Origin of the sequence: Leisingera sp. ANG-M7, from assembly GCF_000813965.1 — a bacterium.
In the GTDB taxonomy this organism is placed as follows: Bacteria; Pseudomonadota; Alphaproteobacteria; order Rhodobacterales; family Rhodobacteraceae; genus Leisingera.
Window position 1 is genome coordinate 1 of the sequence record NZ_JWLI01000016.1, and the last position, 54,114, is coordinate 54,114.

Annotated in this window: 58 protein-coding genes; 30 read left to right on the forward strand and 28 right to left on the reverse strand. The window is 64.5% G+C overall.

All coding sequences use genetic code 11. The features are described 5' to 3' along the window. From RA26_RS16680 to RA26_RS23010, 4 genes are all read left to right on the forward strand, one after another. A partial coding sequence (locus RA26_RS16680; protein WP_039185535.1) for an OB-fold nucleic acid binding domain-containing protein occupies nt 1-379 on the forward strand: 379 nt, incomplete at its 5' end. A gap of 87 nt (nt 380-466) precedes the next feature. Next, nucleotides 467-991, forward strand: coding sequence for a peptidoglycan-binding domain-containing protein (locus tag RA26_RS16685; protein WP_241482670.1), 525 nt, complete (start codon nt 467-469; stop codon nt 989-991). A gap of 89 nt (nt 992-1,080) precedes the next feature. Next, nucleotides 1,081-1,749: a Crp/Fnr family transcriptional regulator gene (locus RA26_RS16690; protein ID WP_039185538.1), complete on the forward strand. Its 669-nt coding sequence runs from the start codon at nt 1,081-1,083 to the stop codon at nt 1,747-1,749. Nucleotides 1,750-2,058: 309 nt separating this feature from the next. Then, nucleotides 2,059-2,208 (forward strand): hypothetical protein, encoded by a 150-nt coding sequence (locus tag RA26_RS23010; protein ID WP_193747631.1) that lies wholly within the window; start codon nt 2,059-2,061, stop codon nt 2,206-2,208. Nucleotides 2,209-2,441: 233 nt separating this feature from the next. On the opposite strand, the gene RA26_RS16695 is transcribed toward RA26_RS23010, so the two are convergent. Further along, on the reverse strand, nt 2,442-3,947 hold the full coding sequence (locus tag RA26_RS16695) for a Do family serine endopeptidase (protein ID WP_446720181.1): 1,506 nt from the start codon (nt 3,945-3,947) through the stop codon (nt 2,442-2,444). A gap of 269 nt (nt 3,948-4,216) precedes the next feature. Here RA26_RS16695 and RA26_RS16700 point away from each other — a divergent pair, with 269 nt between their 5' ends. After that, complete coding sequence (locus RA26_RS16700) at nt 4,217-6,376, forward strand: methyl-accepting chemotaxis protein (RefSeq protein ID WP_052272465.1); 2,160 nt, start codon at nt 4,217-4,219, stop codon at nt 6,374-6,376. A gap of 86 nt (nt 6,377-6,462) precedes the next feature. Here the strand turns inward: RA26_RS16700 and RA26_RS16705 are convergent, their stop codons facing one another. From RA26_RS16705 to rpiA, 5 genes are all read right to left on the reverse strand, one after another. Further along, nucleotides 6,463-6,657 (reverse strand): DUF2065 domain-containing protein, encoded by a 195-nt coding sequence (locus RA26_RS16705; RefSeq protein ID WP_039185543.1) that lies wholly within the window; start codon nt 6,655-6,657, stop codon nt 6,463-6,465. Next, nucleotides 6,657-7,538, reverse strand: a complete 882-nt coding sequence (hflC, locus tag RA26_RS16710; protein ID WP_039185544.1) for a protease modulator HflC — start codon at nt 7,536-7,538, stop codon at nt 6,657-6,659. Before hflC ends, RA26_RS16705 begins: the two co-directional genes overlap by 1 nt. Then, on the reverse strand, nt 7,538-8,689 hold the full coding sequence (hflK, locus tag RA26_RS16715; RefSeq protein WP_039185546.1) for an FtsH protease activity modulator HflK: 1,152 nt from the start codon (nt 8,687-8,689) through the stop codon (nt 7,538-7,540). The genes hflC and hflK overlap by 1 nt, the downstream gene beginning before the upstream one ends. Before the next feature lie 81 nt (nt 8,690-8,770). Then, nucleotides 8,771-10,126, reverse strand: coding sequence for a glutathione-disulfide reductase (gor, locus tag RA26_RS16720; RefSeq protein WP_039185944.1), 1,356 nt, complete (start codon nt 10,124-10,126; stop codon nt 8,771-8,773). A 204-nt stretch (nt 10,127-10,330) separates the two neighbouring features. Next, entirely contained in the window at nt 10,331-11,119 is a 789-nt protein-coding gene (gene rpiA, locus RA26_RS16725) for a ribose-5-phosphate isomerase RpiA (protein WP_039185548.1), read from the reverse strand. 145 nt (nt 11,120-11,264) lie between these two features. On the opposite strand from rpiA, the gene RA26_RS16730 reads away from it, so the two are divergent. Next, complete coding sequence (locus RA26_RS16730) at nt 11,265-12,041, forward strand: methyltransferase domain-containing protein (protein ID WP_039185550.1); 777 nt, start codon at nt 11,265-11,267, stop codon at nt 12,039-12,041. A 24-nt stretch (nt 12,042-12,065) separates the two neighbouring features. Here RA26_RS16730 and RA26_RS16735 read toward each other — a convergent pair whose 3' ends face one another. After that, nucleotides 12,066-12,503, reverse strand: coding sequence for a MarR family winged helix-turn-helix transcriptional regulator (locus RA26_RS16735; RefSeq protein ID WP_039185552.1), 438 nt, complete (start codon nt 12,501-12,503; stop codon nt 12,066-12,068). Between the two features lie 78 nt (nt 12,504-12,581). Between RA26_RS16735 and RA26_RS16740 the strand changes: the two genes are divergently transcribed. The 4 genes from RA26_RS16740 (at nt 12,582) to RA26_RS16755 (ending at nt 16,444) form a co-directional block, all read left to right on the forward strand. Next, on the forward strand, nt 12,582-13,031 hold the full coding sequence (locus RA26_RS16740; protein ID WP_039185554.1) for a hypothetical protein: 450 nt from the start codon (nt 12,582-12,584) through the stop codon (nt 13,029-13,031). Nucleotides 13,032-13,194: 163 nt separating this feature from the next. After that, nucleotides 13,195-13,902, forward strand: a complete 708-nt coding sequence (locus RA26_RS16745) for a glutathione S-transferase family protein (protein ID WP_039185557.1) — start codon at nt 13,195-13,197, stop codon at nt 13,900-13,902. Continuing rightward, the gene (locus RA26_RS16750; protein ID WP_039185558.1) at nt 13,902-15,275 is read left to right on the forward strand and encodes an L-serine ammonia-lyase; all 1,374 of its coding nucleotides are present in this window, start codon (nt 13,902-13,904) and stop codon (nt 15,273-15,275) included. The genes RA26_RS16745 and RA26_RS16750 overlap by 1 nt, the downstream gene beginning before the upstream one ends. A gap of 254 nt (nt 15,276-15,529) precedes the next feature. Continuing rightward, nucleotides 15,530-16,444: a DMT family transporter gene (locus RA26_RS16755; RefSeq protein WP_039185561.1), complete on the forward strand. Its 915-nt coding sequence runs from the start codon at nt 15,530-15,532 to the stop codon at nt 16,442-16,444. Here the strand turns inward: RA26_RS16755 and RA26_RS16760 are convergent. Next, the gene (locus tag RA26_RS16760; RefSeq protein WP_039185563.1) at nt 16,441-17,106 is read right to left on the reverse strand and encodes a thiamine diphosphokinase; all 666 of its coding nucleotides are present in this window, start codon (nt 17,104-17,106) and stop codon (nt 16,441-16,443) included. The genes RA26_RS16755 and RA26_RS16760 overlap by 4 nt on opposite strands. Nucleotides 17,107-17,225: 119 nt before the next feature. Between RA26_RS16760 and RA26_RS16765 the strand changes: the two genes are divergently transcribed. Further along, a complete protein-coding gene (locus RA26_RS16765) occupies nt 17,226-19,409 on the forward strand; it encodes a chemotaxis protein CheA (protein WP_342586117.1) in 2,184 nt (727 codons plus the stop codon). 167 nt (nt 19,410-19,576) lie between these two features. On the opposite strand, the gene RA26_RS16770 is transcribed toward RA26_RS16765, so the two are convergent. The 6 genes from RA26_RS16770 to nthA all read right to left on the reverse strand — a co-directional run bounded on the left by RA26_RS16770 (nt 19,577) and on the right by nthA (nt 23,641). Next, nucleotides 19,577-19,813 (reverse strand): DUF2842 domain-containing protein, encoded by a 237-nt coding sequence (locus RA26_RS16770; protein WP_039185565.1) that lies wholly within the window; start codon nt 19,811-19,813, stop codon nt 19,577-19,579. Beyond that, on the reverse strand, nt 19,813-21,126 hold the full coding sequence (locus RA26_RS16775) for an adenylosuccinate synthase (protein WP_039185567.1): 1,314 nt from the start codon (nt 21,124-21,126) through the stop codon (nt 19,813-19,815). The genes RA26_RS16770 and RA26_RS16775 overlap by 1 nt, the downstream gene beginning before the upstream one ends. 185 nt (nt 21,127-21,311) lie before the next feature. Next, nucleotides 21,312-21,587: a hypothetical protein gene (locus RA26_RS22750; protein ID WP_152612652.1), complete on the reverse strand. Its 276-nt coding sequence runs from the start codon at nt 21,585-21,587 to the stop codon at nt 21,312-21,314. A gap of 436 nt (nt 21,588-22,023) precedes the next feature. Further along, nucleotides 22,024-22,356, reverse strand: coding sequence for a nitrile hydratase accessory protein (locus tag RA26_RS16780; RefSeq protein WP_039185569.1), 333 nt, complete (start codon nt 22,354-22,356; stop codon nt 22,024-22,026). Continuing rightward, complete coding sequence (gene nthB / locus RA26_RS16785; RefSeq protein WP_039185572.1) at nt 22,353-23,030, reverse strand: nitrile hydratase subunit beta; 678 nt, start codon at nt 23,028-23,030, stop codon at nt 22,353-22,355. The genes RA26_RS16780 and nthB overlap by 4 nt, the downstream gene beginning before the upstream one ends. Next, nucleotides 23,027-23,641, reverse strand: a complete 615-nt coding sequence (gene nthA / locus RA26_RS16790) for a nitrile hydratase subunit alpha (RefSeq protein ID WP_039185574.1) — start codon at nt 23,639-23,641, stop codon at nt 23,027-23,029. Before nthA ends, nthB begins: the two co-directional genes overlap by 4 nt. A 175-nt stretch (nt 23,642-23,816) precedes the next feature. Between nthA and secG the strand changes: the two genes are divergently transcribed. Continuing rightward, nucleotides 23,817-24,185: a preprotein translocase subunit SecG gene (gene secG, locus RA26_RS16795; protein WP_039185576.1), complete on the forward strand. Its 369-nt coding sequence runs from the start codon at nt 23,817-23,819 to the stop codon at nt 24,183-24,185. A gap of 172 nt (nt 24,186-24,357) precedes the next feature. Continuing rightward, on the forward strand, nt 24,358-26,001 hold the full coding sequence (locus tag RA26_RS16800; RefSeq protein ID WP_039185578.1) for a CTP synthase: 1,644 nt from the start codon (nt 24,358-24,360) through the stop codon (nt 25,999-26,001). A gap of 153 nt (nt 26,002-26,154) precedes the next feature. On the opposite strand, the gene RA26_RS16805 is transcribed toward RA26_RS16800, so the two are convergent. After that, nucleotides 26,155-26,535: a DUF983 domain-containing protein gene (locus tag RA26_RS16805; RefSeq protein WP_039185581.1), complete on the reverse strand. Its 381-nt coding sequence runs from the start codon at nt 26,533-26,535 to the stop codon at nt 26,155-26,157. A gap of 145 nt (nt 26,536-26,680) precedes the next feature. Between RA26_RS16805 and RA26_RS16810 the strand changes: the two genes are divergently transcribed. The 3 genes from RA26_RS16810 to RA26_RS16820 all read left to right on the forward strand — a co-directional run bounded on the left by RA26_RS16810 (nt 26,681) and on the right by RA26_RS16820 (nt 29,408). Continuing rightward, a complete protein-coding gene (locus RA26_RS16810) occupies nt 26,681-28,051 on the forward strand; it encodes an aminotransferase-like domain-containing protein (protein WP_039185583.1) in 1,371 nt (456 codons plus the stop codon). 41 nt (nt 28,052-28,092) lie between these two features. Next, the gene (locus RA26_RS16815) at nt 28,093-28,425 is read left to right on the forward strand and encodes a DnaJ family domain-containing protein (protein ID WP_039185586.1); all 333 of its coding nucleotides are present in this window, start codon (nt 28,093-28,095) and stop codon (nt 28,423-28,425) included. An 80-nt stretch (nt 28,426-28,505) separates the two neighbouring features. After that, nucleotides 28,506-29,408 carry a fructose bisphosphate aldolase gene (locus RA26_RS16820; RefSeq protein ID WP_039185588.1) on the forward strand — a complete coding sequence of 301 codons (903 nt, stop codon included), beginning with the start codon at nt 28,506-28,508 and terminating at the stop codon, nt 29,406-29,408. An 83-nt stretch (nt 29,409-29,491) separates the two neighbouring features. Here the strand turns inward: RA26_RS16820 and RA26_RS16825 are convergent, their stop codons facing one another. The 4 genes from RA26_RS16825 to RA26_RS22160 all read right to left on the reverse strand — a co-directional run bounded on the left by RA26_RS16825 (nt 29,492) and on the right by RA26_RS22160 (nt 32,601). Next, complete coding sequence (locus tag RA26_RS16825) at nt 29,492-29,770, reverse strand: hypothetical protein (RefSeq protein WP_241482671.1); 279 nt, start codon at nt 29,768-29,770, stop codon at nt 29,492-29,494. Next, nucleotides 29,767-29,964: a hypothetical protein gene (locus tag RA26_RS16830; protein ID WP_019296134.1), complete on the reverse strand. Its 198-nt coding sequence runs from the start codon at nt 29,962-29,964 to the stop codon at nt 29,767-29,769. The genes RA26_RS16825 and RA26_RS16830 overlap by 4 nt, the downstream gene beginning before the upstream one ends. Nucleotides 29,965-30,466: 502 nt before the next feature. Continuing rightward, the gene (locus RA26_RS16840; protein ID WP_039185593.1) at nt 30,467-31,252 is read right to left on the reverse strand and encodes a crotonase/enoyl-CoA hydratase family protein; all 786 of its coding nucleotides are present in this window, start codon (nt 31,250-31,252) and stop codon (nt 30,467-30,469) included. 77 nt (nt 31,253-31,329) lie between these two features. Next, a complete protein-coding gene (locus RA26_RS22160; protein ID WP_052272467.1) occupies nt 31,330-32,601 on the reverse strand; it encodes a caspase family protein in 1,272 nt (423 codons plus the stop codon). Nucleotides 32,602-32,724: 123 nt separating this feature from the next. Between RA26_RS22160 and RA26_RS16850 the strand changes: the two genes are divergently transcribed. Together RA26_RS16850 and RA26_RS16855 are read left to right on the forward strand one after the other, a co-directional pair. Next, complete coding sequence (locus RA26_RS16850) at nt 32,725-33,834, forward strand: pyridoxal phosphate-dependent aminotransferase (protein WP_039185596.1); 1,110 nt, start codon at nt 32,725-32,727, stop codon at nt 33,832-33,834. Nucleotides 33,835-33,924: 90 nt separating this feature from the next. After that, complete coding sequence (locus tag RA26_RS16855) at nt 33,925-34,119, forward strand: hypothetical protein (RefSeq protein WP_039185598.1); 195 nt, start codon at nt 33,925-33,927, stop codon at nt 34,117-34,119. 34 nt (nt 34,120-34,153) lie between these two features. On the opposite strand, the gene RA26_RS16860 is transcribed toward RA26_RS16855, so the two are convergent. Continuing rightward, complete coding sequence (locus RA26_RS16860) at nt 34,154-35,362, reverse strand: pyridoxal-phosphate-dependent aminotransferase family protein (protein WP_039185600.1); 1,209 nt, start codon at nt 35,360-35,362, stop codon at nt 34,154-34,156. 206 nt (nt 35,363-35,568) lie between these two features. Between RA26_RS16860 and RA26_RS16865 the strand changes: the two genes are divergently transcribed. After that, entirely contained in the window at nt 35,569-37,431 is a 1,863-nt protein-coding gene (locus tag RA26_RS16865) for an ABC transporter ATP-binding protein (RefSeq protein WP_039185953.1), read from the forward strand. A 45-nt stretch (nt 37,432-37,476) separates the two neighbouring features. Here the strand turns inward: RA26_RS16865 and RA26_RS16870 are convergent, their stop codons facing one another. Then, nucleotides 37,477-38,157 (reverse strand): TIGR04283 family arsenosugar biosynthesis glycosyltransferase, encoded by a 681-nt coding sequence (locus tag RA26_RS16870; protein WP_039185601.1) that lies wholly within the window; start codon nt 38,155-38,157, stop codon nt 37,477-37,479. Between the two features lie 99 nt (nt 38,158-38,256). Between RA26_RS16870 and ygfZ the strand changes: the two genes are divergently transcribed. The 3 genes from ygfZ to RA26_RS16885 all read left to right on the forward strand — a co-directional run bounded on the left by ygfZ (nt 38,257) and on the right by RA26_RS16885 (nt 40,411). Next, nucleotides 38,257-38,991 (forward strand): CAF17-like 4Fe-4S cluster assembly/insertion protein YgfZ, encoded by a 735-nt coding sequence (gene ygfZ / locus RA26_RS16875; RefSeq protein WP_039185604.1) that lies wholly within the window; start codon nt 38,257-38,259, stop codon nt 38,989-38,991. Between the two features lie 10 nt (nt 38,992-39,001). Beyond that, on the forward strand, nt 39,002-39,805 hold the full coding sequence (locus tag RA26_RS16880) for a fructosamine kinase family protein (protein WP_039185606.1): 804 nt from the start codon (nt 39,002-39,004) through the stop codon (nt 39,803-39,805). A gap of 69 nt (nt 39,806-39,874) precedes the next feature. Next, nucleotides 39,875-40,411 carry a hypothetical protein gene (locus tag RA26_RS16885; protein WP_241482672.1) on the forward strand — a complete coding sequence of 179 codons (537 nt, stop codon included), beginning with the start codon at nt 39,875-39,877 and terminating at the stop codon, nt 40,409-40,411. Between the two features lie 113 nt (nt 40,412-40,524). On the opposite strand, the gene efp is transcribed toward RA26_RS16885, so the two are convergent. Continuing rightward, nucleotides 40,525-41,088: an elongation factor P gene (gene efp, locus RA26_RS16890; protein WP_039185609.1), complete on the reverse strand. Its 564-nt coding sequence runs from the start codon at nt 41,086-41,088 to the stop codon at nt 40,525-40,527. Nucleotides 41,089-41,307: 219 nt separating this feature from the next. Between efp and RA26_RS16895 the strand changes: the two genes are divergently transcribed. After that, nucleotides 41,308-41,625, forward strand: coding sequence for a DUF6280 family protein (locus tag RA26_RS16895; protein ID WP_008556013.1), 318 nt, complete (start codon nt 41,308-41,310; stop codon nt 41,623-41,625). A gap of 191 nt (nt 41,626-41,816) precedes the next feature. Beyond that, nucleotides 41,817-43,271 (forward strand): cobyric acid synthase, encoded by a 1,455-nt coding sequence (locus RA26_RS16900; protein WP_039185610.1) that lies wholly within the window; start codon nt 41,817-41,819, stop codon nt 43,269-43,271. 225 nt (nt 43,272-43,496) lie between these two features. On the opposite strand, the gene RA26_RS16905 is transcribed toward RA26_RS16900, so the two are convergent. From RA26_RS16905 to RA26_RS16925, 5 genes are all read right to left on the reverse strand, one after another. After that, nucleotides 43,497-44,594 (reverse strand): hypothetical protein, encoded by a 1,098-nt coding sequence (locus RA26_RS16905; protein ID WP_039185612.1) that lies wholly within the window; start codon nt 44,592-44,594, stop codon nt 43,497-43,499. A gap of 75 nt (nt 44,595-44,669) precedes the next feature. After that, nucleotides 44,670-46,094 carry a TolC family outer membrane protein gene (locus tag RA26_RS16910; protein ID WP_039185614.1) on the reverse strand — a complete coding sequence of 475 codons (1,425 nt, stop codon included), beginning with the start codon at nt 46,092-46,094 and terminating at the stop codon, nt 44,670-44,672. 128 nt (nt 46,095-46,222) lie between these two features. After that, nucleotides 46,223-46,876: a protein-L-isoaspartate O-methyltransferase family protein gene (locus RA26_RS16915; RefSeq protein ID WP_039185615.1), complete on the reverse strand. Its 654-nt coding sequence runs from the start codon at nt 46,874-46,876 to the stop codon at nt 46,223-46,225. 220 nt (nt 46,877-47,096) lie between these two features. Further along, the gene (locus RA26_RS16920) at nt 47,097-47,315 is read right to left on the reverse strand and encodes a TraR/DksA family transcriptional regulator (protein ID WP_241482673.1); all 219 of its coding nucleotides are present in this window, start codon (nt 47,313-47,315) and stop codon (nt 47,097-47,099) included. A gap of 364 nt (nt 47,316-47,679) precedes the next feature. Then, on the reverse strand, nt 47,680-48,930 hold the full coding sequence (locus RA26_RS16925) for a hypothetical protein (protein ID WP_039185618.1): 1,251 nt from the start codon (nt 48,928-48,930) through the stop codon (nt 47,680-47,682). A 101-nt stretch (nt 48,931-49,031) separates the two neighbouring features. Here RA26_RS16925 and lepA point away from each other — a divergent pair, with 101 nt between their 5' ends. The 3 genes from lepA (at nt 49,032) to RA26_RS16940 (ending at nt 52,560) form a co-directional block, all read left to right on the forward strand. Continuing rightward, a complete protein-coding gene (lepA, locus tag RA26_RS16930) occupies nt 49,032-50,846 on the forward strand; it encodes a translation elongation factor 4 (protein WP_039185619.1) in 1,815 nt (604 codons plus the stop codon). 252 nt (nt 50,847-51,098) lie between these two features. Continuing rightward, complete coding sequence (locus RA26_RS16935) at nt 51,099-52,022, forward strand: hypothetical protein (RefSeq protein WP_193747632.1); 924 nt, start codon at nt 51,099-51,101, stop codon at nt 52,020-52,022. Between the two features lie 298 nt (nt 52,023-52,320). Continuing rightward, nucleotides 52,321-52,560: a hypothetical protein gene (locus tag RA26_RS16940; RefSeq protein ID WP_039185621.1), complete on the forward strand. Its 240-nt coding sequence runs from the start codon at nt 52,321-52,323 to the stop codon at nt 52,558-52,560. Between the two features lie 76 nt (nt 52,561-52,636). On the opposite strand, the gene RA26_RS22480 is transcribed toward RA26_RS16940, so the two are convergent. Further along, nucleotides 52,637-52,774, reverse strand: a complete 138-nt coding sequence (locus RA26_RS22480; protein ID WP_019296116.1) for an entericidin A/B family lipoprotein — start codon at nt 52,772-52,774, stop codon at nt 52,637-52,639. A 155-nt stretch (nt 52,775-52,929) separates the two neighbouring features. On the opposite strand from RA26_RS22480, the gene RA26_RS16945 reads away from it, so the two are divergent. The 3 genes from RA26_RS16945 to RA26_RS16955 all read left to right on the forward strand — a co-directional run bounded on the left by RA26_RS16945 (nt 52,930) and on the right by RA26_RS16955 (nt 54,113). Further along, entirely contained in the window at nt 52,930-53,256 is a 327-nt protein-coding gene (locus tag RA26_RS16945) for a TraR/DksA family transcriptional regulator (protein ID WP_039185623.1), read from the forward strand. Between the two features lie 213 nt (nt 53,257-53,469). Next, nucleotides 53,470-53,652, forward strand: coding sequence for a hypothetical protein (locus RA26_RS16950; RefSeq protein ID WP_039185624.1), 183 nt, complete (start codon nt 53,470-53,472; stop codon nt 53,650-53,652). Nucleotides 53,653-53,801: 149 nt separating this feature from the next. Beyond that, complete coding sequence (locus RA26_RS16955) at nt 53,802-54,113, forward strand: hypothetical protein (protein ID WP_039185626.1); 312 nt, start codon at nt 53,802-53,804, stop codon at nt 54,111-54,113. Nucleotide 54,114 lies beyond the last annotated feature (1 nt).

Sequence of the window (54,114 nt, forward strand, 5' to 3'; positions counted from 1 at the left end):
GCCCCCTTGGCCGCGCCCGCCCCATTGCCTGCCCGCCGCCCGGCTGCAGGAGCCGCCGGAAAACGCCCGCATCACCGTCGCGGGCCTGGTGATCCTGCGCCAGCGCCCCGGCACCGCCAAGGGGGTGATCTTCGTCACGCTCGAGGATGAGACCGGCGTGGTCAATGTGATCGTCTGGCGCAAAATCTACGAGGCCTTCCGCCGCGCGGTGATCTCCGGGCGGATGCTGCGGGTCACCGGGCGGCTGCAGCGCGCCCATTCCGTCACCCATGTGATCGCCGAAGACGTGGAGGACATCTCGCCGATGCTGGACCTCCTGCTGGCGGACCAGGGGCGCCAGGACGATCCGGCCTTTGCGCCGCCCCCCGAACTCGGCTAGGCTGCCGCCAAAGCAACGGCGCCCCGCCCCGCCAGCGGGACAGACAGAGGCGCCGGCAAGAGGCAACCGGGCATGATGCCATCCAACATGACTTTCGCAAGGCGCCTGGCGCCTGCCCTGCTGCTGGCGGCCCTGGCGGCGCTGCCCGCCTGCGTTCAGCCGCAGCCCGGCAGCCCTGGCAGCGAAATCTCCCGCACAGGCCGCTATGCGCCGCCCGGTGCCGCCCCCGGCACCTGCTGGAGCAAGCACACCTCCCCCGCCGTCATTGAAACCGTGACCAGCCAGGTGCTGGCCGAACCGGCGCAGCTGGACGCAAGCGGCCGGGTCCTCCGCCCCGCTACCTTCCGCACCGAGACCAGCCAGCAGATCGTGCGGCCGCGTCAGGAGCAGTGGATCGAAATCCCCTGCCCCGCAATGATGACCCCGGACTTCATCCGCACCGTGCAGCGGGCGCTGGCGGCGCGCGGCCTCTACCGCGGCCCGGTGCACGGCCAGATGGATGCCGCCACCCGCGCGGCAGTGCAGCGCTACCAGGCGCCGCTGGGACTGGCCAGCGGCACCCTGACGCTGGCCTCCGCCCGCAGGCTGGGGCTGATCGCCGTCGCCGGCTGAACCGCCCGGTTCAGCTGCCCGGTTCCCAGCCGCCCAACCCTCTGCTAAGGTCAGGGCACCGGGCCACAGACATCAATGAGACAAACACCATGCTGACCACCCGCCTGCCGGACACCGGCTTTCTCTCCGGTGCCTCCGGCCCGCTGCGCCGGATGCTGGAGAGCCAGGCCACCGAAGTGCGCCTGCGCCAGGGCGAGGTGCTGTTCGAGCAGGGCGATGCGGGCGATGCGCTTTATGCGATTGCCGAAGGCGCGCTGGAGTTTTCGGTGCTCTCCGCCTCAGGCCGCAAACTGTCGCTCGACATGATGCGCCCCGGCGCGGTGTTCGGCGAGATTACCCTGTTCGATCCCGGCGAGCGCACCGCCACCGCCATCGCCGCCGAACCCAGCCGGGTCCTGCGCCTGCGCAGCGGCGACGTGCTGGCGCAGATCCGCCAGCACCCCGACCTCGCCGCCGACCTGCTGCGGCTGGCCGGCCAGCGGATGCGCTGGATGAACACCCAATTGAACGAGCAGGTGTTCCTGCCGATGCCGGTGCGGCTGGCGCGCAAGCTCTTGTATCTCGCGCCCGAGGCCGGCGATGGCCGCGTGGCCCTGTCGCAGGCGGAACTGGCGGAATTTGTCGGCGCCACCCGCGAGGCAGTGTCCAAGACGCTCGCCGCCTGGAAACGCAGCGGCCTCGTCGGCATCAGCCGCGGCGGCGTGCAGATCCTCGACCGCGGCGAACTGGCGGTGCTGGCGGAACCAGATTCAATCTGACCCGACCGCCGCCGCCGAAAAACCTGCTGTTTTCCGCACCAAATTCCGCCCTCTGTAATCCCGGTCACAGAACCCGGCCCTGCACTGCGCCATAAAGGCTTCATAGACGGCCGTTATCCGTTCCATCCCAATGGCCGCCTGTCCAACAAGAGCCATGTGCCCGCCAGCACATGGCTCTTCCCCCTTTTGCGCATCAGTAGTGCTGCCCGGCCCGTTTTGCGCGTCGGGACACAGTTGCCCGCTGCCATCTCTCTTGTTCAAGAAATATTCACTTAGCCATTGCCAGACGCCGCCGCTACGGTGCCGCGCATGGCTTACGACTACGACAAACTCTACCGTGAAACACCGGACGCGCTCGGGGCACCCACCCCCGCATTCACTGCCTTTTTTGAGGGTCTGGGCGCGCAAAGTCTGCACATGCCGGCCGCGCCGCAGCCGCGAAAGCTGCTAATCCGCTGACTGCCGCATTTTTGTCGCGGCAGCTGGAGACAGATCCCGGATGAAAAGCGCAATCTGGAAAGTTTCCGTCAAATGTTGCCGGAAGCCCTGGCAGTTGGCGCACCGGAAAAACAGCCGCGGCCTCCTTTTCATGCCACTGGCCTGCCCCCGAGCCAACGAAAAAGGCCGGGCTTTTGCCCGGCCTTCCCTGATGTTTCAGCGGTCACTGTTGTTTCAACGGTCCCTGCCCCGGATCACTCCGACAGGTTCAGCGCCACAAAGCGCGGCTCGCCGCCGCGGCGCACCAGCAGCAGAAGCGACTTGCGGCCGGCCTCCTTGGCCTCGCTGACACGCGCTTCCAGATCGCTGATCGACGCAACCTTCTGCTGGCCCGCTTCGGTGATCACGTCACCCGCACGCAGCCCCTTCTCCCAGGCTTCCGAAGTCTCATCCACCGACAGAACCGCCAGGCCCTCGACATCCTCAGCCACGTTCAGCTCAGCGCGCATCTGGTCGGTCAGCACGCCTACCGACAGGCCCAGCAGCTCCTTCTCGCTGCTGCCCGGCGCATCGCCGCTGCCGCTCTCGCTGGAGGGACCACGCTCGGCGTCTTCACGGCGGCCCAGGGTGATCCGCAGCGTCTCGGTCTTACCTTCGCGGTAAACCACCACACGCACGGTCTTGCCGACCTCGGCATTGCCGACCTGGCGCACCAGTCCGCGGGTGTCCTTCACATCGGCGCCGTCAAAGCTGACGATCACGTCACCGGCCAGCACGCCGCCTTCCTTGGCAGGCCCCTCCGGTACGTCAGTCACCAGCGCGCCGCGGGCTTTCTCCAGCCCCATCGCCTCCGCCAGATCCGAATCCACGTCCTGAATCTTCACACCCAGCCAGCCGCGGCGGGTCTCGCCGAATTCCTTCAGCTGCGCGACCACCTTGACCACCACGTTCGAGGCCATCGAGAAACCGATGCCGATGGAGCCGCCGTTGGGCGACAGGATCGCAGTGTTCACGCCAACCACATCGCCGTCCATGTTGAACAGCGGCCCGCCGGAATTGCCCCGGTTGATCGCCGCGTCGGTCTGGATGTAGTCGTCATAAGAGCCCGAAAGCTCGCGGTTGCGGGCCGACACGATGCCTGCTGAAACAGAGAAGCCCTGTCCCAGCGGGTTGCCCATCGCCACCACCCAGTCGCCAACGCGGGCGGTATCGCTGTCGCCGAACTTGACGTATTTCAGCGCCGCCGGCGCCTCGACCTTCAACAGCGCAATATCGGTGTTGGGGTCGGTGCCGATCACCTTGGCGGGCAGCAGTTCCTTGGGCTGTCCCTCACCCGGGAAAAACTCGATCTCAATCTCGTCTGCGCCGTCGATCACGTGGTTGTTGGTGACGATATAACCGTCCTCGGAAATCACGAAGCCCGACCCCAGCGCCGACGACCGGCGCGGCCGGTTGCCATTGCCGTTGCGGTCCTGGAATTCACGGAAAAAATCCTCAAACGGCGAGCCCTCCGGCACGATGCCCTGCGGCCCGGTGCGCCCCTCCACGACGGTGCTGGTGGTAATGTTGACGACCGCCGGGCTGACCTTGTCGGCCAGCGGGGCCAGGCTTTCAGGCCGGGCCATTGCGGATACCGCCTGCATCAGCAGGACCGCCGCGGCCAGCACCGCAAGCCAGGCCAGCCGGATCATCGCGCCGCTGCTGCCTGCCCGGCCGGAAATTGCAATTGCCTGTGGCTGCACGGATCTACTCCTTGTCATTTTCAATTCTTGGCCTCCGTCCCGGACCGGCGCAAACGCCGTCATCACCGGGCAGAGTCTTATGGTCCCAATGTAGGAACTTCCGCCCGGCACGCAACCAATGATGCACGCTTTCAAGCCAGCGTGAAGACCCGCGGCCCCGCCGCCGGGGCCGGATCAGCGCTGCGCACGCCTTTGAACCGGACACCGCCCGGGTTTGCACCGTTTCTTAGGAATACGGCCCTACGGATGGACCTCCACTCTCTCACAATACCGGAGCCTTCAAATTGATGAAGACCTCTATCAAGACAGCACTTCTCTCTATCGTCGTGCTGGCCGCCGCAGTCATGTTTGCCCAGATCGGCATTGCCCGCTACACAGATGCTGTCCGAAGCAGCACATTATCAGAAATGGACAGGATCGAATCCCTCGCCGCGACGCTGGACGATCTGGAAATCGATTTCCTGTCAGCCCGGCGGGCGGAGAAAGACTTTCTGCTGCGGCGCAACGAAAAGAGCGCCGAACGCCACGCCGAAGTGATGGCAGCCCTGACCGCAGCCCTGAAGTCCGCCCGCACCCAAAGCGCCGCAATCCAGGGCTTCGCCGGCCATGAAAAGGAGTTTGCTGCTCTCGAAACTTCAATTGACGCCTATGGCGGCGGCTTCCTGCAGCTTGCGGACAGCCACCGCCGGCTGGGACTGGATGAGAAATCCGGCCTGCAGGGCAGCCTCCGCAGCGCAGTCCACGAAGTCGAAACCAGGCTCAAGGACCTCAACCGTCCGGAAATGCAGGTCAAAATGCTGATGATGCGCCGCCACGAGAAGGACTTCATGCTGCGCGGCACAGACAAGTATCTCGGCCGCCTGGATGCCCGTGTTGCGGAATTCCTCGAGTTTCCCAGTAGTTACTATGCCGATCCGGCGCAACGCACCGAAGTCGAAGCCCTCCTGAAAACGTACCAGAACGCCTTCCAGTCCTTCGCCAGTGAATCAATGGCCGAAAAGCAGCTGCGCAAGGAGCTTTCCGCCAGGTTCGCTGACGCGGAGCCTGTCCTTATGTCCCTCCGCGATCAGTCCCGCATGCTGCTGGCAGAGGTCCACGTCCAGGCAAAGCTGGTGGAACAGTCGTCCCGGAAGACGGCGCTTGCGGCCGGCCTCGGCGGCCTCGCCCTGTTCATCCTGATCAGCCTGAAGCTCGCCCTTGGCATTTCCCGGCCTCTGACCCGGGCCAGCAGCGTTCTGCAAGGTCTGATGGCAGGGGATTACTCCAAAGATCTGCCTGCCTCCCGCATTACAGAAGTCGCTTCCATCGCCAGCGCTCTGGACGTGTTCCGCAATGACCTCAGGCAGAAGGACCAACTGATGGGCGAGGTATCCGAGGTGATTGCAGCCTGCGGTGCCGGCGACTTCTCCAAACGGATCAGCACCGGCGGCAGCGACAGCGGCTTTGCCGTCCTGGCCCGCGGCGTGAACCAGATTGGCGAGGCTGCGGAACGCGGTGTCGGCGATGTGATGCAAGCGCTGAGCGCCCTGTCCCAGGGGAACCTGACCCACCGGATGCCAAGCGGCCATCAGGGCGTGTTCAAGGAGATCTCTGATACAATCGACTCACTCAATGCGAATCTCAGCGAAATGGTCGGCCAATTAACCAACAGCAGCCGCACTCTGCTCAGCACCTCCGATGAAATCGCCGGCGCCGCAGAGGACGCCTCCCGCCGGGGCGAACACTCCGCCGCGTCGCTGGAGGAAACCGCAGGCTCCCTACAGACCTTGAACGAAGCGGTGCAAAGCACGGCGGAAAACGCCCGGCAAGCCAACAGCTACGTGAGCGACGCACAGCAGCAGGCGCTGTCGGCACATGAGCTGGCCAGCGAGTCGATCCGCGCAATCCGCCGGGTTGCGGACTCGTCGCAGGCCATTGCCAGGATCACCGACCTGATCGACGACATCGCCTTCCAGACCAATCTTCTGGCCCTGAACGCCGGGGTTGAAGCCGCCCGCGCAGGCGAAGCCGGGCGCGGTTTTGCCGTGGTCGCCTCGGAGGTCCGCAACCTCGCCCAGCGGTCCGCAGGTGCGGCCGGGGAAATCAACGAGCTGATCAGGAACAGCGGCCGCGAAGTCGACACCGGTGTCGGCTTGGTGGAACAGACCGGCGACGCCCTGGCGGTTATCCAGAAGGTTGTCGATCAGATCGTCGGCAAAGTGCGGGAAATCTCCGATGCCGCGTCCGATCAGGCCGGCAGCCTGACTGAGGTGAACACGGCAATCACGGCCCTGGACCGGAACGCGCAGCAGAACGCCGCGATGCTGGAAGAAACCGCCGCCGCAAGCCAGCTGCTGCGCCGCGAGGCAGGCAGCCTGGTGCAGGCCGTCGGCGGCTTCACGGTTGAGTCCGCCGGCAGCTGGCTGGCGCTGGACGGCAGCGAAACCGGGCTGGCTTCGGCAGCCTGACCCGCCCGCCGGAACACAATAAAACAGCGCGGACTGCTGCCAGCCCGCGCTGTTTTGTTTACCCGATGGCCGCTGGGATCGCGCCGTCAGATCCCCAGCCGGAACGCCAGCCAGACCAGGATGAGGCCCAGCACCAGCGCCGCCAGCCCCGCATTGCGGCGCTGCTCCTCCGTCAGGGTGCGCAGCATTTCCAGGAGGCGTTCCACAAGCGAAGGGGCCAGTGCGTACACCAGCCCCTCTGCAATCAGTACCAGCCCGAGGGCCAACAGGACGAACCCCATTACTGGCGCGCCGTCTGCCCGTCCGAGGACTTCAGGTAGTTGAAGAACTCGTTGTCCGGCGACAGCACCAGCGAAGAATTGCCCGCCAGCAGCGAATTCGCATAGGCATTGAGCGAGCGGTAGAACTCAAAGAACTCCGCGTCGCGGCCATAGGCCGATGCAAAGATCGCGTTGCGCTCGGCGTCCGCTTCACCGCGGATCACCTCGGCTTCGCGTTCAGCTTCCGACACCAGTTCAACCTCGGTCCGGTCGGCCTGCGCGCGCACGCGCTGCGCCGCCTCTTCACCGCGGGCAATCTCGTCCGCCGCTTCCCGTTCTCGCTCAGCGCGCATCCGGGCAAAGGTGGCTTCCAGGTTGGCCTGCGGCAGGTCGGTGCGCTTCAGCCGCACGTCGATCACCTCAAGACCCAGCTGGCGCGCTTGGGTGATGGCGCCATTGCGGATCCGCAGCATCAGCGCGAAACGGTCCGAGGACAGGATGTCGTTGGAGCTGACGGAACCCAGCACCTCACGGGTCTGCGCCCGCATGATCTTGTCCAGCCGCAGCTCGGCACCGCCGATGCCGCCGCCGCCAACCGCCTGGCGGAAGGTTTCCACATTGGCGATCCGGTAGCGCGCAAAGGCGTCGACGATCAGACGGCGGTCATCCAGCGGGGTGACCTCCAGCGGGCCGACTTCAAGGCTCAGGATGCGGTCGTCATAGCTGACCACATTGTCGATGACCGGCAGCTTGAACGCCAGGCCTGGGGTCTCCTTGACATCGACCACCCGGCCAAAGCGCAGCACCAGTGCCTTTTCACGCTCGTCCACGATGAAAATCGAGGACAGCAAAGCAATGCCCAGAACCACCAGGACGGGCAGAAGAAGAGTAGATTTCCGCATCAGTTGCCCTCCTGCGATTTGCGCAGCTCATTCAGCGGCAGATAGGGCACGACGCCCTGGCCTTCGCCGCCCGCGTTGTCATCCAGGATGATCTTGTCGACCCGGCCCAGAACCTCTTCCATGGTTTCCAGGTACAGGCGCTTGCGAGTCACTTCCGGCGCTTTCTGGTATTCTTCCAGAACCGCGGTAAAGCGGCTCGCCTCACCCTGCGCCTCGTTCACAACCTGCGCACGGTAGGCCTCGGCCTCTTCCAGCGTCTGTGCGGCCTGGCCGCGGGCGCCAGCCAGCTTGCGGTTAGCATAGGCATCGGCCTGCTTTTCAAGCCGGTCGCGTTCCTGGCCGGCGGACTGCACTTCGCGGAAGGCGTCCTTCACCGGCTCTGGCGGGTCGGCGCCGTCAAAGTTCACACGCACGATGTTCACGCCGCTGTCATAGCTGTCCAGCGTCGATTGGATCAGCTCTTCCAGACGGGCGGTGATCGCACCACGGTCACGGTTCAGGATCGGTGCCAGCTCGGACTGGGCGATAATCTCGCGCATCGCCGATTCCGACACCGCGTTGATGGTCGAGCGCGGGTCGCGCAGGTTGAACAGGAACCGAGCGGGGTCAGAGATGTTCCAAACCACCTGGAAATCCACGTCGATGATGTTCTCGTCGCCGGTCAGCATCAGCCCCGCATCAGAGCCGCGCGCGCCGGAGCCGATGTTCTCGGTCTGCTCGACCCGCACAGGGATCACTTCCTTGGTGACCAGCGGCCAGGGCGCAAAGTTCAGGCCCGGCTGCCCGGTCGAGGAATATTCGCCCAGGAACAGTTCCACCGACTGCTCTTCCGGCTTGACGGTGTAGATGCTGGCAAAGCCCCACAGCACCGCGCCGGCAATGACCGCCAGCCCCAGGGTGCCCTTGGTGAACAGCGGCGCACCGCCGCCTCCGCCGCCGCGTGTGCCACGGCCGCCGCCGGACCCGCCGCGCCCGCCCATCAGGACACGCAGCTGCTCCTGGCCTTTCTTCACCAGCTCATCGATTTCCGGGATCTGGGGATCTTCCGGCTTACGGCCGCCGCCGTTGTTGCCGCCGTTGTTGCCCCGGTTGCCGCCTCCGCCGCCGGAGGAGCCACCGCCCCCCCATGGGCCACCGCTATTGCCCGCCATTTGTCTCCTATCCGTTTGCTGCCGCCCGTCCCAACTTCAGAACGGGCAGCATGTGAGGTCTGTTGTTGCCGGTTTGCCCGCTCAGGACGAGCGCACCGGAGTTTTCAAAGTTACCAACTCTTCCGACATTGTCGGGTGCACCGCAACCGTGCGGTCGAAATCTTCTTTGGTTGCACCCATTTTTACGGCGATTCCGGCCAGCTGGATCATCTCGCCCGCACCAGGTGCGACGATATGGCAGCCCAGCACCTTGCGGGTGGCCTTCGAAACGATCAGTTTCATCAGCACCCGCTGCGCCCGGCCCGCAAAGGCCTGCTGCATCGGTTTGAACGAGGTCGCATAGATCTCGACCGGCTCCTGCTCGCGCGCTTCTTCCTCGCTGAGGCCGATGGTGCCCATCTCCGGCTGGGTGAAGATCGCGGTCGGGATCAGCTCATGGTCGGGGCTGGTCGGATTGCCCTTGAACACAGTCTCGACAAAGGCCATCGCCTCGCGGATCGCCACCGGAGTCAGCGCCACCCGGTCGGTCACATCGCCGATTGCATAAACCGACGGGACCGAGGTCTGGCTGTATTCATCCACGATGATCTCACCGTTGCGGCCGCGTTCCACCCCGATCTCTTCCAGGCCGAGGTTATCGGCATTGGGATGGCGGCCGGTGGCATACATCACCTTGTCGAACAGCCGCTCCTGGCCGTTGGTGGACTTCACCCGGATCTTGTCGCCTTCCTTGCGCATCTCCAGCACATTGGTGCCCAGATGCACGTCGATGCCCGCCTGGCACATTTCCTCGGAAATCAGCCCGCGCGCCTCGTCGTCGAAACCGCGCAGGATCTGCGCGCCGCGGTAGAACTGCGTGGTCTTGACGCCCAACCCGTTCATGATGCCCGCAAACTCGCTGGCGATATAACCGCCGCCGACGATCAGCAGGCTCTCCGGCAGCTTGTCCAGGTGAAACATCTCGTTCGAGGTGATCGCCAGCTCCGAACCCGGGAACTCCGGCACCGTCGGCCAGCCGCCGGTGGCAATCAGGATGTGCTTGGCGGTCTTGCGGGTGCCGTCGGCCAGCTCCACCGTGTGGGCATCGGCCAGTTTGGCACGGCTGTCGAAGCTCTCGACGCCGTTGTTCTTCAGGATATTGCGGTAGATGCCTTCCAGCCGGTCCAGCTCGCCATGCAGCTTGCCCTTGAAGGCATCCCAGTCAAAGCCGCCCGCCTTGATGTCCCAGCCATAGGCCTGCGCGTCCTCGACCATGCTGGAGTATTCAGACGCGAACACCATCAGCTTCTTCGGCACGCAGCCGCGGATCACGCAGGTGCCGCCGTAACGGTCCTCTTCGGCCAGCGCCACCTTGGCGCCTTCCTGTGCCGCAACCCGCGCCGCGCGCACCCCGCCGGAGCCGCCGCCGATGACAAACAGATCGTAATCAAAGCTCATGAAGTTCCGCCCTTTGCATTTCTTGATCAGGTGTATCCCATAACGGACCACCAAACGCCATATGCCCAAGTGGGCGTTCCCGCGCCGCATTCAACCTTTTGCATTGAATTTGCACAGGGTTGTGAGGCGGACAACCTGTATGGGAACACTCAGGGCGGAACGGGCGCTGCCCGACCGTGCCTGACATTTGCGGAACTGCGGGTCTCAGTCCATTAGATCGGTGAACAGGTTGTCGGTCTCGACAAAATCCAGCTTGTCCTTCTCGACCGTGCCCTCGTTGATATCGCGCACCTCGACCCGCCCGTCGCCGTAGCCGATCACCACCGTGTCGCAGATGTCGATGAACAGCCCGTTCTCGATCACGCCCGGAATCTGGTTCAGCACCAGCGCCAGCTGGCGGGCGTTGCCGATCCGCTTCAGATGCAGGTCCAGGATGTGATTCCCCTCATCCGTCACAAACGGCGCCTCGCCGTTCATCCGCAGGGTGGAGCGGCGCCCCATCACATCCATCGAGACCAGCGTCTCTTCGATCAGTGCCTGGCTGCTCTGCCAGCCGAACGGCAGCACCTCCACCGGCAGCGGAAAGGCCCCCAGCGTGTCCACCATCTTGCTGGCATCCGCAATCACCACCATCTGGTCTGACGCGGTGGCGACGATCTTCTCCTGCAGATGCGCGCCGCCGCCGCCCTTGATCAGGTTCAGGTCCGGGTCGACCTCGTCCGCACCGTCAATGGTCACATCCAGCCATTTGGCCTCATCCAGCGAAACCACATGGATGCCCACATCCCGCGCCAGCGCCGCGGTGCGGCTGGAGGTAGGCACTGCAGTGATCCGCAGGCCCTCGTTCTGAACCAGATCACCCAGGCAGCGCACCAGCCAGGCCGCGGTGGAACCAGTACCCAACCCAACCCGCATGCCGTCCTCGACCATCTCCGCCGCCCGTTTGGCGGCCACGAATTTTGCCTTGTCGATGGGGGACAGCTCACCGGTCATCTCAGGTCTCCATGCATGTGTCTTGCAGACCGTTATAGGCAGGCTGCCGCCCGCGCGCGAGGGGGCTTTTGCCCTGCGCGCCCGCCGCCCGGCTGGAAATCCCGGCCTATCGCCCTAATCCTCAGACATGCAGGGAGGGACAGGTATGCTGCAATTCGATGAAGAAACCACCCGCGTTCTGGAAGATGCTTATCAGGGCGCCGACGTAACACGGCGGCGGCGCGCCAGCTTCGATGCTCTGGCCCCGGTGCCGGGCGACCGTATTCTGGATCTGGGCTGCGGCAATGGCTTGCTGACAGAGGAACTGGCCCGCGCGGTCGGCCCCTTGGGCCATGTGACCGGACTGGACGCCAGCCCCGACATGCTGTCCGCGGCCCGCCAGCGGCTAAGGGGGCGCGAAAATACCTCTCTAACGGAAAGTGACGCCGCCAGCCTGCCGTTTGATCCGGAAAGCTTCACCAAGGCCGTTTCTGTGCAAGTGTTTGAATATATAACCAGCCGCCGCCCAGTGCTGCGTGCCGTGCACAAGGTACTGAAACCAGGCGGCCGCCTGGTCATCGGCGACATGCATTTTGACACATTTGCCTGGCACAGCGACAACACTGCCCGGATGCAGCGCTTCCTGGAAATCTGGGACAATCACCTGGCCGAACGCGCAGTCCCCGCCAGGCTGCCCGAGGAACTGCCCGATTGCGGCTTCGAAGTGGTTTCAATGCGCCCTGTCACCATCTGCGACACCAGCTTGCGCCCGGACGGGCTGGCTGCAGTGATGATCCGCCTGATCCGCGCCTATGCGGTTCAGACAGGCGCCACCGACGAAGACGACGCCGCCGCCTGGGCCCAGGAACAGGAGGAACTGGCGGCAGAGGGCCGCTTCTTCTTCTCCCTCACCCATTTCGTCTGCACCGCCCGGCGGCTATAACCCCCCGGCATCGCAAGCCGGGCCCTAACGGCGCGTCCGCTGCAGATTGGCGATCACCCGGCGCATCTGCGCCAGAAACTGCGCCGCCTCCTCCGCGCTGAACCCCTCCAGCGCCTGCCGGTTCACACCCTGCGCCGCAGTGATCGCCTCCTGCTGCAGCCCGCGCGCCTTGGCGGTCAGATGCACCAGCCGCGCCCGCTTGTCCTCAGGCGACGGGCGCCGCTCAATCAGCCCGTCCCGCTCCATCCGCGCCAGCGTGTTGGCCATGGTCGCCTGCTCGACCGACAAGGCCGCCGTCAGCTCTGCCTGGGTGCGGCCTTCCCTGGCCCACAGCTCCAGCAGCACCATGAATTGCGCCGGCGCCAGCCCCAGCGGCTGCACCTGTCCGGCCAGCGCTGCCGCAAACAGCCGCGCCATGTGATTGGCCAGGAAACCGGCCGAAGATTTCTGAAAATCGCTCATTTTTACAGATGACACTTGAATAGCAGGCTATTCAATATCATTTATATAGCACGCTATCTAAAATCAAAGGTTCCCGCCATGAAACTCCGCCTCCACGCCATCGCAGGCACCCTGGCCCTGCTGACCATCTCAACCTTTTGGATCTCCACGGTTTTCTCCGAGATTTTCGGCAGCCATCAGACCATTGCCCAGGTCAAGACCGCGGTGCTTTACGGGATGGCACTGCTGATTCCGGCCATGGCGACCGCAGGGGCAACCGGCGCCTCACTGGGCCGCGGCTGGAAACTGCCGCAGGTAGCAGCGAAATCCCGCCGAATGAAGATCATCGCCGCCAACGGCTTGCTGATCCTGCTGCCCAGCGCCGTGTTCCTCGCGGTCAAGGCGCAATCCGGCCAGTTCGACGGTGTGTTCTATGCCGTTCAGGCCCTGGAACTTTGCGCAGGTGCAGTGAATATCACCCTGCTTTCCAAGAACTTGCGGGACGGTCTGGCGCTCGCCCGCCGGCGCCGCGCCCGCAGCGCCGCCTGAGGGCTGCCCCTCCGTTCAGCCCGGGTCCGGCACGCCGCCAAAGCAGGGTGCCGGACCCGCCTCAGCCGGGCCGCCGGTAAACATGTAAAACAAAGGCGGGTTTCCTATTGGAAACGCCGGAAACGGACACATATTCCGCGCGTTTGCGTCATAATATTGCGTCATGAAACCCGAGTACCGCCTGCACTACGCCCCCGACAACGCCTCACTGGTCATCCGGCTGGTGCTGGAGGAGCTTGGCCTGCCGTATGAAACCGTACTGGTCGACCGCCGCGCTCAGGCGCAGAACAGCCCCGGATACCGGGCGCTGAACCCGGGCGGTCTGATCCCGGTGCTGGAAACCCCGGACGGGCCGGTGTTCGAAACCGCCGCCATCCTCTTGTGGCTGTCCGAACGCCACGCTGCAATGGCGCCGCAGCCCGGCAATGCGGACCGCGCCGCCTTCCTGAAATGGCTGTTCTTCGCGTCCAACACCCTGCACGCCGACCTGCGGATGCTGTTCTACCCGGACAAATACATCGGCGCGGAGAAAGCTGATCAGGACCAGCTGCAAACCGTGCTGCGCCAGCGCCTGCACGTGCATCTGGCCAGCCTCGATCAGGCCGCTGCCCAGCGCCCCGCCTGGTTGGGCGCGCCGCAGCCCTCGGTGCTGGACTATTACCTTGCCTGCCAGATGCGCTGGATGGCGCTCTACCCTTCCCAGGCTGACAAATCCTGGTTTGTCATCGCCCACTACCCCAGCCTGCAGCGGATCTGCGCCGGGCTGGAACACCGTTCCGCTGTTACAGCGGCGCGCGAGGCCGAAGGCCTCGGCGCCACCCCGTTCACATCCCCGGCCTACGCCAATCCCCCAGAAGGATCAGCCACCTAATGTTCCTCTCCGTTTTCGACATGTTCAAAGTGGGCATCGGCCCGTCGTCCTCCCACACCATGGGTCCGATGGTCGCCGCCGCGCGCTTCCTCGACATGATGCGCGCGTCGCCCTTTGAGTTCCACGGCCTGCGCGCCTCCCTGCACGGCTCGCTCGCCTTCACCGGCGTCGGCCACGCCACCGACCGCGCCACCATCCTCGGTCTCGGCGGCTTTGTCGCCCATGACTACGACGACGAGAAGGCCCAAGCCTTCCTGGCGGAGCTGGACAAAACCCACACCATGCACCCCGAGGGTCTGGGCGCGCTGCACTTCGACCCCAAGGCCGACATGATCTTCGACTACGATCACGCGCTGCCGGGCCACGCCAACGGCATGATCCTGATGGCCACCGATGCCCAGGGCGACGTGATCCTGAAACAGGTGTTCTACTCGATTGGCGGCGGCTTTGTCGTGACCGAGGAAGAACTGGCCGCAGGCAAGGCCACCGACGAAGGCGACCCGGTCCCCTTCCCGTTCAAATCCGCGGCCGAGATGCTGGAGATGGCGAAATCCAGCGGCAAGTCGATTGCCGAGATGAAGCGTGCCAACGAGATCTCCCGCGGCTGCTCCGAAAGCCTAGCCAAGGGCACCGCCCGCATCTGGCAGGTGATGAACGACTGCATCAACCGCGGGCTGGAGCGTGACGGCATCCTGCCCGGCGGCCTCAAGGTCCGCCGCCGCGCCAAGGGCATCTATGACGCGCTGATGGCCGAACGCGGCCTGAACCAGACCGCGCCGCACACCATCAACGACTGGATGAGCGTTTACGCGATGGCTGTGAACGAGGAAAACGCGGCCGGCGGCCAGGTCGTGACCGCGCCCACCAACGGCGCCGCAGGCACCCTGCCGGCAGTGATCCGCTACTACCTCGACCACGTGCCGGGCGCGTCTGAGGCCCATGTCGAGGATTTCCTGCTGACCGCCGCCGCGATTGCGGGCCTGGTCAAATACAACGCGTCGATCTCCGGCGCCGAGGCAGGCTGCCAGGCTGAAGTCGGCTCCGCGTCGGCAATGTCCGCCGCAGGCCTCTGTGCGGTGATGGGCGGCACCCCCGAACAGGTGGAAAACGCCGCCGAAATCGCGCTGGAGCATCACTTGGGCATGACCTGCGACCCCGTGAAGGGCCTGGTGCAGGTGCCCTGCATCGAGCGCAACGGCCTCGCGGCGATCAAGGCGGTCTCCGCCGCCTCCCTCGCCCTGCGCGGCGACGGCCAGCACTTCGTGCCGCTGGACGCCTGCATAGAGACCATGCGCCAGACCGGCGCCGACATGCACGACAAGTACAAGGAAACCTCGCTCGGCGGCCTCGCCGTGAACGTGCCGAACTGCTGAGGTTCCTGTTTCTTTAAGGAACACTTCTTGGGACGTGTCGCAAAGCGGCACCGCCCGCGCCTGACCTTCCCGTCATGCCAGAGGCATGCTTTCAGCATGACGAAGGCGCATTCGCGCCCTCCCAAGGTCAGGCCCGGGCCTTTGGGCGCGGGACTCGGCAGCTGGCGCTCTTTCCTTCCGTGGGGTACGCAACGTCCCTATATTCCCCGCAACTCCAGCTTGCGCCTTACACCGTGCAGGCCTAGCCTGCCGCCATGACACAGGACCGGCCCCTTCTCGGCATCGCCCTGATGCTGGGCTTCTGCATGGTGATCCCGCTCGGGGACGCCATTGCAAAACTGCTGACCGACCGGGTGCCGGTCGCCCAAATCGTCTTCATCCGTTTTGCCGCCCAGGCCGCGATCCTGCTGCCGCTGGCGCTGGCACTGCGCCTGCCGCTCAGCCTGTCGCGCCGGGTGGCTCCGCTCTTGTTCCTGCGCACGCTCCTGCAGATGGGCGGCATTGCCGCGATGTTCACGGCCTTCCGCTACCTGCCGCTGGCTGATGCGGTGGCGATTGCTTTCGTGATGCCCTTCCTGATGCTGCTTCTGGGCAAATACGTGCTGCACGAACAGGTCGGCCTGTGCCGCCTCGGCGCCTGCGTCGTCGGCTTCACCGGCACCCTGCTGGTCATCCAGCCCAGCTTTGCCGCCGTCGGCTGGAACGCCCTCTGGCCGCTGCTGGTCGCGGTAATCTTTGCCTTGTTCATGCTGATCACCCGCAAAATCGCCAAGGAAACCGACCCGATCGCAGTCCAGGCCGTGGCGGGCGTCATGGGCACCGTGCTGCTGGCCCCGGTGTTCCTGATCGGCAGCGCCGCCGGCGCCGCCGCGCTCTCCACCGCGCTGCCGCCGCAGGACACCTGGTCCCTCTTGGCCGCAGCCGGCGCGCTTGGCACCGTCGCCCACCTCCTGATGACCTGGAGCCTGCGCTTTGCCCCGACCTCCACCCTCGCCTCGATGCAATACCTCGAGATCCCGGTGGCGGTGTTCTTCGGCTGGCTGATCTTCTCGGAACTCCCGAACACCCTCGCTGCCTTCGGCATCCTGCTGACGATCAGCGCGGGCCTCTATGCGGTGATGCGGGAACGCAAAACCGACGGCACCGAAGAGCGCATCAACCCTGCCTAGCGGTCTAGCCGGACCGCCCCCAGCACATCCGCCAGCAGCCGCCGCGGCACAATCGCCAAGAGCCCCGGCCCCTCCGCCTCCAGCCGCACCGGTCCCGTCGCCCGGTTCGAAGTGCCGATCCGCCCCATCGGCGACATCCGCAGGCCGTCAATCGGCCACTCCAGCCCGTCCGAGCGCCCCTGCACCTCCTGCATCGGAAACAGCGAGATCACTTCGCCCTTGCGGGCAGGCAGCTCCACCGCCCGGGTCAGGTGAAAGATCACCTCCGTCTCCCCCACCAGCACGCAAGGCGCCTCATGCCCCTGCACCAGGGTGCTGAATGCCGCCAGTTGGTGATCCACCCGCGCGCCCAGGAACCCCACCGCCAGCACCGCTGGCGCCGCTATCATCCTCAGCGCCTTGTCGAAATCGGTGCTGTCCTGCTCCGCCACCGGATGCAGAACCTCCGGCGGCAGCTGCGCCCGCACCTCCTCAGACAAAGAGTCAAAATCCCCGATCACCGCCCGCGGCAGATGCCCCGCCGCCAGCGCCGCCGCAGCACCGCCATCAGCCGCCGCCAGCACCGGCGCCAGCGCCAGCGCCTCCGCCAGTGCGCCCGGCGCCACCTCGCCGCCGCCCACCAGGGTGATTGGTTCCGATACGTCTACAATCTTAGTGTTCATGCGGTGTATTCCCGCCTATTTTGGAAACAGGACACATTGTGAACACAAAATGATACGATCAATTGCACGGATTCGAGCAAAATTGGTCCTTCCAGCCTTTATGGTGAATGACAACAGATGTGACGAAGACGAGCGAGCTGATGGTACACAACAACAAAGTCTTGACCGTATCCTATGGAACCTTTTCCTGCACATTGGAAGGGTTTGAGGATTCCTTCGACACAATGAAGGCGATTGCCGAATACTTCCGCGACCTTGCCGCGGATGACCGCTACTTCGGCGCCGAACCCCCGCAGCCAGACGCCGACATGCTGGCCCGCATCGCCCAGCGCGAGATCGCCCGCCAGGTTGAGGCCCGCACCAGCGACACCGGCATCCACCTGCGCGCCGCCACCCCAGCCCTTGGCGCCGCCGCTGCAGAAGCCGCCGCACCGGCCCCTGCCGCCGCGCCTGCTCCTGCTGCCGCCCCGGCACCAGCCCCGGCCACCGAACCGGTTGCAGAGCAACCCGCCCCTGCCCCGGCAGAGGAACCCATTGCAGAAGCCGAAACAGCAAAAGCCGCTGCTCCGGCAGAAACCGCGCCTGAAGCAGCCCTCCCGGACTCCGAGGTTGAGTTCTTCGAGCCGGAAGCTGATGACACCCAGGCCGCCGAAGAGACCGCCGCAAACGAAGAGATCACGGAAACTGAGGCAGAGGATGCTGCCGACGTGGCAGCGGACGTCATTGCCGAAGCCGAAGCCGAAGAAGCCATCGCAGCTGTGCTGGGAACCGCAAGCGAAGAAGAGCCCGCGCCCGCCGTAGAACTGCTGGAAGTGACCGAATCCGAGGCCCGCTTCACCGAAGCAGAGGACGAAGCGGCAGAGGACGAAGCAGAAGCGGTTGAGGCCGAAGCCCCCGCAGCCGCGCCTGCCGCGGACAGCATCGCTGCCAAGCTGCAGCGCATTCGCGCCGTGGTCGCGCAAACCCCCGAGGAAGACTTCAGCGAGGACGAGCACGCCGACGACGTTCTGGAAGGTGCCGAAGAGGACATCTCCGCCGCCCTGCTCGAAGACGACGGCGCACCTGAGTTCGATGACGAAGGCGACGATGAAATCGCCCGCGCCCTGGACCGCCTGGACCTGAACTCCGCCGCCGCTGAAGCAGACGCTGAAGAGGCAGCCGAAGAAATCAGCGCCGCCGGCACCGAAGACGAGGGGGATGCAGAAGAGTCCGAAGCCGAAGACGGAATTTTCTCCAGCCTCTCAGATGACGCGCCGGAAGCCGAAGCGGACAGCGCAGAGGAGGCCGCGGAGGACAGCAGCATCCTGCCGGTCGGCAGCGAAGAAGAAGAGACCCCCGCGCCCGCTCGGGCTCCGGCCCGCGTCCGCATCACCAAGATCAAGCGCGCCGTTTTCGACGAGGCGCTTGCCTCGGGCCAGCTGCAGGAAGCGGAGGAGGAAACCGCAGATTCCGCAGCTGCTGAAGCGGCGCAGACCGCCCTCTCGGAAGAGGACGAAGCCGACCTGATGCGCGAACTGGCCGAGGTGGAAGCGGAAATCCTTGCCGCCTCCGAACAGCCCGCCACTGAGGAGGCGCCCGAAGAAGAGACCGCCGCCGCGGACTCAGCCGAACCGGCAGCCGCCGGTCTGGCCGACAGCGATGTCTCCCGCCTGATGGCCGCGGCCGACGAGAAACTGGAAGACCCGGAAACCGCTTCCTCGCGCGAGGCTTACAGCCAGCTGCGCGCTGCCGTCGCCGCCACCAAGGCCGGCGCAGCTGGCAGCGAAACCGCAGGCGACGATGCCAAGCCTTACCGCGACGACCTGGCCAGCGTGGTGCGCCCGCGCCGCCCCGAGGCCCGCCCTGAATCCCGCGAAGGCGCCTCGGAACGCCCGGCCAGCCCCGCCGCCCGGCCTGCCCCGCTGAAACTGGTGGCAGAACAGCGCATCGACGACGGCGCCGAAGAGCAACAGCCGCAACCAATTCGCCCGCGCCGGGTCTCGGCGGGTGTGCTCGCCTCCGGGACTGATGGCGACAGCAGCGGCTTTGCGGCCTACGCCGAAGAACGCGGTGCCGCCGAACTGCATGAGCTGCTGGAGGCCGCCGCGGCCTATATGAGCTTTGTCGAAGGCCGCGACCACTTCTCGCGCCCGCAGCTGATGAACACGGTTCGCAGCGCCGGCAGCGAAGGCTTCAACCGCGAGGACGGGCTGCGTTCCTTCGGCCAGCTCTTGCGCGACGGCAAGATCGAACGCTCCGGCAATGGCAAGTTCACCGCCTCCGGCGACATCGGCTTCAAGCCCGGCAAACGCGCCGCAGGCTGAACAGTTTGCAGACCAACAGAAAAAGGCGGCCCCGGGAGGCCGCCTTTTTTCATTTCGAACCAGACCATTATTCACCTTTGCGAAAGTACTCCGGGGTGAATTGGCCGCCAGGTCAAGAGGGGCAGCGCCCCTCTTCTCAGCAAGCCTGCGGGACAGAGCCCCTCTTTTTACTGATCCCCGGCGTCCGGGTCTTCCTTGCCGACGCCGCGGAACACGAACTTGAACGGCAGCACCCAGACGATGCCCAGGGCGACATAGACGATCAGCTCCAGCCACAGAGGCGGGCGGTCGAGCCAGTTCATCACCGTGACCGCGGCCACGATGTAAACCGGCATCCCCACCAGCAGGATGACCAGGGCCCAGCGCCGCCGGGCCTTGTAGCTCAGGCCTTGCTTCTCTACCATCAGTCGGCGAACGGGTCGGTCACCAGGATGGTGTCGTCCCGCTCCGGGCTGGTGGACAGCAGTGCAACCGGGCATTCGATCAGCTCTTCGACGCGCTTCACGTATTTGATCGCATTGGCCGGCAGGTCATTCCAGCTGCGCGCGCCTTCGGTCGACTCGCTCCAGCCCGGCATTTCCTCATAAACCGGCTTGCAGCGGGCCTGCTGATCGGCCGCGGTCGGCAGGTAATCCAGATGCTCGCCGTCCAGGTCATAGCCGGTGCAGATCTTCAGGGTTTCAAAGCCGTCCAGAACGTCCAGCTTGGTCAGGCAGATGCCCTTGATGCCCGAGGTGGCACAGGTCTGGCGCACCAGCGCCGCATCAAACCAGCCGCAACGGCGCTGGCGGCCGGTGGTGGTGCCGAACTCATGGCCGCGGGTGCCCAGGCGCTCGCCATCCGCATCCGGGGTGCCGTCTTCCTTCAGCAGCTCGGTCGGGAACGGGCCTTCACCGACGCGGGTGGTGTAAGCCTTGACGATGCCCAGCACGTAATCGATCGAGCCCGGGCCGATGCCCACACCGGTCGCCGCCTGGCCCGCAATCACGTTGGAGGAGGTCACAAACGGGTAGGTGCCGAAATCAATGTCCAGCAGCGCGCCCTGGGCGCCTTCAAACAGGATCCGCTTGCCCGCCTTGCGCTTCTCGTTCAGCACTTTCCAGACCGGTGCTGCATAAGGCAGGATCTTCGGTGCGATCTCTTTCAGCTGCTCGATCAGCGCATCGCGGTCGATGGGATTGACGCCCAGGCCCTTGCGCAGCGGGTCATGATGCTGCAGCGCCCGGTCGACGCGCGCCACCAGGGTCGCCTCATCCGCCAGGTCGGCCACGCGGACCGCACGGCGGCCCACCTTATCCTCATAGGCCGGGCCGATGCCGCGGCCGGTGGTGCCGATCTTGGTGCCCTTGGAGGCCGCTTCCTCGCGCGCCCGGTCCAGCTCGCCATGCAGCGGCAGGATCAGCGGGGTGTTCTCGGCGATCATCAGCGTTTCGGGGGTGATCTCGACCCCCTGTTCGCGGACCGTCTCGATTTCCTTCAGCAGGTGCCAGGGATCCAGCACCACGCCATTGCCGATGACCGACAGTTTGCCGCCGCGTACCACACCCGAGGGCAGCGCGTGCAGCTTGTAGACCTTGCCGTCAATGACCAGCGTATGGCCGGCGTTATGGCCGCCCTGGAAGCGGGCGATCACGTCAGCGCGCTCGCTCAGCCAATCCACGATCTTGCCTTTCCCTTCGTCGCCCCACTGGGCGCCGACTACGACGACATTGGCCATATCCGGTCCTTTACAGTCTGGTTCAAACCCATGCTCATATAGCGATGCTGCGCAGGCAGGGGAACCGCAAATTCGCCGCAGTTGGCGCTAATTCATAAGGCGCGGCACCTTCCCCGCCCGGAATCAAGCCGCAAGCGCCGGGTGGGAAGGCACACCCCACAGGTACTAGAGACTGCACAAGAGCTCTAAGAAAGCATGTGAGCTATTTTTCTAATCTTGGAACGACTACTGGCGTCCAGAGAAATGCCAGTTTCATCGATCATGTATTCCAAATGTTCAAAGGCGACACGGAGTTCTCCGTGCTCCAAGTAATCGTATACAATTCTGTTTCCACCTAACAAATTAACCTGATCCAAACTGCTGCCAGTTGGTGGCACTCCATCAAACTCAGTAAATTTGGCATCCACAAGTTTTTGTATTTCTGGTGTAACCAGTTTTATCAAATCGTAAACTTCATTCATCCGCATAAAGTACAGTGAGTAGTGGCCATAGAAAACACCAATCCGGCTCAAGTAGTATTTGGCGGATGGTGCATTCCTCAAAGGGTGTTGCGCACCCGGCGTACGCCCCCTTCACCCAATCCTCAGTTCCCTATGACAGACTGCCAAATGATCGCGATCCCCCGCCATGGCTCCGCGCATGGGCCATGATACGAGGCGCAGGCATCTTTGGGCTGCCTGCGCGACACCCCGGAGACCGGCCCTGATAAAAAGGGGGTCGTCCAGGATATCCTGTCCGAGCAGGCCCCCGGCGGGGTCTGTCCACCTCCACCCCGGCGGCGCCGCCCCCTTAATTGGGACACAGCGCTAAACGGCACGCAGCAAACGGAACAACAGAAACAGCCAAGACAAAACCGCCCCGGCCCCGAACGGCCCCGGCGGCCAAAGCTGCGCGCGCTCAGCCGCGCAGATGCACCGGCGCGCCATGCGGCGTGCTCAGATACGCCTCCTCCCAGCGGCTGCGCATCACTTCGGCCTCCGCCCGGCTGGCCGCGCCGTCCTCGGCCAGAAACACCTCCAGCGTCTCCAGCCAGGCGCGGAAATAATCCTCGCCGCCATCCAGTTCCCGGCTCAACCCATGGCGCTTGAGCGTCGCGGAAAACCGCTCCACCCAGTCGCTCCAGCTGAACCGCCCGGCCTCGTTCAGATGCACGGTCAGCGCAAAGACCTGCGCGTGCCAGGGTTCCGCAAAGACGGGCTCAGGAGCGGCAACCTCAGGACATGCACTCATAGCGGCTCCAGATAGCTCTGCCACAGGTCCAGCACCACCTCGTCCTCGGGGTGTTCGGCATGCGCCCACAGGGTGCTGGCATGAAACCGCACCGCATAGAGCGGCTCCGGCGCCTCGCCCAGCCCATGGGCGCTGCTGTCGGGCAGCACATGGGTGCCATGCAGCCGCAGGATATAGCCCTGCGCCCCGACGGCGTACTGCGGCAGCCGGGTGTGGCCGCCATCGACCAGCGCATTATCCGCAGGGATTCGCGCCCGCACCGCCTGCCCCGGTGTGAACCGCGGCTTCGGTCCGCCCTCACGGGTGGCCGGACCGCCCTTGGCCAAGGCCCCCGCCACGGCATCCGCCCTCAGCGCCCGCTCCGCCAGCGCATGCAGCCCGGCGGCGCCCTGGCCCTGCAGGTCCTCGCGCGTCAGCACACCCTTTTCGACCAGCAAGTCCGCCAGCGCCGAGATCCATTTCTCATAGTAGGAAAACCGCGTGTAATCCTTGGGCGAAAGCCGCTCGCGGGCATGGCGCGAGGTGTCGATGTTCCATTGCCCCAGCGCCCCGCAGGCCAGCGTCACCGCCAGCGCGCGCGCGTGCCAATCCTCGGCAAAGACCGGCGCGTCCTCAGCTTCGGGCATCACCGGGCCGTCGCCGAATCGCCCGCCCATGTCATGCACCCGGGTCATGACGGCACCTTCGCCAATCCCGTGCCAATCATACTGTCGCGGGTGACAAGTGCGGCCAGTTCCTCTTCGCTCATCCCCCCGGTGCCCTCGGGCCGCATGGGCAGCACCAGATAGCGGACCTCAGCCGTCGAATCCCAGACCCGCACCGCGGCCTCCGGCGGCAGTGTCACCCCGAACTCCGCCAGCACCTTGCGCGGTTCCCTCACTGCGCGGGCGCGGTAGGCGTCGGATTTGTACCAGCCCGGCGGAATGCCCAGAAGCGGCCACGGGTAGCAGCTGCATAAGGTGCACACGACCATATTGTGCTGCTGGGGCGTATTCTCCACCACCACCATATGCTCGCCCTGGCGGCCGTAATAGCCGAGGTCAGCCAGCACCGGATCCGCATCGGCCAGCAGCGCCGCCCTGAACTCCGGATCGCTCCAGGCGCGGGCCACCACACGGGCGCCGTTCTGCGGGCCGATTTTGTTCTGATAAGTGTCGATGATCTCCTCCAGCGCGGCGGGGTCGATCAGGCCCTTTTGGGTGAGAATCGTCTCCAGCGCCTTCACCCGCAGGGCAGGATCGGGTGGCAGAAGGGCGTGCGGGTGGTCGTGATGATCATGAGGCATACGCCCATGCTGCGCCGCTGCGTGCGGCCCTGTCCAGTCACGTTTCATGATACAAACAATCACGTTGCGTGACGTCCGCGACCGGTTCGCAGAACAGCCTGCAACTCCGCCCTTGCCCCCCCGGGCAATCTTGCCTATTTACCGCCCGGTACTTAGCCAACCGCCGCAGGGACCCATGGAAAACGTTGTTCTGATCATCCATCTTCTTCTGGCTCTCGGCCTGATCGCCGTGGTTCTGCTGCAGCGCTCCGAAGGCGGCGGCCTTGGCATGGGCGGCGGCGGCGGCGGCGCGATCTCCGGCCGCGCGGCGGCAACCGCGCTCAGCAAGCTGACCTGGCTCCTGGCGATTGCCTTCATCTGCACCTCGATCACCCTGACCATCATGGCCGCGCAGAAATCCGCGGGCTCTTCTGTTGCCGACCGCATCGGCGTGCCGCAGAGCGAGACAGGCGAGGCACCCGAAGCCCCGGCGGCACCGCTGGGCAGCGATCTCCTGCCGCCCTCCGAGGGCGACAACGCTCCGCTGGTTCCCAGCGCAGACTGATCCACTACACCTTGAGAGGGTTTTAGGAACCGCAACAGCATCTTGCGGTTCCCTTGCGCATTTCGTGCGAATCCTTTATATATGAAGTCCCGTGATGCAGCGGTTTTTGGACTGATTCCAATTACTGCCGGGCAGCTGAAATCTGACTTCTCACGGGGGCAGCCGAACACATATGGCGCGTTTTATCTTCATCACCGGCGGTGTTGTTTCATCCCTGGGCAAAGGCCTGGCTTCGGCGGCGCTTGGCGCCCTTCTGCAGGCGCGGGGCTACTCGGTCCGCCTGCGCAAGCTGGATCCCTACCTGAACGTCGATCCGGGCACCATGAGCCCGTTCGAGCACGGCGAGGTGTTCGTGACCGACGACGGCGCCGAGACCGACCTCGACCTCGGCCACTATGAGCGTTTCACAGGTGTTCCGGCGCGCAAGACCGACTCGATCTCTTCGGGCCGCATCTACACCAACGTGCTGGAGAAGGAGCGCCGCGGCGACTACCTCGGCAAGACCATCCAAGTCATTCCGCACGTCACCAATGAAATCAAGGACTTCATCTCCATCGGCGAGGATGAGGTCGACTTCATGCTGTGCGAGATCGGCGGCACGGTCGGCGATATCGAGGGCCTGCCCTTCTTCGAGGCGATCCGCCAGTTCGCCCAGGACAAGCCGCGCGGCGAATGCATCTTCATGCACCTGACGCTGCTGCCGTACATCAAGGCCTCCGGCGAGCTGAAGACCAAGCCGACCCAGCACTCCGTGAAGGAGCTGCGCTCCATCGGCCTCGCGCCCGACATCCTGGTCTGCCGCTCCGAAGGCCCGATCCCGGTGAAGGAACGCGAGAAGCTGGCGCTGTTCTGCAACGTGCGCGCCGACAGCGTGATTGCCGCGCAGGACCTGAAATCCATCTATGAGGCACCGCTCGCCTATCACCGCGAAGGCCTCGACCAGGCGGTGCTGGATGCCTTTGGCATCGCCCCTGCCCCGAAGCCCAACCTGGAGCGCTGGGAAGATGTGGCCGACCGCATCTACAACCCCGAGGGCGAAGTGAAGGTGGCCATCGTCGGCAAATACACCCAGCTGGAAGACGCCTATAAATCCATCGCCGAGGCGCTGACCCACGGCGGCATGTCGAACCGGGTCAAAGTCAAGATCGAATGGGTTGATGCGGAGCTCTTTGACAAGGAAGACGCGGCTCCCTACCTGCAGGGCTACCACGCGATCCTGGTGCCCGGTGGCTTTGGCGAGCGCGGCACCGAGGGCAAGATCAAGGCGGCGCAGTATGCGCGCGAGAACAAGGTGCCGTATCTTGGCATCTGCCTCGGCATGCAGATGGCGGTGATCGAAGCTGCGCGCAACGTCGCGGGCATCTCCGAGGCGGGCTCCGAGGAGTTCGACCACGAGGCCGGCAAGAAACGTTTTGAGCCGGTTGTCTACCACCTGAAGGAATGGGTGCAGGGCAACATGACCGTCGAGCGCAAGGTCGGCGACGACAAGGGCGGCACAATGCGCCTGGGCGCCTATGACGCGGCGCTGGCCGAAGGCTCCAAAGTGGCGGAAGTTTATGGCAGCACCCATATCGAGGAGCGCCACCGCCACCGCTATGAGGTCGACACCAAGTATCAGGAACAGCTGGAAAAATGCGGTCTCAGCTTCTCCGGCATGTCGCCGGACGGCCGCCTGCCGGAAATCGTGGAGTGGAAAGACCACCCGTGGTTCATCGGCGTGCAGTTCCACCCGGAGCTGAAATCCAAACCCTTCGCGCCGCACCCGCTGTTTGACGATTTCGTCCGCGCAGCCAAGGACGCCTCGCGGCTGGTGTAACCCCGGCAGGCGGGCTCTCCCGCCCGCTGCTTTGCTCATGACACATGAGCAGCACTCGTTGGGCCCAGCGCCGCTGCGCGGCGCTGGGAGAGAACAGAAAAAGGCGGGCCGCTGGCCCGCCTTTTGCATTTTGATTGATTGGCTCCTGGCGGTTCAGAAGCCGTGCATCCGCTTGGCCCACTGGTAGGCCACCACCAGCCCCTTCATCCGCGGCAGCATGATCAGCGAGGCCCCCACCGTGATCACCGACATGATGATCGCCAGTGTCCAGGGGTCCGGGCGCAGCTGGGTGTAGACGATGTGCAGCGCAAAGCCGAGGATATGGCCCACCACCAGAATGGTCAGATAGGCCGGGCCGTCATCGGCGCGCTGGTGGTGCAGCTCCTGGCCGCATTCGGTGCAGCTGTCGTTCACCTTCAGATAACTGTGCAGCAGCTTGCCGCCGCCGCAGTTCGGGCAGCGCAGCCGCAGCCCCTTCAGCAGGGCCGGCTTCAGCTCCCGCTGGGTCTCGTCCAGAACGTCCGCTTGGGTCATCGCGCATCTCCTTCGGTTCCGCTGCCTGATAACGCGATTCCCGGATTGAATGCAATCAATATGAAAACATTGATATTGCATTTATTGTTGCAGTCGGGCATTGAACCAATCAATCACGACACAAAGCCTCCGCGGAGACACGGCAATGAAACAATGGACCCCTGCCCGTCTGGACGGCGCCCGGCCACGCTACATCGAACTGGCCGAGGCGATCGGCGCCGACATCGACGCCGGCGTGCTGGCGCCCGGCGACCGGCTGCCGCCGCAGCGGCGGGTGGCGCAGGAGCTGGGGGTGGATTTCTCCACCGTGTCGCGGGGCTATGCCGAGGCGGTCCGGCGCGGCTATATCGAGAGCTTTGTCGGCCGCGGCACCTTTGTGCGCAGCCGGGACGCGCTGCCGGAACGGCCCGACCCGCGCCGGGCGCTGGAAGAAGACCCGATGATGAACATGCCGCCGGAACCGGATGACCCAGGCTTGCTGGCACGGATGCAAAAGGGGCTGGAGCATGTTTCCGCCAACCTGCTGCCGCTGTTGCGCTACCAGTCGGTGACCGGCAGCCCGCAGGACCGGGCGCTGGCGGCGGAGTGGATGCAGGCCAATGGGCTGCCCTCTGCCCACGACCGGCTGGTGATCACCCCGGGGTCGCACGCGAGTCTTTATGCGATCCTGACGGTTCTGTGCGAGCCGGGGTCCATCGTCCTGTGCGAGGAGGTGACCTATCCCGGGCTGCGCTCCATCGCGGCGCGGCTAGGGATCCGGCTGATCGGGCTGGCAGGCGACAAGGACGGCATCCTGCCGGAGGCGCTGGAAAAGGCCATCACCGACCACTGGCCCGCGGCGCTGTACCTGAACCCCACCCTGCAGAACCCGACCACACGCACCATAACCGCCAAACGGCGGCAGGAGATTGCCGCGGTCCTGCAAGAGCATCAGATCCCGCTGATCGAGGATGATGCCTACTGCTTTGTCGACAATGGCGCTCCTGCGCCCGTCAGCAGCCTGATCCCCGATCTGGGCTGGCATGTTGCGGGCCTTTCCAAATGTTTTGGCGCGGGGCTGCGGCTGGCCTATACCACGGTGCCGAAACGCGCCCTGCTGGGGCAGTTCAGCCAGGCGCTCCGGTCGATGCATGTGATGGTGTCGCCCCTCAATCTGGCGCTGCTAGGCCGCTGGATCGAGGACGGCACCGCAGCAGAGATCCAGCGCTTCATCCGCAAGGCCGCAGCGCAGCGGCAGGCGCTGGCAGCGGAGGTGCTGCAGGAGTGTTTTATCGAGAGCGATCCGCTGGCCTTCAACCTGTGGCTGACCCTGCCGCGGGGCACCAGCCGGGCCGAGGTGATGGGCCGCATGGCGGGCCGCCAGATCGGCATTTTGCCCAGCGATGCCTTCACGGTTTCGGGCCTGCCGCAGGAGGCGGTGCGGGTGTGCCTGGGCGGGCCGATCACACTGGCGGACCTGCGCGAGGATCTGCTGGCGCTGAACGATGCTGTCACCCGCAAGGACTGGCTGGGCTGAGCCGCGGCTGATATGCTGCTGCCGCAAAGAAAGGAACCCGCATGATCCGCGCCTTCCGCAACCTGATAGAACGCCAGCTGACCAAGGCGCAGGCCGAGGGCCAGCTGCAGGGGCTGGAGGGCGAGGGCATGCCCCTGCCCGACCGCAGCAGCGAAGCGCATGTGGACGCCGGACTGGCGGCAGGCATGCGGATCATGGCGCAGGCCGGCGTGGTGCCGGAAGAGTTCGGGCTTAAGCAGCAGCTGGCTGAAGCGCGCCGCGAATACGCCGGATTGGCGGATTCGGAAAAGCGCAAGGCGGTGATGGCGCGGATCTCCGATCTGGAGATGCGCTACAACATGGCGCGGGATGCGCGGAAATCCTTCTTCCGTTAGCGCAACACCCCGTTGTTTCCCGGCAGATTCGCGCTATAGACAGCGCCAAGACAGACCATTCCAAAGAAGAGTGACGCATTATGGCCAAAGACGCTTCCGTTCATCAGGAACAACTCGACCGTATCGCAACCGGCAAGGGCTTCATTGCCGCGCTGGACCAGTCCGGCGGCTCGACCCCGAAGGCGCTGGCGCTTTATGGCGTGAACGAGGACGCCTACTCCGGCGATGACGAAATGTTCGCCGAGATCCACAAGATGCGCACCCGCATCATCACCTCGCCGAGCTTTGGCAAGGAGCGCATCCTGGGTGCGATCCTGTTCGAGAAGACCATGGACGGCGAGATCGACGGCAAGCCGACCGCGGACTTCCTGTGGGGCAACTGCGGCGTGGTGCCGTTCCTGAAGGTCGACAAGGGCCTGGCCGATGAGTCCAACGGCGTGCAGATGATGAAGCCGATGCCGGAGCTGGACGCACTGCTGGCGCGTGCCAACGATAAAGGCATCTTCGGCACCAAGATGCGTTCGGTCATCAAGGAAGCCAATGCCGAAGGTATCAAGGCGGTTGTTGCCCAGCAGTTCGAAGTGGGCCAGCAGATCGTGGCCGCGGGCCTGGTGCCGATCATCGAGCCGGAAGTGGACATCAACTCTGCCACCAAAGCCGAGGCCGAAGTGCTCCTGAAAGCGGAGATCAAGGCGCAGCTGGATGCCCTGCCCGCGGACAGCAAAGTGGCGCTGAAGCTGACCATCCCGACCCAGGCTGGGCTGTACGACGATCTGGCCGGCCACGACAATGTGGTCCGGGTTGTTGCACTGTCCGGCGGCTACACCACCGACGACGCCTGCGCGCGCCTGTCGCAGAATGCCAAGATGATCGCCTCCTTCAGCCGCGCGCTGACCGAGGGGCTGAACGTTGCCATGTCCGATGCGGATTATGACGCGGCCCTGGGCGCCAACATCGGTAAGATCTACGACGCCTCCCTCTAAGGCTTTGCAGAGCTGACATTGAAAAGGCCGCGCCTGCACCCGGGCGCGGCCTTTTCTGTTGGGCCGTTCCTGGTTGGGCCCTGTCAGTAGCCGTTGTTGCGCCCGGCGCAGCAGACCGCCAGCACCAGGCCTGCACCGCTGAGGAAGGGCAGCCAGAAGAAGCGCAGCGCGGTGAGGGTGAACCACCCCGGCTGGTCCTCAGGCGCCTGGCCCGCACCGCCAAGCCAGGCCCAGAAGATCAGCGCCGAGGCGGAGATCACCACCCCCGTCAGCGCCAGCAGCCAGCGTGCGGACCTAGGCATCTTTCCGTCGCTGACGGCCAGCCGTTCCGCCGTGCGGCTGGCGGCAAGCCAACCGCTCACGCCGCCTGGGTCAGCGAGGGGCGCAGCCCCGTATAGCTGACCTTGTTCTCGTTAACTGCCAGGTAGCGCTGCGCCTCCTCGCGGTCTCCGAAGCTCAGCGCCTCGTCATAAAAATAGGTGATCCGGTCCCCGGTCCGGGACAGCAGGCCGCCGCTTTCAAACAGGATGAACCACTTCTTCTGCACCAGTTGCATCAGCCTCACTCCTTTCTGAAGTCCGGCATTGGCCCGTCTCCGCCGCCGCCGGTTCTATTGCATTCCCCAGGGTGCAAGCGGCCACCCGGCCGCCCGCCGGGCTGCCGGTCAGCAGATTTCCAGATGCTGGATTGGCCATTCTTGCGCCCTGCTGAAGGCAGAATTCGCCCCCAGATGTTGCCAAAAAGTTAACAGGAATTGGCGCTGGTTTTACGCGGCATTTTCCCGCCGGCGGACGGCGGTTTCCCGCCTGCCGCAAGGGGGTTCCAGACAATTTGGCGAAATTCCGCTGTTGCAGAATCCAAAAGCGTTACCGGAGAGTAAATGCCTTTTGCGGTGGCGGCGCGGCACCCCGCCGGCGGCACCGGCCGGCGGGCAGCAAGGCATGAGTATTTTGGGAAAGATGAAACCGGCGGGAGCGCGGTTTCCGGGCTGAACGGTGCAGTCCCGCAGCAGAAGGAGCGCCGACGGGGCCGCGGTCCGGCAGCCCCGGAGCGGCCTGTCAGGTGAAGTCCGGCGGGCGCTTTTGCAGCTGGGCGGCCACCGCCTCGATCTGGTCGGGCTTGCCGATCAGGTCCAGCTGCTCGGCGCTTTCGCGCAGCAGCACCTCTGCCTGGGAGGCGCCGGATTCAGCATAGGCAATGAGCCGTTTGGCAGCGCGCACCGCAGAGGGGCTTTTTGCGGCGATTTCATGCGCCAGCTCATTGGCGCGGCTGAGCGGGTTGCCCGCAAGCTCGGTGACCAGCCCCCAGTCGAGCGCCTGCGGTGCCTCCACCTTTTCCGCCGTCCATGTGAGGCGCCGCAGCACGTCCGAGCGCAGCAGCCGCGGCAACAGCGCCATGCCGCCCATGTCGGGGATGAGGCCCCATTTCATCTCCATCACCGAAAGCTGCGCCTCCGGGTGGGCGATGCGGATGTCGGCACCGAGCGCGATCTGCAGGCCGCCGCCGAAACAGGCGCCGTGAATGGCCGCGATCACCGGCACCGGCACCCGGCGCCAGATCATTGCCACCTCCTGAAAGGCGTTGGCTTCGTGGCGGGTGCGCTCCATGATCAGAGTGCTGAGGTCACGCTGCACGAAACTGGCCAATGCGGCCATGTCGAGACCGGCGCAGAAACTGGCGCCGGCACCCGACAGAACCACCGCGCGGGCGTCCGAGTCTGCCACCTCCTGGCCTGCGGCGATGATGCCATCGATCATCTCCTCGTCGAGGGCATTGTGCTTGTCCGGGCGGGCAAGCGTGACATAGGCGATGTGATCCTTGTAGCCGGTGGTGACACGTGACATGGTTTCTTCCCCGCTGCTGATTTGCCGCCAGCCTGCCCCGGCGGCGGATGGGATGCCAGTCCAACGTGGGGGAAAGGTCAGCGCCGGAGGTAGCCGATTTGCTGGCTGTAGGCTGCGGCCAGGCAGGCCGTGTGGCGGCCGCAACGGTCGCGCACTGGCAGCCAGGCGGCCTGCTCAGCCTTGGCTCGGCGCTGCGCGGTTACTGAGAGGCCAGCGAGACGCGCCTCGAAGGCACGATTCAACTCGGCATCCAGCACCCAGAGCTGCGACTCGGCGCAAATGGCCTGTTCCGAAGCGCTCTTTGCCCAAGGACACCATTCAGGCTGCCCGGCCCTGGGTAGCGACTGTGGCCGCTGGGCTGGAACCGGAACTGGGGCTGACAAGTCCGCGATCCGTTCCTCGGCCAATGCAGCATAGGGGGTGCCTGCATGGCGCTGCGCAAAGAGAGACAAGGCCTGCACGGATTTGGAGGCCTTGAAATCCTGCCATTCTTGCGCTGCAGACGGTGCGCTTCGCGCCGGCGTCGCGACGTCCGCGGGCTTCTGAGCAGGCTCCGGGGTAGCAATGGCCTGGCAGCCAGGCGGTAGACAGGCTTCGCCGATGACCTCGTCATAATAGGCTGGCCGCTGCGCGTGCCCAACTGAGCGTGCATCGCGGTTCACTGCCAGTTGCGTCTGCTTAAACGCCTGCTGTAGCGATTGTGGCTGCGCCATGGCCGAAAGGAAGTGGCGAGTAAACACCGAATAAGGTGCCGGGTCACTGTCCGACAGTCGGTCCAGCGCGGTCTGGCCCTCCCCTGCGGAGAAAGCTATGAAGGTGCCCGAAGGCGCGTTCATCCTCACCAGCCCCCGGGCTAGGCCGGCCGACCGGGCACCGGAACTGTCCTTGAACGGATTGTTACGGCAGGCATCAATCACCGCAAGGGTCAGGTGAGGCCCGCGCTGATGGATTTGATCAATGATGCCGTTGACACCGTTTCGCAGGGCAAAACTTTCGGCAGCGATCAGGGTTTCGGATCCCGTGGCGCTGACGTCGATCGGCAACAGGAAATTGGTGGCGCCGTCGCTCCAACCGTGGCCTGCGTAGACAAAGACCACTGTGTCGCCTGTGCCGATCCGGTCAAGGAAGCGCGCAATGGCCAAACGCATCGAATGCCCGTCGAGGTCCTCCAACTGGGTTACCGCAAAGCCGCGTGCTTTGAGTGCCTGGGCATAACCGCGGGCATCCGAGCGGGCACGCTGCAGGCTGCTGACCTGCTGGTAGCTGTCATTGCCGATAATCAGGGCATAAGGAGCCGCCTGAGCGAGAAAAGGTATCAGGCAAAATAGTAGCGCGGTCAGAAACTTCATGTGCCCCCCGGCGAAATCACTTTATCCAGCCACCTTGCGGAAAATTCCGGCGTCAGGCAACCGCTTGCACACCGCCGAGCCAGAGAACTTGCGGCGGCGGCAGAACCGGGGTTATCTGCCCGCATGACTGGTCCCCGCTACACCCCGCTTGCACTCTCTCTGCCCGCCACCGTGCCCTTTGTCGGCCCCGAGACGCAGGAGCGCGCCCGCGGCCATGGCTTTGCCGCGCGGCTGGGGGCGAATGAGAACATCTTTGGCCCCTCGCCCCGGGCGGTTGAGGCGATGGCGCAGGCCGCAGCGGAGATCTGGAAATACGGCGATGCCGAGAATTTTGATCTGCGCCATGCCTTGGCTGCGCATCACGGGGTCAGCCCGGCGCATATCATCGTCGGCGAAGGCATTGACGGGCTGCTTGGCTATCTGGTGCGGCTGCTGGTCGGGCCGGGCGATGCGGTGGTGACCTCGCTGGGGGCCTATCCGACCTTCAACTACCACGTCGCAGGATTTGGCGGGGTGATCCACACGGTGCCCTACAGGGACGACCGCGAAGATTTTGAGGCGCTGTTTGCCAAGGCCGTGGAGGTGGATGCCAAGATCGTCTATCTGGCCAATCCGGACAACCCGATGGGCAGCTGGCACAAGGGCGCAGAAATTGCGGCGGCGCTGGAGCATCTGCCCGAGGGGTGCCTCTTGCTGCTGGACGAGGCCTATGTGGAATGCGCGCCGGAGGGCACCGCGGCGCCGGTCAGTGCGGATGATGCGCGGGTGATCCGGATGCGGACGTTTTCCAAGGCTTATGCGATGGCCGGCGCGCGGGTGGGATATGCCATCGGGCATCCGGAGCTGATTTCCGCCTTCAACAAGGTGCGCAATCATTTCGGCATGAACCGGGCGGCGCAGGCGGGGGCGCTCGCGGCGCTGCAGGATCAGGCGTGGCTGACAGAGGTGCTGGCGCGGATTGAGGCGGCGCGTGTGCGGATTGCGGAGATCGCGGCAGAAAACGGTCTGAGCGCCCTGCCCTCGGCAACCAATTTCGTCGCCATCGACTGCGGCCGGGACGGGGCGTTTGCCAAGGCGGTACTGGACGGGCTGGTGGATCAGGGGATCTTTGTGCGGATGCCCTTTGCCGAACCGCAGAACCGCTGCATAAGGGTGAGCTGCGGGCCGGAGGCGGAGCTGGCGGCCTTTGCCGCGGCGCTGCCCAGGGCGCTGGCTATGGCACGGGATGGCTGAAACCCGCCTATAACCCGCTGATCGCGGCAGTTTTACCGGACATTCACCCCTCCCGGACTACCATCGAAGGGTATCACCGGGAGAATTGTCATGCGTGACCCTGAACTGCCGGACGCCATGCCGGATTTCTTTACCGCCGCGATCATGTTTGCCGGCATCAACCTTATGTGGGTCTTCTTCGTGATCTGGGTGATGTACGGGCTGGTGCCGGTTCTGGTGCTGGCCGTGCTGATCAACCATCTGATCACCAGGCTGGACATCCGGCTGAATTCCCAGCGGGCCTAGCCCCCGCCCAGATCCAGCTGCGGATGCGGGGCCGTCAGCGGCCCGCCAGCACCTGCGCAGCTGCCGCCAGCGCGCCGGTTCCGTGCGGGATATCCAGCGCGGTGAGACCGGTTTCAATGCCGCCGAGCAGCCCCATCACCATCTGACCATTCACATGGCCCATGTGGCCGAGCCGGAAAAACCCGTGCCATTCCGGGCTTTTGGGGGCCGTCATACCAAGGCCGATGCCCAGCGTCAGGCCCAGGTTCTGCTCCACATAGTCGCGCAGGCGGGTGCCATCCGGCGCCCCGATGTGGAGCGCGGTAACGGCATGGGAGCGCAAGGCGCGGTCCGCCACGTTCATCCGCAGCGGGCCATCTGCGCCCCAGGCCTCACAGGCGGCCCAGATGGTTTCAGCCAGGCGTGCGTGGCGTTTCCACACGTTTTCCAGGCTTTCGCCGTGTATCATGTCCAGCGCCGCACGCAGGCCATAGAGGTGATGGGTGGGCGCAGTGCCGCCGAAATACTGGTAGAACTCCTCCGGGTTGGCGCGCGGCGCCCAGTCCCAGTAGCGGCTGATCCGCGGCAATGCGGCCCGCGCCGCTGCGGCACGGTCATTGAAGAAAACAAAGCTGAGGCCCGGCGGCATCATCAGCCCCTTCTGGCTGGCGGTGACCATGACGTCGACGCCCCAGGCGTCCATCTCAAAGCGCTCGCACCCGAGGGAGGCGATGCAATCAGCCATCAGGAGCGCCGGGTGGCCCGTCTCATCCAGCAAACGCCGCAGACCCGGGATGTCGTTGCGGATGGAGCTGGAGGTGTCCACATGCACGCCCAGCACCGCCTTGATCCGGTGCGCGGAATCGGCGGCCAGCACTTCGGCAATGCGGGCCATGTCCCAGGGCGCGCGGGTGCCGAAATCGAGCACCTGGGTTTCGATCCCCAAACTATCCGCCATTTCCGACCAGCCGATGGCAAAGCGGCCGGAGGACGGCACCAGCACCAGGTCGCCGGGCTGCAGGGTGTTTTGCAGCGCTGCTTCCCAGGCGCCGTGGCCGTTGGCGATGTAGATCGCGGCGTGATGTTCCGTGCCCGCCACCCGGCGCAGGTCCGGGATCAGGCCTGCGGTCATCTCCACCAGTTCGCCTGCGTATATGTTGGGTGACGGCCGGTGCATCGCCTGCAGCACCTGGTCCGGCACCACCGAAGGGCCTGGAATGGCCAGATACTGCCGCCCTGCCGATACGTTCACTGGTCCGCTCATGCCTGATTATCCCTGACAGCGTGCGGCCCTGAGACCGCCGCGGTTGATCCGTGGCGGCACAGTAGCCGCACCGATGCCGGCGTCAATTGCTGCTGACGCAGGGTCACGGCGAAGTGCTTGCGCCCTGCCCTCCACCTGCTTAAATGGCGCAGGAACGACAGGGAAAGGCCCGCAATGTCACGAATTTCCCGCAGGGGCACGCCGTCATGAGCCAGCAGGAGCACAAATCCGCACGGGAGCTTCTGGGCTGGCTGTGGCGCGGTTATCTGCGCCACTACATCGGCCTGCTGGGCATCGCCGTGGTCTTCATGCTGGTGGAAGGCGGCACCATGGGTGCGCTTGGCTATATGATGCAGCCGATGTTCGACCTGGTGTTTGTCGACGGCAACACCGATGCGCTGTTCTGGGTGAGCCTCGCCTTTTTTGCCATTTTCGCGCTGCGCGGCATCTCCGGCGTCACCCAGAAGGTGCTGCTGAGCAAGGTCTCGCAGACCTCCGCCGCGCATCTGCGCAAGGATATGCTGGCGCGGCTGATCCGGCAGGACCCGGCCTTTCACCAGGAGCATCCGCCGGGGGTGCTGATGCACCGTGTGCTAGGCGATGTTGGTGCCATCGACGCGGTGTGGCGGGCGGTGATCACCGGTGCAGGCAAGGATTTCGTGTCGCTGATCGCGGTGCTGGGGGTTGCGGTCAGCATCGACTGGCGCTGGACGCTGGTATTGCTGATCGGGGTGCCGGTGCTGCTGGCGCCGATCAAGATGGCGCAGCGCTATGTGCGCCGGAAAGCCACCCTGTCGCGGGACCTGAGCGCCAAGCTGTCGACGCGGCTGAACGAGATTTTCCACGGCATCGTGCCGATCAAGCTGAACCGTCTGGAAGACTACCAGAACGCGCGCTTCGGCACCGTGATGGACAATCTGGTCAAGGCCGATGTGAAGACCTCGCTGGGCGGCGCGTCGATCTCCGGCATGACCGACATCATGGCAGGCGCGGGCTTCATGGCGGTGCTGCTGTATGGCGGCAACGAGATCATTGCCGGCGAAAAGACCGTCGGCCAGTTCATGGCGTTCTTCACCTCCGTCGGCCTGTCGTTTGAGCCGATGCGGCGGCTGGCGGCGATTTCCGGCGTCTGGCAATCCGCGGCGGCCTCGCTGGAGCGGGTCAAGGAACTGCTGGATGCGCCGATTATGCTGACCGAGCCCGAAGATCCGAAACCGGCCCCCGAAGGGCTGCCGCCGATCAACCTCGACAACGTCAGCCTGAGCTACGGGGACAGCAAGATCCTGCACAGCCTGGATCTGGTGGCCGAAGGCGGCAAGACCACCGCGCTGGTCGGTGCCTCGGGTGCGGGGAAGTCCACCATTTTCAACCTGCTGACCCGCATGGTTGATCCTCAGGAGGGACTCGTCTCGGTGGGCGGTGTCCGGGTCAATGACCTGAGGACCGATGACCTGCGCAGCCTGTTCTCGGTGGTGACCCAGGATGCGCTGCTGTTTGACGAGACGCTGCGGGAAAACATTGTTCTGGGCCGCACCGACGTCAGCGATGAAGAGCTGCAGGCGGCGCTGGAGGCGTCGCATGTGGCGGACTTCCTGCCCAAGCTGTCCAACGGGCTGGATACCCCGGTGGGGCCGCGCGGCTCAGCCCTGTCGGGCGGCCAGCGGCAGCGGGTGGTGATCGCCCGCGCACTGCTGCGCAACACCCCGGTTCTGCTGCTGGACGAGGCGACCTCAGCGCTGGATGCGCAGTCGGAGAAAGTGGTGCAGCAAGCGCTGGACAAGCTGGCGGGCGGCCGCACAACGCTGGTGATCGCGCACCGGCTGTCGACCATCCGCAACGCCGACAAGATCGTGGTGATGGACCGCGGCCGGGTGGTGGACCAGGGCAGCCACGACGAGCTCTTGGCGCGCGGCGGTATCTATGCCGATCTCTACCGGCTGCAGTTCCAGGACGGCAAGACGGTGGTGGACACCAAGGGCATCGCCGCCCAGGCGGAACAAGTTCCCGGCGGCAGCGCCCGCGGCAAGAACCGCTGGTTCCGCCGCTTTGCCAGCAAGGTGTTCGGGTAAGCAGCAAAGCACGTGCCCGCCTGGCCTTCCGGCCGGGCGGGACGTTCACTTGCTGTAGGACCCTGCCAGCCGTTCCGGCGCCACACCCAGAAAGTACCGCATCAGCGTCCACAGGTTCCGCGCCCCGCGCCGCAGCCAGCCGGACCGCTGGTAACGCGCGGCGCTGGTCAGTGCGGCGGACGGCAGAACCGTCAGCCCCTTGAGGCGGCGCGCCAGCGCCACATCCTCCATCAGCGGCTGATCGGGATAGCCGTCTGCAGCCTCATAGATATCGCGGCGGATCAGCAGGCCCTGGTCACCATAGGGCAGCGCGAACAGCCGCGTGCGCAGGTTGGCCCAGCCTGCAACCCAGGCGGCCATCGGCCCCTTGGCCCGGAACTGAAGGCGGAAGCAGGCAGACCTGCCCTGCCCCTCTGCCAGGTGCTTCGCCACCGATGCGGCCCAGCCGGCTTCCAGACGGGTGTCGGCGTGCAGCACCAGCAGCCACTCCCCCTGCGCCGCCGCGCAGCCGCGCCGCAGCTGGCCGCCGCGGGACGGAGTGCCGGTGATCCATTCAGCTCCGGACGCTTCGGCAATGGCGCGGGTCGCATCCGTGGACCCGCCATCGGTGATCACCAGTTCGCGGATCAATCCCGCCGCCAGCCCCTCCATCAGATGCTCCAGCGCGGCGGGCAGTTCAGCTTCGGCGTTCAGGGTGGGGATCACGATGCTGACCGGCGCGGGCATGGGGGCTCCTGAGTGCGGATTTGCTGTTTTCTTCCGCCCTGCTTCCTATATCACTGGGCCAGGCAATGAAACGCCGTTGGCAGCAACCCGGAGACACAAATGAGCGACCGCCGCATCCTGCGCCTGACCGGCGCCGACGCCAAGAGCTTCCTGCAGGGGCTGGTGACCAATAATGTGGACCATCTGGAAGACGGGCTGGTCTATGCCGCGCTGCTGACGCCGCAGGGAAAATACCTGGCAGATTTCTTTCTGGCCGCAGACGGCGATGCGGTGCTCCTGGACGTGGAGGCCTCGCTGGCAGATGGCCTGATGAAACGGCTGAACATGTACCGACTGCGCGCCGATGTGCAGGTGGAAATGACGGACCTGCAGGTAAAGCGCGGCACGGGCACGGCACCGGAGGGCGCGCTGGCGGATCCGCGCCATGCGGATCTGGGCTGGCGGCTCTATGGGCCTGAGGGCGGCGATGACGGCAGCGACTGGGACGCGATCCGGGTGGCCCATTGCATTCCCGAAACCGGCATCGAGCTGGGGCCGGACAGCTATATCCTGGAGGCAGGTTTTGAGGCGCTGAAGGGCGTCGATTTCCGCAAGGGATGTTATGTCGGTCAGGAGGTGACGGCACGGATGAAGCACAAGACCGAGCTGCGCAAGGGCTTCCGGACTGTAGAGGTCGAGGGCGCGGCGCCGGCCGGAACGGAAATCACGGCCGGCGGCAAGCCGGTGGGCACGCTCTACACCCAGTCCGGCGGCAAGGGCATTGCCTACCTGCGGTTTGACCGCGCCAAGGGCGGGATGCAGGCGGGCGGCGCACGCGTCACCTGGCAAGAATGAGCGGGCAGCGGTGAGCGGCCTGAACGATACCGTTCTGTCCCTGCTGGGCGCGGAGGTTTTGCGCAGCCGGCCGCTGCATGGTGGCGATTTGTCTGACGTGCAGCTTCTTTCCTTAAGCGATGGCCGCCGTGTGGTGGCCAAAACCGGGCCTCTGACAGCAGCGGAGGCTGCGATGCTGCGCGCGATCCGGGACGCGGGCGCGCCCGCGCCGGAGGTGCTGGGCTTAGGCCGTGGCTTGCTGCTGATGGAGGCTTTGGAGGAGACCGGGGCCAACGCAAAGGGCTGGCAGGCGCTGGGGCATGCCTTGCAGCAGCTGCATTCTGCCACAGGCCCGCACTACGGCTGGGCGGAGGATTACGCCTTTGGCCCGGTGGCGGTACCCAACGCGCCGCTGGAGAACTGGGCGGACTTCTGGGCCAGCCGCCGCTTGCTGGCAGATCCGGACGCCCTGCCCCGTGATCTGCGGCTGCGGGTTGAGGCGCTGTGCGCGCGGCTGCCGGAGCTGCTGCCTGCCGCGCCGCCCGCTGCGCTGCTGCATGGCGATCTGTGGAGCGGCAATGTTCTGTTCAGCGGCCCCAAGGCCTATCTGATCGACCCGGCTTGTTTCTGGGGGCATGGCGAGGTGGATCTGGCGATGCTGCATCTGTTCGGAACGCCGCCTGCGGATTTTCACGATGCCTATGGACCGCTGGAGCCGGGATTTGAGGCACGCCGCGCCCTCTATCAGCTGTGGCCCGCGCTGGTGCATCTGCGGCTATTCGGTGCCAGCTACCGGAACATGGTTGAGGCGCGGCTGCAGGCATTGGGCTTCTGACAAGCCTCTGTTCACCTGATTGCGTTAGGGTCGCCGCAGGATTTGCTGAAAGGGTATTTGATGCATCTGATGTTTGCAGCCTGCGCCGCCGTGCTGGCGGCCTCCCCTGCCTGGGCCGACTACTGGAGCTACAAGGACTGGCATGTCGCCACGGAACCCCATGAGACGGAGCAGGACAGCTACCTGACCTGCCGCGCCTGGACCGGCGGCGACGGCGACCCGCTGCTGGCGCTGGAGGTGTTTTCCGGCGATGCCGGCCCGCCGGAATTCTACCCGATGGCCAAGGTGCAGGAATATGCGCCGCGCCACTACCCGACGCTGATGCAGCAGGGCGGCACGGTGGATTTCATCTTTGACTTCGACCGCAGTTTCTCGCTCTCTGCCGGGATCAATTCCTGGATCAATGAGGAAGGCCTGGCCGAAGCCGAAAGCGCGCTGCGGTTCCAGGACCATCTGGTGATGCTGCAGGCAATGAAAAAGGGAAGCTGGGTGGAGATCTGGGCCGGCAACGACATGTTCTATGAGGCCTCGCTCAGCGGGTTCACCGCGGCCTATGGCAAGATGATGGATGAATGCGGTTTCAGCCTGGCACTGCCTGCGGGGTGATCCGCCCCGCCGCCAGCGCAAAAGCTTTCTGAAAAGTTTTGGGCGGTGCGCAGACACAGAAAAAGCCGCCCCCGAGGGAGGGCGGCTTTTCCGTTTTCCGAAGGCGTCCCGGATCAGGCGCGCTCGGAGTATTCCATGGTCTCTGTGTTGACCACGATCATCTCGTCCTGGCCCACGAAAGGCGGCACCATGACCTTGACGCCGTTGTCGAGGATCGCAGGCTTGAAGGAGTTCGCCGCGGTCTGGCCTTTGACGACTGGCTCGGTCTCAACGATCTTGCAGGTCACTTTCTGCGGCACGGTCGCGTTCAGCGCCTCGGCCTCGTAGAATTCCACCACGATGGTCATGCCGTCCTGCAGGAACGGGCGGCGGTCGCCCAGCAGGTCCGCGGGCAGTTCGATCTGCTCATAGGTTTCTGCGTCCATGAACACCAGCATGCCGTCGCTCTCATAGAGGAACTGCTGGTCTTTCTGCTCCAGGCGGACGCGCTCCACCTTGTCCGCGGAGCGGAAGCGCTCGTTCAGCTTGGAGCCGTTGCGCAGGTTGCGCATCTCGACCTGGGCAAAGGCGCCGCCCTTGCCGGGTTTGACGTGGTCGACCTTCACCGCTGCCCAAAGGCCGCCATTATGTTCCAGCACGTTGCCGGGACGGATTTCGTTGCCGTTGATCTTGGGCATGGGAAAATGCCTTTCAGATGGTTGATGATAATTTGCAAGACCCTATATCTGGCGGGCTGATCGCTGGCAAGACAAGGATATGGTATGGAAGATCTGTGAATAAGATATGCGCAAATTGCATGAAAGCTATGCATCTGCGCTCTATCCGAATCGTCACACTTCCGTCATAAGCAGCGCTACGCCGAAAATTGCAATAGCAAGAACAACAAGGGATACGAGATGCGAGATTTCGTAGACGGCACCGCTTATAATAACGAGCAAGGCAACCGCGCCCGCAAACTGTTTGCAGCCGTTGTCCTGGCCGCACTGGATGATGCCATCGCCGACGACAAGAAATACGGCAATGGCCCGGAACAGATCGCCCGCTGGGCGCGTTCGCGCGATGGCCGCGAAGTGCTGTCCTGCGCGGGCATCGACCCGAACGAACGGGTTGTGGAAGGCCTGATGGACTTCGTGGGCCGCGGTGTGCGGACCTCGGTTGCTCTGTCGCGTGAAGAAAGCGAACGCCGCAACGCTGCGCAGGCTGAAGCCGCCTGAGGCTTCCCCTGCGCATTGCTGAAAAGCGCGCCCCTAGGGGCGCGTTTTTCTTTTGAACGCCGAGGTTTCCGCAGGGTAACCCTGTCGCGCGGCAGCCGCCGCGGGACGCTTGCGGCACAGCCCCCATGGACGGGGGCGTCTAACCTGCTATGCAGGCCCGTGAACGACGGGGCGCAGGCAGGGAGCAGCGGATGGCACGCGCAATCATGATCCAGGGCACCGGCAGCAATGTCGGCAAGTCACTGCTGGTGGCGGGGCTGGCGCGCGCCTATGTGCGGCGCGGTCTCAAGGTGGCGCCGTTCAAGCCGCAGAACATGTCCAACAACGCAGCCGTCACGCCGGAGGGCGGCGAGATCGGACGGGCACAAGCGCTGCAGGCGCGCGCCGCTAAACGGCCGCCTCACACCGATATGAATCCGGTGCTGCTAAAGCCGGAGACCGACACCGGCGCCCAGGTGATCGTGCAGGGCAAGCGCCGCGGCACCCAGGGCGCAGGCTCTTTCATGCGTGACAAGTCTGGCCTGCTGGAAGCGGCGCTGGAAAGCTTTCACCGGCTGGCGGCGGAGGCCGATCTGGTGCTGATCGAGGGCGCGGGTTCGCCTGCCGAGACGAACCTGCGCATGAATGACATTGCCAACATGGGCTTTGCCTGCGCCGCCGGGGTACCAGTGGTGATTGCCGGCGACATCCACCGCGGCGGGGTGATTGCGCAGATCGTTGGCACCCATGCAGTGCTTGAACGCCATGATCTGGAGCGTGTCGTGGGGTTCATGGTAAACCGCTTCCGCGGCGACCTCAGCCTGTTTGACGGCGGCCGGGACGACATTGCCGCGCGCACCGGCTGGCCGTCGCTTGGCGTCGTGCCGTGGTTCTGGGATGCCTGGAAGCTGCCGGCCGAAGACATGATGGACATCGCCTCGCGCACGGGCGGCGCCTGCAAGGTGGTGGTGCCGCAGCTGGAGCGGATGGCGAATTTCGACGATCTGGATCCGCTGGCGGCCGAACCGGAAGTAACGGTGGAGATCGTGCCGCCCGGGCGCGCCCTGCCCGGCGATGCGGATCTGGTGATCCTGCCCGGCAGCAAATCGACCATCGGCGACCTCACCTACCTGCGCGCGCAGGGCTGGGACATCGACATCCTGGCGCATCACCGCCGCGGCGGCCATGTGCTGGGGCTCTGCGGCGGCTACCAGATGCTGGGCAAGACCATCGACGACCCCGAGGGCGTCGACGGGCGGCCCGGCAAGGTGGACGGCCTGGGCCTCTTGGACGTGCACACGGTGATGGCGGGGGAAAAGCGGGTGACGCTGACCGAGGCGGTCACGCGGGACGGCAACCTGCCTGTGAGCGGCTATGAGATCCACATGGGGCGCACCACCGGTGCCGACTGCGCCCGCGCCTGGCTCAGCATCGATGGGCGAGCTGAGGGCGCGGCCTCAGCTGACGGGCGCGTCAAGGGTTCCTACCTGCACGGGCTGTTTTCCGAAGACGCCTTCCGCGCCAGCGTGCTGGCGAGCCTCGGGGCAGAAAGCCAGGCAGGATATGAGGATGGCGTCGAGGAGGTGCTGGACGCGCTGGCGGACCATCTGGAGCGTTACATGGATCTGGATCAGCTGCTGGAGTTGGCGCAGGAAGTGCAGGCCTGACCCCGGGCGCGGTGCTGCCCGCCGTCCCCTTTCTCCGTCGCCTTCGCTGATGCCGGAAAATGGCGGACGGGGTTCTGCGTCAAGGATTTGCCAGCTTGCTGGCGCGCAGCGTCCTTGATGCAGAAGCCTGTGCGCCATAGGCATCTGTCTGTGAAGGCGATGGGGAAAGGGGACGGCTTCCCCGTTTTCTCTTGAGCCGGAAGCGAAGACTTCAGCCCGCCCCGATCAAAGCAGATCGTGGGCGGCCAAAGCACGCTGGATTTCGCGGCGGACCAGTTTGCGCACATTGCGGGTGATACGCTCGCCGAGCGGCCCCTGCAGTTCCTCGCGCACGATGGAGGCTACCAGGTCGCGCAGGGCGTCCTCGTCGAGGTAGCTGTCGCCCCCCTCGTCCGCCAGGGTGTCCATGGCCGCGCCGGTGACGGCGTCTTCCACTGCCGCTTCCGCAGAGGCTGCGGCTGTGTCCGGGTTCAGTGCAGCCTCGGGATTGTCCGGGGCTGTGACGGATTCCGGTTCGAAACAGGACGCCGGAACATCCAGGATTTCTTCTTCTGGGTCCTGTTCGCGGCGCAGCGGCAGCGGCTCGTCGCGCCATTCGATGGTGTCGGCGCCGGCAAAAGGCGCTTCGGTCTGGCTATCCGGTTCCCAGTCATGTTGCGTGCCGGCCTGCTGGATACTGGCCTGCTGAGTGCTGGCCTGCGCGGCAGAACCGCGCGCCTCCATCTCGGCGATCTTGCGGACCACGGAGGCGGCCCGGGCGCCGGCAGTGCCGCCCGCGAGCCCGCCGTCCTTGAGCAGGACGGGCGCCGGGTCAGCGGCCTCAATCTCAGCTTCTCCCGCCGCAGCGCCGCCGTGCCTACCGGCACCGGCCGCGGCTGCAAACAGGGTGTTTTCCGGATTGCCCCAGGGCGCGTCCGGGTTTGCTTGATCGGTATCTGCTTGTTCTGTTTCAGACGGATCCGCCGCGGCAGCATTGCGCCGCGACCGGGACAGTTCCCTGTGGTGGCGGAAAGCCAGCGGCGGTTCCTCAATCAGCAGGCTGTCAGCGTCCTCAGCAGCGGTTCCGGCATCCGCGGCAGCGCCGGAGGCGGTCTGCCGGGGCTCAGCCTGTGATTGCGTTTCCGGCTGCTCAGCAGGCTCCGCCGCATGGTCAGACGGCAGATCGTTGCGAGTGGCGGATTCCTGCACCCGCAGGGCGGGCGTCAGCACCAGCCGTGCCGCCGGTTCCGGCGCCGCAGGCTGTTCCCGGGTGTCTTCGCTCACCAACCGGCGGATCGAGGACAGGACATCTTCAATCTCGGCGTGGGTAACTGGGTCGGACATTTATTTTACCACTCTTGCCTCTTGAGTCAGAGTGTAGCGGCCTTCCCGTCCCCGCACAACAGATAGAGTGAATTGTCAGTCCCGCCCCAAGGCCTTGAGCACGCGGTCCAGATCCTTGCCGCGTTTGCTGTGCTGGGCCGGCGCGTCCTTGACAAGGTTGTAATAGAGCGTCGGATCATAGATCTCCACCGCCAGGCCGAGGTGTTCGGCAGTCAGCAGGCCCTGCGACTGCAGCAACTGGTAGGCGGCGATGGCCTGGCTGGCGCGGGCGTTCACCTGCTCTGTCTGGGCGTCGAGGTATTCCTGCTCCGCCTGCAGCACGTCCAGCGTGGTGCGGGCGCCCAAGGTGGCTTCCTCGCGGATACCGTCAAAGGCGACCTTGGAGGCGCGCACCCGTTCGCCCGAGGAGATCAGGCTGACGCGGGCGGTTTCGGCATTGTAGAAGGCGGCGCTGACCGCCTGGCGCACCGAACGCTGGGTGGTGATCAGGGTGCCGCGCTCCGCATCGGCGCTGGCGATGGCGCGGCGCCGGGTGGCGGCGTTGCGGCCGCCGGTATACAGCTCCTGTGACATGATTACCGACGCCGTTGCATCCGAACTGATGCCGTTGCCATCGTTGATGTCGTCGCTCAGCCCGGCGGTGGCGCGGAAGCTGACGCTCGGCCCCAGGGCGCGGGTTGCGGCCTGGATCAGGATGTCGGCGGCCTTGACCGCGTGCTGCTGTGCCAGCAGATCCGGCTGGTTGCGCTGCGCAATGGACTGCGCGCGGTCCAGCGAGGAGGACCGGGAGGGCAGACGCGGCTGACCGGCAATGCTGCCGGGCGCGTGGCCGACCACCTGCTGATAGGTTGCGCGGGCGGTCAGCAGAGTGCCCTCGGCATCGGTCAGGTTGGCGCGGGCGGCGGCGACCCGGCTTTCGGCCAGGGCAACATCGGTGCGGGTGACCTCGCCGACCTCGAAACGGTCCTGGGCGGCCTTCTGCTCTTCCTGCAGCAGGCGCAGGTTGTTGCGGCGCAAGGCGACATTTTCCTGGCCCTGCAGCACGCCGACATAGGCCTGCACCGCGGACAGGAGCACCTGCTGCTCCACGCCGAGCAGCTGCTGGCGGGTCGCCAGCACCAGCTCTTGCGCGGCGTCCTTGCGCAAGCGCGTCTCGCCGCCGTCATAAAGCAGCTGGGTCAGCTGCAGCTGGGTGCTGATGTCGTTGCTGGTCAGCTCGTTGAAGGTGCCGAACTGATTGGCGCCGCGGGAATAGCTGTGGCTGGCAGTAACGGTCCATTCGATCAGCGGGCGCAGCTGCGACAGCGCGATCGCGACATCCTCGTCCGCGACCCGCAGCAGCGCCCGGTTCTGTTCCAGCAGGCCGCTGGTCTTATACGCGCCGATCATCGCATCGGACAGGTTGTCCGCCGCGGCCTTGAGCGGCATCAGCGCAGTGGCTGTCACGCTGCCGGCAAACACAAAAGCCTTAAACACACTCGCAGGAAATTTCATTCGCATCGGTTGCCTTATCTTTTGCCGCGCCGCCAGCCGCGGTGGTTTGGTCGCTGTCCCGGGCGCCTGAATGCGCAGCGCCCGGCCTCTTCATCGGTGTGCGGCGGTGCCGCCGCAGCGCCCGGCCCGAAGGCTCAGAGCGCGAATTCCTTTGCCGCGGCGAAGCCCGGCAGCACCGGGGCACTGGCGTTGAATTCAAACCGCCAGGAAATCCGGCCACCGGTCTTGTAGCCGATCTTCACCTCGCCCAGGCTGCCGGTCATCATCAGCGCGGCGACACGGCCGCCGTCCTTGAGCTGGTCCAGCAACGCTGCGGGCAGCTCCTCGGCGCCGCCCTGCACAAGGATCACGTCATAGGCGCCGTGTTCCGCCGCGCCTTCGGCCAGCGGGCCGGTGTGCACGATGGCATTGTCGGCGCCGGTTTCGGACAGCAGTTCCTGGGCGTCCGCGGCCATGTCCTCGTCTTCCTCGACGCCGATCACCATCTGCGCGATCCGCGCCGCAACAGCCGTGGAATAACCCAGTCCGCAGGCCACATCGAGCACCAGTTCGTCGTTCTGCAGATCCACCGTGTCCAGCATCTTGGCCAGGGTGCGCGGCTCCAGCAGCACCCGGCCGCCGCCCAGCGGCACGTTCTGGTCCGCATAAGCCCCCTCGCGCTGCGCATCGGGCACGAATTTCTCCCGCGGGACTGCCAGCATGGCCTCAATGATGGGGTATTTGGTGACATCCGAAGGACGGATCTGGGTATCCACCATCATGCGGCGGCGCTCAGTGAATTCTGGCATCTGCTAAACTCATTTGTTCAGTCGGTCAGGCCGGTTGTGGCATATCCCGCCCGGCACGGCAACGGGGCCTGTGCGCGTGAAGGGCTAAAGTAGTGCAGCGCTGCCGCGGGGCAACGGGTCGTTGCGCGCAGGCGCAAAGCAGACGCAAAAAGGCCAGCAGCCCGGCAGACTGCTGGCAATCGGAGAGAGAAGCACGTCCGCGCCGCTGAGGGCGCCGCGATTACTGGGAGCAGGTTTTGCAGAAGGCAGAGGCCGGCCGCTGGTCCAGCCAGTCGTCGCCCATGTCGTCACCGCAAATCCTGCAGTAGCCGTAAGAGCCGTCGCGCAGGCGGGCCAGCGCAGCCTCGATCCGGCGCAGCTCTTCATGGCTGGCATAAGGCAGAACCTCAATCGCGCAGCCGGCGCCGCGTTCTGACCGCGGCTGGCGGTGAGACCCCATTCGCCGCGCGCGCGGCGTCTGCCCGGTCCGGGACAGCAGCCCGGCCAGTTGCTGGCGCCGCGTTTCAAGTATTTGTTTTCTGGCGGAAAAGTCCATAGTCCATGCCCTCCAGTTCAGGTTTCGCGCAACGTGTCCCTGGGTCAGTTCTATTTCCTTGATCCAAGTCAAGATACTCGCGATTTACGGGGAATGCACTATCCTATAAGTTGCAAATTTCTGGTAAATGCCCATCGACGGAGGATGCGGGCGGAGGGGCACGGCTGACCTTGGGGAGGCGCAATCGCGCCTTCCCGCTTTGCCGGAGGCAAGCCTGTGGTTTGACGGGAATGTCAGGCGCGGCCCGGCCTTGGGGCCGGGCGGGAGGTTAGATTTCTAGCGTGCTCTCTGCAGACGCCGGTGTTCGTGCGGGAACGCCTTTGGAAGGCGAAGAAACCTCTCCAAAAATCATGTCGCGATAGTGAGAAATGTTCTCAAGCCGACGCTGTGTGCCTTCCGCGTCTCCGCTTACGAACCACAGGCCAGTGCAAAGAGCCGCGTACAGTTTCCAGTCGCCCAAGCTTGTGCCCAGTTGCCTCTTGAAGGCATCGGAGAAAACCGAGGGTTTTGAGATGCTCGCTTTCTGAAGTTCATTTTCGAGCTGAGCGACTTTCGCATTGAGGCGGCCAATCTCTGCGCGCAGCTGATCTTCTGTTTCACTCGCAATGGCCCGGTCGCTGGGGGCATCCTGAATTGTTGAATTCACTGCCAGCAGCAAAGCAGGCAAAGCCGTCAGAGGTTCCAGCGCTTCAGGGAGCGCATTGGCACCGGTTTCCGCATGAAAGCGTTCGATACTCTGGGTGACTTGCGCGGCGAGGCCTTGCAGGCTTGCAGAGGCAATAATCCGGTTTTCGAATAAGTGGCTTACGGACTTGGGTTCGTGCTTGGGGAACCTTTCCTTGCCTGACGGCGGCGCTTTGAATTCAGCCCTTATACGCTCGATTTCGGCGGCGACGGCTTCGGGGCCAGCGTCCCAGACTTTTTCGTCGATCGAGGCAACTTGGCATTGGAGGCCCCAGCCAAGGGGGCTTCCCTTAAGAAATCCTAGATACCAATCGCGCCAAAATATCCAAGTTTGGTTGCTACCGGCTTTGGTGCCAAAAAGGTGTTCGAAGTCTGCTCTGAGGCTTTGGCTTCTGAACGTGGAAAGCGGTGCGGAGAAAACGTTTCGAGGTGAATGATTCCTGTCGAAGTGAAGAGTGTCGCAGAACAAATCGCTTTCTTTGTAAGGCAGGTCGTGCCGCAGCTGGCGATCTCTGGAGTCGACGACAATTTTTTCTGTGCCGCTGCCGTCACTTTGTTCCAACTGCGCTTCGTACAGCGCACCTTCAGCACTGTATTCAACGTGAAACTCTATGGCGTGCGTGCTTGCATTGAAAACAATCCCGTCTTCCTTTTCGTAAGTCTCCCAGAACAGTTCAGAATTGTTGCCGGGGGAATGCCGCTCTGGCTCCACGCAAATTCTTAGGACTAGCTTCAAGCTGTTGAGGAGTACTATGTCGCCGCCTCCTGAAGGAGTTTGGCTGAGCAACGAAAAAGCTCTCAAAAACACTCTGCCAGCCAAAGCTGATCGTTGCATGTCATTAAGGGATCTAAATTTCTGAAGATCATCCGCAAAGGAGTGCAGCACAGTGCGGTCCCTTCTTGACCAATACGTGATTCCAAATCATATGCCTCAGCATGACTGACCTCGCTCACATCCGCAATTTCTCCATCGTCGCCCATATCGACCATGGCAAATCCACCCTCGCTGACCGGCTCATCCAGGAGACCGGAACGGTGAAGGACCGCGATATGAAGGAACAGCTGCTCGACGCCATGGACATCGAGCGCGAGCGCGGGATCACCATCAAGGCCAACACCGTGCGCATCGACTACACCGCGCAGAACGGCGAGACCTATGTGCTGAACCTGATCGACACCCCCGGCCACGTCGACTTTGCCTATGAGGTCTCCCGCTCCATGCGCGCGGTTGAAGGCTCGCTGCTGGTCGTGGACAGCACCCAAGGGGTAGAGGCGCAGACGCTGGCCAACGTATACCAGGCCATCGACGCGGATCATGAGATCGTGCCGGTCCTGAACAAGATCGACCTGCCGGCCTCCGACTGCGACCGGGTGGCGGAGCAGATCGAGGATGTAATCGGCATCGACGCCACCGGCGCCATCCAGGTTTCTGCCAAGACCGGCCAGGGCATCCGCGAAACGCTGGAAAGCATTGTCCAGCACCTGCCTGCACCCGAAGGCACCCGCGACGCGCCGCTGAAGGCGATGCTGGTGGACTCGTGGTACGACAGCTACCTCGGCGTGATCGTTCTGGTCCGCATCATGGATGGCGTCCTGAAAAAGGGCATGCGGGTCAAGTTCATGTCGAACAACACCCTGCACCACGTCGACCGCATCGGCGTGTTCCGCCCTGCCATGCAGGTGGTGGACGAACTGGGCCCGGGTGAGATCGGCTTCCTCACCGCCTCGATCAAGCAGGTGCGCGACACCCGCGTCGGCGACACCATCACCAACGACCGCAATGGTACCGAGGTGGCGCTGCCGGGCTTCAAACCCGCCCAGCCGGTGGTGTTCTGCGGATTGTTCCCGGTCGATTCAGCTGAATTCGAGGACCTGCGCGACGCCATCGACAAGCTGGCGCTGAACGACGCGTCCTTCTCCTTTGAAATGGAAACCTCCGCCGCGCTTGGCTTCGGCTTCCGCTGCGGCTTCCTCGGCCTCTTGCACCTTGAGGTGATCCGCGACCGGATCGAACGCGAATACAACATCGAGCTGATCACCACCGCGCCAAGCGTGATCTACCATGTCTACATGAAGGGCAAGGACAACGAGCCCGGCGAGATGATCGAGCTGCACAACCCTGCCGACATGCCCGACCCCTCCAAGGTCGACCACATCCAGGAGCCGCGCATCAAGGCGACCATTCTGGTGCCGGACGAATACCTCGGCGACGTGCTGAAGCTCTGCCAGGACCGCCGCGGCATCCAGATGGACCTGTCCTACGCCGGCTCCCGCGCCATGGTGGTCTATGACCTGCCGCTCAATGAGGTGGTGTTCGACTTCTACGACCGCCTGAAATCGGTGACCAAGGGTTATGCCTCCTTCGACTACCAGATGACCGGCTACCGCCAGGACAACCTGGTCAAGATGTCGGTCTTGGTGAATGACGAGCCGGTCGATGCGCTCTCCACCATGGTCCACCGCGACCGGGCAGAGATGCGCGGCCGCGCCATGTGCGAGAAGCTCAAGGAGCTGATCCCGCGCCACATGTTCAAGATCCCGATCCAGGCCGCCATCGGCGGCAAGGTGATCGCCCGCGAGACCCTGTCTGCCCTGCGCAAGGACGTGACCGCCAAATGCTACGGCGGTGACGCCACCCGGAAGCGGAAGCTTCTGGACAAGCAGAAAGCGGGCAAGAAGAAGATGCGCCAGTTCGGCAAGGTGGACATCCCGCAAGAGGCGTTTATTTCCGCCCTTAAAATGGACAGCTGAGGCTGTCCATTTTAAGGGACGGCGGGCGAAAGCGGTTGGCGCAGCCAATTGCGTGCCCGCACCCCGGCGTTCTGCGGTGGAAACGCTACTTTTCTACTCTTTGCAAGACGGGGCTACGGCCCCGTATTTTGTCGCTGACCTATCAAAGTCCCGCCCGGCCGAGAGGCCGGGCAGCGCCCGATCCGCCCCCACGGGCGGGCGCTTCGCACCCACCCTCGGACCGGGCGCGACCCTTTGACATTGTGCAAACATTTGTCGCAAATTCCCGTTGATTTTCTGCCGGTAAGGCTCCAAATTCCCCTCAGGATTGAATTTGAGTGGCGAAAAGCAATTATGGCCGGTGCGATTTCTCACGAGCATTTCGAGCATTCGAAGGTAGTACTCACACTTAATCTGGATAATAGCCAGCCAATAGAGCTTGGTGCCTTTGTAAGCGCGTTCACCTCTCTCGCTTCGGATTATAGAAAGGGGCTGGAGAACAAGGGGCTAGATGCCGAGGCTAAGCTTTACATAACTGAAGTCCGGTCCGGTTCAATTGTTGCGGATTTGATGCCTGTGATCGCAACAGCTTTCCCGGTGGTCGCAGCTAGTGTCGAGCAATTGGGGCAAGCTGTTGACTTCGTGAACACTTGGGCTGATCGGCTTACAAAATTGAAAGACGGTTTAGTTCCTGAAGGCCTATCAAAATCCGAACTGAAGACTTTCACAGATGCGGTGCAGGCCGTTGCGAGTGATCCTAATGCAAACCAATTGCTGGAGGCTGCCACTTTCGAGGATGGAAAACGAAAGGTTAAAGCCGCCTTCAAGTTTACCACTAGCGACGCACGCGCAATCGAAAAAACAATTGAGGGTGAATTTAAACGCTTGGAGCAGCAAACCGAGCAGACCCATGAGCGAGTCCTGATGTACTTTACTCGATCAGACATTGGCAACGCGCCAATTGAAAAGCGAAGTGGCGAGCGTGCTATTATTAGTACAATCTCAGAAAGAGACTTGCCGATTATGTATGCGTCTGAACTGGCAGAGGAAAAAATTAAGCACGAAATTCGGGAGCCTGACGAAAATATCTACAAGAAGGGCTTCAATGTTGACGTCTCGGTGCAGTTTCGAGGTGAGAAAGCAATTGTTTACAAGGTGTTGGCAGTTCACCAGGTGATTGACCTACCTGACGAATAGAGGGTATCGCCTGGTCGCCAGGCCGGGCAGCGCCCGTCCCGCCCCCACGGGGCGGGCGCTGCCCTCTGCGTGCTGATCTAAACCTTGCAAAAGCCAGGGTGTCGGGGCGTTGCCTCTCAATATGAGGAGGCGTTATCGCCGCAGGGCAGGCACGCCCTGCGATGTCGGCCAACCGCCGCTCCTCTCTAAACCTATGTGCGCCACTCTCCGCCCATCCGCGGCCTCTGCGCACCAACCCGCTGAAAACGCACCCGTTCCGTGTTATCCTCTACCCCGTTCATCTGGGGAGGATAACACCATGAAACACCTGACTTTGGCTGCCGCGATCACCCTCCTGGCGTCGCCGCTTCTGGCCGGGCAATGCCCCGCCGACATTGCCGCCATCGACGCCGCGCTGGCCGCTGGCACCGAACTGTCGGAGGCCGATCTGGCAACCGTTCAGGAACTGCGCGACGAGGGGCAAAGCCTGCATGACAGCGGCGACCATGCCAACTCGGTTGCGGCCCTGGCAGAAGCCAAGGCGATGCTGGGCATCTGAGGCCCCGCAGCAGAAACAGAAAAACGCCCGGCGGCACACCGGGCGTTTTTGCGTCTCCTCGCGAAGGCTGGTCCGCTTACAGCGCGTCCTGCACGTCCTGCGCGGCGCCGCTGATCGCGTTGCCGGCCTTGGAAATATCGCGCCCCGCGCCCTTGGCGGTCTCACAGGCTGCCAGCCCCAGCAGCATCAGCGCGCAGGCAAAAATCCGCATCATTCCGGTCACTCCTCAAATCTGCTCTCTCTGTTGGCAAAATGTCTAGCAAGCCATTGGGGCGCCGGCCAGAGGCTTTGATGCAGTTGAGCGAGGTCAAGGCCGTGAGGTGCGCGCCGGGCTAGGCTTTGGACGAACAGTCACGAGGAGGCAGAGCCATGGACCTGAAGACCCGCAAACAGGCGCTGGAGGCACGCCGCGCCGAGCTGACCGGGCATCTTGCCAAGGTGGAGCACACGCTGGACGCGCCGATGCCGCAGGACTGGGAGGACCGCGCGTCGGAGCGCCAGGGCGACGAGGTGCTGGAAAGCCTCGGCAACGCCGAACTGGACGAGCTGCGCCGGATTGATGCTGCGCTGGCCCGGATCAAGGCGGGCACCTATGGCATCTGCGCTGCCTGTGGAGATCCGATTTCGGACGCGCGGCTGGACCTGCTGCCCGCCGCCCCGCTGTGCAAGACCTGCGCAGGCGCCGCCGCGGGCTAGCGCGCCTGCACCCGGCGCATCAATCCGGCGCAGGCTGCCGGGGCCGGGAACACATGCTGCCCGCGGACGGCCCCTGCCCTCCGCGCATCCCTGCCAAAACCCGGCAAATTCTCCGCGCCGCCTGCACGCAGCGAAGAAATGCGCTATACTGCTGCGGTACCCGGGACGCGCACCCCTTGTGGCGGAAGACACAAGCAAAGGAGGACGATCCGCATGGATGCAATTAAAGCCGCTGAATATGCCCGCGCGCTCTACAGCGCGCATGGCGACAAGGCTGAGGCCGAAGCCGCGCAGAAGATGCGCGCCTGCGAAGAGGTCGGCAAGGACAGCGAGGCGGCAGACTGGAAAGCCGTCCGCCAGGCCGTCCGCGCGATGCGCGGGCCGAACCAGACCTGACCGGAACCAGCGCTGGAGGGCCGTGGAAGGCGGCTCTCCAGCCGCCTTCACTCCCCGTTCACCACGATTGAAAACGGCACCGGACTGCGCCATACTGCGGGCAATTCCGCGGGCATCAGACCCGCTTGCCAAGAACGGGGCATGAGCAGATGAAAACTTTCCTGACAACCGCGCTATGCGCTGGATTTCTTGCAGCACTGGCACCCGCAGGTGCTGAGGCGGGTTCGATTGAGCGCGCCTGCCGCCAGTCGGACCGCACTGCGGCCTCGCCTTCGCTTTGCAACTGCATCCAGAAGGTCGCCAACGTCAGCCTGACCGCCTCGGAGCGCAAGACCGTCTCCAAGTGGTTTGCCGACCCGCACCAGGCCCAGGTGGTGCGCCAGTCCTCCAACCGCAGCGACGAGCGGCTGTGGCTGCGCTACAAGGCCTTTGGCGACCACGCGGCACGCAGCTGCGGCTGAG

Coding starts and splice junctions, on each gene's coding strand:
- RA26_RS16810 (WP_039185583.1), top strand. CDS start 26,681: ATGAAACAATGGACCCCTGCCCGTCTGGACGGCGCCCGGCCACGCTAC.
- gor (WP_039185944.1), bottom strand. CDS start 10,126: ATGAGCTTTGATTACGATCTGTTTGTCATCGGCGGCGGCTCCGGCGGG.
- RA26_RS16705 (WP_039185543.1), bottom strand. CDS start 6,657: ATGGGGTTCGTCCTGTTGGCCCTCGGGCTGGTACTGATTGCAGAGGGG.
- RA26_RS16945 (WP_039185623.1), top strand. CDS start 52,930: ATGGACCTGAAGACCCGCAAACAGGCGCTGGAGGCACGCCGCGCCGAG.
- RA26_RS16860 (WP_039185600.1), bottom strand. CDS start 35,362: ATGAGCGGACCAGTGAACGTATCGGCAGGGCGGCAGTATCTGGCCATT.
- RA26_RS16820 (WP_039185588.1), top strand. CDS start 28,506: ATGGCCAAAGACGCTTCCGTTCATCAGGAACAACTCGACCGTATCGCA.
- efp (WP_039185609.1), bottom strand. CDS start 41,088: ATGCCCAAGATCAACGGCAACGAAATCCGTCCCGGCAACGTGCTGGAA.
- RA26_RS16745 (WP_039185557.1), top strand. CDS start 13,195: ATGAAACCCGAGTACCGCCTGCACTACGCCCCCGACAACGCCTCACTG.
- lepA (WP_039185619.1), top strand. CDS start 49,032: ATGACTGACCTCGCTCACATCCGCAATTTCTCCATCGTCGCCCATATC.
- RA26_RS16750 (WP_039185558.1), top strand. CDS start 13,902: ATGTTCCTCTCCGTTTTCGACATGTTCAAAGTGGGCATCGGCCCGTCG.
- RA26_RS16920 (WP_241482673.1), bottom strand. CDS start 47,315: ATGGGGTCTCACCGCCAGCCGCGGTCAGAACGCGGCGCCGGCTGCGCG.
- hflK (WP_039185546.1), bottom strand. CDS start 8,689: ATGGCGGGCAATAGCGGTGGCCCATGGGGGGGCGGTGGCTCCTCCGGC.
- RA26_RS16950 (WP_039185624.1), top strand. CDS start 53,470: ATGGATGCAATTAAAGCCGCTGAATATGCCCGCGCGCTCTACAGCGCG.
- RA26_RS16940 (WP_039185621.1), top strand. CDS start 52,321: ATGAAACACCTGACTTTGGCTGCCGCGATCACCCTCCTGGCGTCGCCG.
- RA26_RS16700 (WP_052272465.1), top strand. CDS start 4,217: ATGAAGACCTCTATCAAGACAGCACTTCTCTCTATCGTCGTGCTGGCC.
- RA26_RS22160 (WP_052272467.1), bottom strand. CDS start 32,601: ATGAAGTTTCTGACCGCGCTACTATTTTGCCTGATACCTTTTCTCGCT.
- RA26_RS16695 (WP_446720181.1), bottom strand. CDS start 3,947: ATGACAAGGAGTAGATCCGTGCAGCCACAGGCAATTGCAATTTCCGGC.
- RA26_RS16900 (WP_039185610.1), top strand. CDS start 41,817: ATGGCACGCGCAATCATGATCCAGGGCACCGGCAGCAATGTCGGCAAG.
- RA26_RS16895 (WP_008556013.1), top strand. CDS start 41,308: ATGCGAGATTTCGTAGACGGCACCGCTTATAATAACGAGCAAGGCAAC.
- RA26_RS16690 (WP_039185538.1), top strand. CDS start 1,081: ATGCTGACCACCCGCCTGCCGGACACCGGCTTTCTCTCCGGTGCCTCC.
- RA26_RS16685 (WP_241482670.1), top strand. CDS start 467: ATGACTTTCGCAAGGCGCCTGGCGCCTGCCCTGCTGCTGGCGGCCCTG.
- RA26_RS16755 (WP_039185561.1), top strand. CDS start 15,530: ATGACACAGGACCGGCCCCTTCTCGGCATCGCCCTGATGCTGGGCTTC.
- secG (WP_039185576.1), top strand. CDS start 23,817: ATGGAAAACGTTGTTCTGATCATCCATCTTCTTCTGGCTCTCGGCCTG.
- RA26_RS16805 (WP_039185581.1), bottom strand. CDS start 26,535: ATGACCCAAGCGGACGTTCTGGACGAGACCCAGCGGGAGCTGAAGCCG.
- RA26_RS16730 (WP_039185550.1), top strand. CDS start 11,265: ATGCTGCAATTCGATGAAGAAACCACCCGCGTTCTGGAAGATGCTTAT.
- RA26_RS16760 (WP_039185563.1), bottom strand. CDS start 17,106: ATGAACACTAAGATTGTAGACGTATCGGAACCAATCACCCTGGTGGGC.
- RA26_RS16775 (WP_039185567.1), bottom strand. CDS start 21,126: ATGGCCAATGTCGTCGTAGTCGGCGCCCAGTGGGGCGACGAAGGGAAA.
- RA26_RS16885 (WP_241482672.1), top strand. CDS start 39,875: ATGTTTGCAGCCTGCGCCGCCGTGCTGGCGGCCTCCCCTGCCTGGGCC.
- RA26_RS23010 (WP_193747631.1), top strand. CDS start 2,059: ATGGCTTACGACTACGACAAACTCTACCGTGAAACACCGGACGCGCTC.
- RA26_RS16815 (WP_039185586.1), top strand. CDS start 28,093: ATGATCCGCGCCTTCCGCAACCTGATAGAACGCCAGCTGACCAAGGCG.
- ygfZ (WP_039185604.1), top strand. CDS start 38,257: ATGAGCGACCGCCGCATCCTGCGCCTGACCGGCGCCGACGCCAAGAGC.
- RA26_RS16955 (WP_039185626.1), top strand. CDS start 53,802: ATGAAAACTTTCCTGACAACCGCGCTATGCGCTGGATTTCTTGCAGCA.
- RA26_RS16840 (WP_039185593.1), bottom strand. CDS start 31,252: ATGTCACGTGTCACCACCGGCTACAAGGATCACATCGCCTATGTCACG.
- RA26_RS16800 (WP_039185578.1), top strand. CDS start 24,358: ATGGCGCGTTTTATCTTCATCACCGGCGGTGTTGTTTCATCCCTGGGC.
- RA26_RS16780 (WP_039185569.1), bottom strand. CDS start 22,356: ATGAGTGCATGTCCTGAGGTTGCCGCTCCTGAGCCCGTCTTTGCGGAA.
- RA26_RS16865 (WP_039185953.1), top strand. CDS start 35,569: ATGAGCCAGCAGGAGCACAAATCCGCACGGGAGCTTCTGGGCTGGCTG.
- RA26_RS16905 (WP_039185612.1), bottom strand. CDS start 44,594: ATGTCCGACCCAGTTACCCACGCCGAGATTGAAGATGTCCTGTCCTCG.
- hflC (WP_039185544.1), bottom strand. CDS start 7,538: ATGCGGAAATCTACTCTTCTTCTGCCCGTCCTGGTGGTTCTGGGCATT.
- RA26_RS16870 (WP_039185601.1), bottom strand. CDS start 38,157: ATGCCCGCGCCGGTCAGCATCGTGATCCCCACCCTGAACGCCGAAGCT.
- RA26_RS16910 (WP_039185614.1), bottom strand. CDS start 46,094: ATGCGAATGAAATTTCCTGCGAGTGTGTTTAAGGCTTTTGTGTTTGCC.
- RA26_RS22750 (WP_152612652.1), bottom strand. CDS start 21,587: ATGAATGAAGTTTACGATTTGATAAAACTGGTTACACCAGAAATACAA.
- nthA (WP_039185574.1), bottom strand. CDS start 23,641: ATGCCTCATGATCATCACGACCACCCGCACGCCCTTCTGCCACCCGAT.
- RA26_RS16855 (WP_039185598.1), top strand. CDS start 33,925: ATGCGTGACCCTGAACTGCCGGACGCCATGCCGGATTTCTTTACCGCC.
- RA26_RS16770 (WP_039185565.1), bottom strand. CDS start 19,813: ATGGTAGAGAAGCAAGGCCTGAGCTACAAGGCCCGGCGGCGCTGGGCC.
- RA26_RS16915 (WP_039185615.1), bottom strand. CDS start 46,876: ATGCCAGAATTCACTGAGCGCCGCCGCATGATGGTGGATACCCAGATC.
- RA26_RS16850 (WP_039185596.1), top strand. CDS start 32,725: ATGACTGGTCCCCGCTACACCCCGCTTGCACTCTCTCTGCCCGCCACC.
- RA26_RS16740 (WP_039185554.1), top strand. CDS start 12,582: ATGAAACTCCGCCTCCACGCCATCGCAGGCACCCTGGCCCTGCTGACC.
- RA26_RS22480 (WP_019296116.1), bottom strand. CDS start 52,774: ATGATGCGGATTTTTGCCTGCGCGCTGATGCTGCTGGGGCTGGCAGCC.
- rpiA (WP_039185548.1), bottom strand. CDS start 11,119: ATGACCGGTGAGCTGTCCCCCATCGACAAGGCAAAATTCGTGGCCGCC.
- RA26_RS16925 (WP_039185618.1), bottom strand. CDS start 48,930: ATGCAACGATCAGCTTTGGCTGGCAGAGTGTTTTTGAGAGCTTTTTCG.
- RA26_RS16830 (WP_019296134.1), bottom strand. CDS start 29,964: ATGCAACTGGTGCAGAAGAAGTGGTTCATCCTGTTTGAAAGCGGCGGC.
- nthB (WP_039185572.1), bottom strand. CDS start 23,030: ATGACCCGGGTGCATGACATGGGCGGGCGATTCGGCGACGGCCCGGTG.
- RA26_RS16735 (WP_039185552.1), bottom strand. CDS start 12,503: ATGAGCGATTTTCAGAAATCTTCGGCCGGTTTCCTGGCCAATCACATG.